Source organism: Geodermatophilus sp. SYSU D00684 (assembly GCF_054050455.1).
Map to the genome: position 1 here is coordinate 169311 of NZ_JBJGZI010000001.1, position 56532 is coordinate 225842.

Annotated in this window: 58 protein-coding genes (2 of these 58 running past the window's edge); 23 read left to right on the forward strand and 35 right to left on the reverse strand. The window is 75.8% G+C overall.

What is annotated here, in order from left to right; genetic code table 11:
- Together ku and ACI79L_RS00825 are read right to left on the reverse strand one after the other, a co-directional pair.
- Positions 1-56, reverse strand: partial view of a non-homologous end joining protein Ku gene (gene ku, locus ACI79L_RS00820; RefSeq protein WP_456934946.1) — the 5' end (the start) only. It extends 904 nt beyond the left edge of the window; the window shows 56 of its 960 coding nt (coding positions 1-56); its start codon is at positions 54-56; its stop codon lies beyond the left edge, outside the window.
- Positions 57-194: 138 nt separating this feature from the next.
- Positions 195-800 carry a DUF1360 domain-containing protein gene (locus tag ACI79L_RS00825; RefSeq protein WP_456934947.1) on the reverse strand — a complete coding sequence of 202 codons (606 nt, stop codon included), beginning with the start codon at positions 798-800 and terminating at the stop codon, positions 195-197.
- Between the two features lie 156 nt (positions 801-956).
- Between ACI79L_RS00825 and ACI79L_RS00830 the strand changes: the two genes are divergently transcribed.
- On the forward strand, positions 957-1496 hold the full coding sequence (locus ACI79L_RS00830; RefSeq protein ID WP_456934948.1) for a hypothetical protein: 540 nt from the start codon (positions 957-959) through the stop codon (positions 1494-1496).
- Between the two features lie 263 nt (positions 1497-1759).
- On the forward strand, positions 1760-2158 hold the full coding sequence (locus ACI79L_RS00835; RefSeq protein WP_110907395.1) for an STAS domain-containing protein: 399 nt from the start codon (positions 1760-1762) through the stop codon (positions 2156-2158).
- A gap of 61 nt (positions 2159-2219) precedes the next feature.
- Here ACI79L_RS00835 and ACI79L_RS00840 read toward each other — a convergent pair whose 3' ends face one another.
- Both ACI79L_RS00840 and ACI79L_RS00845 read right to left on the reverse strand, forming a co-directional pair.
- Complete coding sequence (locus ACI79L_RS00840; protein WP_456934949.1) at positions 2220-3230, reverse strand: DNA topoisomerase IB; 1011 nt, start codon at positions 3228-3230, stop codon at positions 2220-2222.
- Positions 3231-3284: 54 nt separating this feature from the next.
- Positions 3285-5120, reverse strand: a complete 1836-nt coding sequence (locus tag ACI79L_RS00845) for a SpoIIE family protein phosphatase (RefSeq protein ID WP_456934950.1) — start codon at positions 5118-5120, stop codon at positions 3285-3287.
- A 249-nt stretch (positions 5121-5369) separates the two neighbouring features.
- On the opposite strand from ACI79L_RS00845, the gene ACI79L_RS00850 reads away from it, so the two are divergent.
- Both ACI79L_RS00850 and ACI79L_RS00855 read left to right on the forward strand, forming a co-directional pair.
- Positions 5370-5867, forward strand: coding sequence for an ATP-binding protein (locus ACI79L_RS00850; protein WP_456927997.1), 498 nt, complete (start codon positions 5370-5372; stop codon positions 5865-5867).
- 62 nt (positions 5868-5929) lie between these two features.
- Positions 5930-6868, forward strand: a complete 939-nt coding sequence (locus tag ACI79L_RS00855; protein WP_456934951.1) for an RNA polymerase sigma factor SigF — start codon at positions 5930-5932, stop codon at positions 6866-6868.
- A 37-nt stretch (positions 6869-6905) separates the two neighbouring features.
- Here ACI79L_RS00855 and ACI79L_RS00860 read toward each other — a convergent pair whose 3' ends face one another.
- The gene (locus ACI79L_RS00860; RefSeq protein ID WP_456934952.1) at positions 6906-8102 is read right to left on the reverse strand and encodes an SPFH domain-containing protein; all 1197 of its coding nucleotides are present in this window, start codon (positions 8100-8102) and stop codon (positions 6906-6908) included.
- A 78-nt stretch (positions 8103-8180) separates the two neighbouring features.
- Positions 8181-8621 (reverse strand): NfeD family protein, encoded by a 441-nt coding sequence (locus tag ACI79L_RS00865; RefSeq protein WP_456928001.1) that lies wholly within the window; start codon positions 8619-8621, stop codon positions 8181-8183.
- Between the two features lie 67 nt (positions 8622-8688).
- Here ACI79L_RS00865 and ACI79L_RS00870 point away from each other — a divergent pair, with 67 nt between their 5' ends.
- Together ACI79L_RS00870 and ACI79L_RS00875 are read left to right on the forward strand one after the other, a co-directional pair.
- Positions 8689-9429, forward strand: coding sequence for a hypothetical protein (locus tag ACI79L_RS00870; RefSeq protein ID WP_387989764.1), 741 nt, complete (start codon positions 8689-8691; stop codon positions 9427-9429).
- A gap of 40 nt (positions 9430-9469) precedes the next feature.
- On the forward strand, positions 9470-10099 hold the full coding sequence (locus ACI79L_RS00875; RefSeq protein WP_456934953.1) for a hemerythrin domain-containing protein: 630 nt from the start codon (positions 9470-9472) through the stop codon (positions 10097-10099).
- Here the strand turns inward: ACI79L_RS00875 and ACI79L_RS00880 are convergent.
- From ACI79L_RS00880 to ACI79L_RS00900, 5 genes are all read right to left on the reverse strand, one after another.
- Positions 10096-10950 (reverse strand): class I SAM-dependent methyltransferase, encoded by an 855-nt coding sequence (locus tag ACI79L_RS00880; protein ID WP_456934954.1) that lies wholly within the window; start codon positions 10948-10950, stop codon positions 10096-10098. The two genes, ACI79L_RS00875 and ACI79L_RS00880, sit on opposite strands and share 4 nt — an antisense overlap.
- A gap of 39 nt (positions 10951-10989) precedes the next feature.
- On the reverse strand, positions 10990-12132 hold the full coding sequence (locus ACI79L_RS00885; RefSeq protein ID WP_456934955.1) for a ferrochelatase: 1143 nt from the start codon (positions 12130-12132) through the stop codon (positions 10990-10992).
- 68 nt (positions 12133-12200) lie between these two features.
- Entirely contained in the window at positions 12201-12974 is a 774-nt protein-coding gene (gene fabI, locus ACI79L_RS00890; protein WP_456934956.1) for an enoyl-ACP reductase FabI, read from the reverse strand.
- Positions 12974-13678 carry a 3-oxoacyl-ACP reductase FabG gene (gene fabG, locus ACI79L_RS00895; protein WP_456934957.1) on the reverse strand — a complete coding sequence of 235 codons (705 nt, stop codon included), beginning with the start codon at positions 13676-13678 and terminating at the stop codon, positions 12974-12976. Before fabG ends, fabI begins: the two co-directional genes overlap by 1 nt.
- Before the next feature lie 60 nt (positions 13679-13738).
- Positions 13739-14719, reverse strand: coding sequence for a patatin-like phospholipase family protein (locus ACI79L_RS00900; protein WP_456934958.1), 981 nt, complete (start codon positions 14717-14719; stop codon positions 13739-13741).
- 66 nt (positions 14720-14785) lie between these two features.
- Between ACI79L_RS00900 and ACI79L_RS00905 the strand changes: the two genes are divergently transcribed.
- Positions 14786-14989: a zinc-ribbon domain-containing protein gene (locus ACI79L_RS00905; protein ID WP_456934959.1), complete on the forward strand. Its 204-nt coding sequence runs from the start codon at positions 14786-14788 to the stop codon at positions 14987-14989.
- Positions 14990-15021: 32 nt separating this feature from the next.
- Here the strand turns inward: ACI79L_RS00905 and ACI79L_RS00910 are convergent, their stop codons facing one another.
- Genes ACI79L_RS00910 through ACI79L_RS00920 form a run of 3 tightly spaced genes read right to left on the reverse strand, consistent with a single transcriptional unit; the run spans position 15022 to position 17119 of the window.
- Complete coding sequence (locus ACI79L_RS00910) at positions 15022-16293, reverse strand: cytochrome P450 (RefSeq protein WP_456934960.1); 1272 nt, start codon at positions 16291-16293, stop codon at positions 15022-15024.
- The gene (locus tag ACI79L_RS00915) at positions 16290-16502 is read right to left on the reverse strand and encodes a ferredoxin (protein ID WP_456928012.1); all 213 of its coding nucleotides are present in this window, start codon (positions 16500-16502) and stop codon (positions 16290-16292) included. The genes ACI79L_RS00910 and ACI79L_RS00915 overlap by 4 nt, the downstream gene beginning before the upstream one ends.
- Positions 16499-17119 (reverse strand): TetR/AcrR family transcriptional regulator, encoded by a 621-nt coding sequence (locus ACI79L_RS00920; RefSeq protein ID WP_456934961.1) that lies wholly within the window; start codon positions 17117-17119, stop codon positions 16499-16501. The genes ACI79L_RS00915 and ACI79L_RS00920 overlap by 4 nt, the downstream gene beginning before the upstream one ends.
- A 53-nt stretch (positions 17120-17172) precedes the next feature.
- Between ACI79L_RS00920 and ACI79L_RS00925 the strand changes: the two genes are divergently transcribed.
- The 3 genes from ACI79L_RS00925 to ACI79L_RS00935 all read left to right on the forward strand — a co-directional run bounded on the left by ACI79L_RS00925 (position 17173) and on the right by ACI79L_RS00935 (position 19749).
- A complete protein-coding gene (locus tag ACI79L_RS00925; RefSeq protein ID WP_456934962.1) occupies positions 17173-18036 on the forward strand; it encodes an acyl-CoA thioesterase in 864 nt (287 codons plus the stop codon).
- A 156-nt stretch (positions 18037-18192) separates the two neighbouring features.
- A complete protein-coding gene (locus ACI79L_RS00930) occupies positions 18193-19539 on the forward strand; it encodes an MFS transporter (RefSeq protein WP_456934963.1) in 1347 nt (448 codons plus the stop codon).
- A 12-nt stretch (positions 19540-19551) separates the two neighbouring features.
- A complete protein-coding gene (locus ACI79L_RS00935) occupies positions 19552-19749 on the forward strand; it encodes a hypothetical protein (protein WP_456934964.1) in 198 nt (65 codons plus the stop codon).
- A gap of 3 nt (positions 19750-19752) precedes the next feature.
- On the opposite strand, the gene lhgO is transcribed toward ACI79L_RS00935, so the two are convergent.
- Entirely contained in the window at positions 19753-20970 is a 1218-nt protein-coding gene (lhgO, locus tag ACI79L_RS00940; protein WP_456934965.1) for an L-2-hydroxyglutarate oxidase, read from the reverse strand.
- A gap of 98 nt (positions 20971-21068) precedes the next feature.
- The gene (locus ACI79L_RS00945) at positions 21069-22325 is read right to left on the reverse strand and encodes a 3-deoxy-7-phosphoheptulonate synthase (RefSeq protein ID WP_456934966.1); all 1257 of its coding nucleotides are present in this window, start codon (positions 22323-22325) and stop codon (positions 21069-21071) included.
- 132 nt (positions 22326-22457) lie between these two features.
- Here ACI79L_RS00945 and ACI79L_RS00950 point away from each other — a divergent pair, with 132 nt between their 5' ends.
- The 5 genes from ACI79L_RS00950 to msrA all read left to right on the forward strand — a co-directional run bounded on the left by ACI79L_RS00950 (position 22458) and on the right by msrA (position 26812).
- Positions 22458-23375, forward strand: coding sequence for a hypothetical protein (locus ACI79L_RS00950; protein WP_456934967.1), 918 nt, complete (start codon positions 22458-22460; stop codon positions 23373-23375).
- A 40-nt stretch (positions 23376-23415) separates the two neighbouring features.
- Complete coding sequence (locus ACI79L_RS00955; RefSeq protein WP_456934968.1) at positions 23416-23919, forward strand: MarR family winged helix-turn-helix transcriptional regulator; 504 nt, start codon at positions 23416-23418, stop codon at positions 23917-23919.
- Positions 23920-24032: 113 nt separating this feature from the next.
- A complete protein-coding gene (locus tag ACI79L_RS00960) occupies positions 24033-24977 on the forward strand; it encodes an NADP-dependent oxidoreductase (protein WP_456934969.1) in 945 nt (314 codons plus the stop codon).
- A 266-nt stretch (positions 24978-25243) separates the two neighbouring features.
- Complete coding sequence (locus ACI79L_RS00965) at positions 25244-26068, forward strand: alpha/beta fold hydrolase (RefSeq protein ID WP_456934970.1); 825 nt, start codon at positions 25244-25246, stop codon at positions 26066-26068.
- Between the two features lie 228 nt (positions 26069-26296).
- Positions 26297-26812 (forward strand): peptide-methionine (S)-S-oxide reductase MsrA, encoded by a 516-nt coding sequence (gene msrA / locus ACI79L_RS00970; RefSeq protein ID WP_456934971.1) that lies wholly within the window; start codon positions 26297-26299, stop codon positions 26810-26812.
- A gap of 386 nt (positions 26813-27198) precedes the next feature.
- On the opposite strand, the gene ACI79L_RS00975 is transcribed toward msrA, so the two are convergent.
- The gene (locus ACI79L_RS00975; RefSeq protein WP_456934972.1) at positions 27199-27561 is read right to left on the reverse strand and encodes a hypothetical protein; all 363 of its coding nucleotides are present in this window, start codon (positions 27559-27561) and stop codon (positions 27199-27201) included.
- Complete coding sequence (locus tag ACI79L_RS00980) at positions 27558-28706, reverse strand: TRAFAC clade GTPase domain-containing protein (RefSeq protein ID WP_456934973.1); 1149 nt, start codon at positions 28704-28706, stop codon at positions 27558-27560. Before ACI79L_RS00980 ends, ACI79L_RS00975 begins: the two co-directional genes overlap by 4 nt.
- Before the next feature lie 119 nt (positions 28707-28825).
- Here ACI79L_RS00980 and ACI79L_RS00985 point away from each other — a divergent pair, with 119 nt between their 5' ends.
- The 3 genes from ACI79L_RS00985 to ACI79L_RS00995 all read left to right on the forward strand — a co-directional run bounded on the left by ACI79L_RS00985 (position 28826) and on the right by ACI79L_RS00995 (position 32120).
- Positions 28826-29797, forward strand: a complete 972-nt coding sequence (locus tag ACI79L_RS00985; RefSeq protein WP_456934974.1) for a quinone oxidoreductase family protein — start codon at positions 28826-28828, stop codon at positions 29795-29797.
- Between the two features lie 197 nt (positions 29798-29994).
- The gene (locus ACI79L_RS00990) at positions 29995-30642 is read left to right on the forward strand and encodes a hypothetical protein (RefSeq protein ID WP_456934975.1); all 648 of its coding nucleotides are present in this window, start codon (positions 29995-29997) and stop codon (positions 30640-30642) included.
- A complete protein-coding gene (locus tag ACI79L_RS00995; RefSeq protein WP_456934976.1) occupies positions 30639-32120 on the forward strand; it encodes a glycosyltransferase family 2 protein in 1482 nt (493 codons plus the stop codon). The genes ACI79L_RS00990 and ACI79L_RS00995 overlap by 4 nt, the downstream gene beginning before the upstream one ends.
- 56 nt (positions 32121-32176) lie before the next feature.
- On the opposite strand, the gene ACI79L_RS01000 is transcribed toward ACI79L_RS00995, so the two are convergent.
- From ACI79L_RS01000 to ACI79L_RS01030, 7 genes are all read right to left on the reverse strand, one after another.
- Positions 32177-33136 (reverse strand): VWA domain-containing protein, encoded by a 960-nt coding sequence (locus ACI79L_RS01000; RefSeq protein WP_456934977.1) that lies wholly within the window; start codon positions 33134-33136, stop codon positions 32177-32179.
- Positions 33137-33167: 31 nt separating this feature from the next.
- Entirely contained in the window at positions 33168-34187 is a 1020-nt protein-coding gene (locus tag ACI79L_RS01005) for a DUF58 domain-containing protein (RefSeq protein ID WP_456934978.1), read from the reverse strand.
- Positions 34184-35503 (reverse strand): AAA family ATPase, encoded by a 1320-nt coding sequence (locus ACI79L_RS01010; protein ID WP_456934979.1) that lies wholly within the window; start codon positions 35501-35503, stop codon positions 34184-34186. The genes ACI79L_RS01005 and ACI79L_RS01010 overlap by 4 nt, the downstream gene beginning before the upstream one ends.
- A gap of 313 nt (positions 35504-35816) precedes the next feature.
- Positions 35817-37247: a C40 family peptidase gene (locus tag ACI79L_RS01015; protein WP_456934980.1), complete on the reverse strand. Its 1431-nt coding sequence runs from the start codon at positions 37245-37247 to the stop codon at positions 35817-35819.
- A gap of 146 nt (positions 37248-37393) precedes the next feature.
- On the reverse strand, positions 37394-38932 hold the full coding sequence (locus ACI79L_RS01020; protein ID WP_456934981.1) for an AMP-binding protein: 1539 nt from the start codon (positions 38930-38932) through the stop codon (positions 37394-37396).
- A gap of 65 nt (positions 38933-38997) precedes the next feature.
- The gene (locus ACI79L_RS01025) at positions 38998-39426 is read right to left on the reverse strand and encodes a DUF1772 domain-containing protein (protein ID WP_456934982.1); all 429 of its coding nucleotides are present in this window, start codon (positions 39424-39426) and stop codon (positions 38998-39000) included.
- 64 nt (positions 39427-39490) lie between these two features.
- Positions 39491-40249, reverse strand: coding sequence for an SIR2 family NAD-dependent protein deacylase (locus ACI79L_RS01030; protein ID WP_456934983.1), 759 nt, complete (start codon positions 40247-40249; stop codon positions 39491-39493).
- A 252-nt stretch (positions 40250-40501) separates the two neighbouring features.
- Here ACI79L_RS01030 and ACI79L_RS01035 point away from each other — a divergent pair, with 252 nt between their 5' ends.
- The 3 genes from ACI79L_RS01035 to ACI79L_RS01045 all read left to right on the forward strand — a co-directional run bounded on the left by ACI79L_RS01035 (position 40502) and on the right by ACI79L_RS01045 (position 44901).
- The gene (locus ACI79L_RS01035) at positions 40502-43327 is read left to right on the forward strand and encodes an aconitate hydratase (protein ID WP_456934984.1); all 2826 of its coding nucleotides are present in this window, start codon (positions 40502-40504) and stop codon (positions 43325-43327) included.
- Positions 43328-43345: 18 nt separating this feature from the next.
- Positions 43346-44101, forward strand: a complete 756-nt coding sequence (locus ACI79L_RS01040; RefSeq protein ID WP_456934985.1) for an SDR family oxidoreductase — start codon at positions 43346-43348, stop codon at positions 44099-44101.
- A 125-nt stretch (positions 44102-44226) separates the two neighbouring features.
- Entirely contained in the window at positions 44227-44901 is a 675-nt protein-coding gene (locus ACI79L_RS01045) for a sirohydrochlorin chelatase (protein WP_456934986.1), read from the forward strand.
- Positions 44902-44907: 6 nt separating this feature from the next.
- Here ACI79L_RS01045 and ACI79L_RS01050 read toward each other — a convergent pair whose 3' ends face one another.
- The 7 genes from ACI79L_RS01050 to ACI79L_RS01080 form a co-directional block, all read right to left on the reverse strand.
- Positions 44908-45186, reverse strand: coding sequence for a hypothetical protein (locus ACI79L_RS01050; RefSeq protein ID WP_456934987.1), 279 nt, complete (start codon positions 45184-45186; stop codon positions 44908-44910).
- An 18-nt stretch (positions 45187-45204) separates the two neighbouring features.
- A complete protein-coding gene (locus ACI79L_RS01055; RefSeq protein WP_456934988.1) occupies positions 45205-46032 on the reverse strand; it encodes a sulfurtransferase in 828 nt (275 codons plus the stop codon).
- Entirely contained in the window at positions 46029-46496 is a 468-nt protein-coding gene (locus tag ACI79L_RS01060) for an SgcJ/EcaC family oxidoreductase (protein WP_456934989.1), read from the reverse strand. Before ACI79L_RS01060 ends, ACI79L_RS01055 begins: the two co-directional genes overlap by 4 nt.
- A gap of 43 nt (positions 46497-46539) precedes the next feature.
- On the reverse strand, positions 46540-48432 hold the full coding sequence (locus ACI79L_RS01065) for an ABC transporter ATP-binding protein (protein WP_456934990.1): 1893 nt from the start codon (positions 48430-48432) through the stop codon (positions 46540-46542).
- 76 nt (positions 48433-48508) lie between these two features.
- Positions 48509-49291, reverse strand: a complete 783-nt coding sequence (locus ACI79L_RS01070) for an enoyl-CoA hydratase/isomerase family protein (RefSeq protein WP_456934991.1) — start codon at positions 49289-49291, stop codon at positions 48509-48511.
- Complete coding sequence (locus ACI79L_RS01075; RefSeq protein ID WP_387992902.1) at positions 49288-49515, reverse strand: helix-turn-helix domain-containing protein; 228 nt, start codon at positions 49513-49515, stop codon at positions 49288-49290. The genes ACI79L_RS01070 and ACI79L_RS01075 overlap by 4 nt, the downstream gene beginning before the upstream one ends.
- Positions 49516-49677: 162 nt before the next feature.
- The gene (locus ACI79L_RS01080) at positions 49678-51279 is read right to left on the reverse strand and encodes an ABC-F family ATP-binding cassette domain-containing protein (protein ID WP_456934992.1); all 1602 of its coding nucleotides are present in this window, start codon (positions 51277-51279) and stop codon (positions 49678-49680) included.
- Between the two features lie 508 nt (positions 51280-51787).
- On the opposite strand from ACI79L_RS01080, the gene ACI79L_RS01085 reads away from it, so the two are divergent.
- The gene (locus ACI79L_RS01085; RefSeq protein WP_456934993.1) at positions 51788-53554 is read left to right on the forward strand and encodes an SCO7613 C-terminal domain-containing membrane protein; all 1767 of its coding nucleotides are present in this window, start codon (positions 51788-51790) and stop codon (positions 53552-53554) included.
- A gap of 46 nt (positions 53555-53600) precedes the next feature.
- Complete coding sequence (locus ACI79L_RS01090; RefSeq protein WP_456934994.1) at positions 53601-55433, forward strand: SCO7613 C-terminal domain-containing membrane protein; 1833 nt, start codon at positions 53601-53603, stop codon at positions 55431-55433.
- A 3-nt stretch (positions 55434-55436) separates the two neighbouring features.
- On the opposite strand, the gene ACI79L_RS01095 is transcribed toward ACI79L_RS01090, so the two are convergent.
- The 3 genes from ACI79L_RS01095 to sufU form a co-directional block, all read right to left on the reverse strand.
- Entirely contained in the window at positions 55437-55898 is a 462-nt protein-coding gene (locus tag ACI79L_RS01095) for an N-acetyltransferase family protein (RefSeq protein ID WP_456934995.1), read from the reverse strand.
- A 170-nt stretch (positions 55899-56068) separates the two neighbouring features.
- A complete protein-coding gene (locus ACI79L_RS01100) occupies positions 56069-56449 on the reverse strand; it encodes a metal-sulfur cluster assembly factor (protein WP_456934996.1) in 381 nt (126 codons plus the stop codon).
- Positions 56446-56532, reverse strand: partial view of a Fe-S cluster assembly sulfur transfer protein SufU gene (gene sufU, locus ACI79L_RS01105; RefSeq protein ID WP_456929768.1) — the end only. 381 nt of this gene lie beyond the right edge of the window; only the last 87 of its 468 coding nucleotides appear in the window; its start codon lies beyond the right edge, outside the window — the gene reads right to left on this strand; the stop codon is at positions 56446-56448. The genes ACI79L_RS01100 and sufU overlap by 4 nt, the downstream gene beginning before the upstream one ends.

The window sequence follows — 56532 nt, forward strand, 5'->3', positions numbered from 1 at the left end:
TTCACCCCGATGCTGACCAGGCCGAACGAGACCGCGCCGCGCCAGATCGAGCGCATGTCACTCCCCTTCCCGGGCTCCGCGACCGTCGGGCGGCGCGGCCCGCAGGATAGGTGCGGGCCGGCGCCCCGGCAGTGCGGTCGCTGGTGATCTCCTCCGCCCGGGGGAAGCGGGCGCTCCTCTCGCTCCTGTTGTGCTCAGTCCTCTTCTGCGTGCCGGCCGGACGTGTCGTCCTGACCGCCATCGTCCTCCGGGCCGCCGCCGGTGACACTGCTCTGCAGCGCGTCGTAGGCGAACTGGAGGACGTCGGAGCCGGCCACCATCGTCATGGTCAGCGCGGCCAGCCGGGTGGCCCGCGGCGCGGCGACGTAGGAGAAGACGAACGCGGTGCCCACCCACTGCGCCAGGCAGAACGGACAGGTGACCAGCTCGCCGACGGCGTGCTTCCAGCCGTGCTCCACCCGCAGGTCCTCGGCGAGCTCCGCCTCGCCCGACGCGCCCTGGAACCGGGCGAACGGCGCGCGCAGCGGGCTGGTGACCGGGTCCTTGGCGATCCGCCGGGCCAGCCGGAACGTGCCGATGGTGAGCAGCACGGCGTCGCCGAGCGGGATCCGGCTGGGCAGCTCCCGGCCGGAGGCGCGGACCACCGCCACGCCGGCGGTCACCGCGGCGCTGTACACGCTCATCGCGCCGAGGAACCCGCCGAGGGGCCGGCCCTCGTCGCCGGCGTAGCCGCGCGCCTGCTCGTTCGCCCAGCGGCGCACCGGTTGCCCGATGCGCGCCACCTCGTCGGGGATCGCCATGCGGCTCCCGCTACCCCCGCGGCCGGTGCGCCATGCCGCCGGCCCGGCCGGTCGCGTCACGTCCCGCCGCCGCATGGCTTCCCGGGAGGCGGGTAGGCGGGAGGGCAGTCCGCCGCCGGGGGCACCGTCCGGCGGCCCGAGAGAGAGGAACGCCCGATGACCCAGCCGGAGCCGAACGACAGCGGGGCGGTCCACTCCGCGCAGAACGACGCCGAGTTCCCCGACGACGAGCGGGGTCTGACCGGGACGCGCGACGACGTCCGCGGCGACACCGGAGCCACCGGTCCCGAGGGACAGACCGCTCGTGACGTGTTCCCCGAGGACAACGGCGTCCCCGACGTCTCGCAGGACGACTTCCCGACCATGCAGCGGTCCGAGGACCCGCAGTTCGCCCCCGAGCCGGGCGACCGGGAGAGCCACGCGACCGTCGGGTTCGGGACGACGGCCCTCGAGCAGCAGGAGGGGAAGTCGCTGTCCGGCCGCCTGGAGGAGGAGATCGCCGACGACGTCCCCGACGTGCGCCCCGCCGAGGACCCGAGCCGTGGCATCGGGCAGCTCGAGCAGGACTACGACACCACCCCGGACACGGACTCCGGCACCAACCGCACCGCCGACGACGTCGAGGCGGCGCTCGATCCGGTGGTCGGCGGGGAGGGGCCCGAGGAGGCGGCGGTGCACGTCGTCGAGAACACCTGACACCACTCTCCAGAGCCGTTCCGTCACCGGCCCGGGTGAGCGCCGCCACGCGCTCGCCCGGGCTGGTTGGCGTGCGGCGACCGGGTTGTCTACGTTGTAAATGCGGTTGAGCAGGCAGCCGCGCACGCCGGCCGGCCGACCGCCTCCGACGTGTCCACTGCAAACGCCGGTCCGTCCGGGGGCGACGACACCTCCGCGGCATCCGGCGGTAGATTGACCGGTGGCCGCACCACTCGGCGTGGCCACTGAGAGGAGCTGTGTCCGTGACCGCATCCGACCTGCCCGCCGGGGGGCAGCACGACGTGTCCACCGAGGGCACGGAGGCACCCTTCGACGACGTGATCACGCTCTCCACCTCCACCGGTGAGGACGGCGCGGTCACGGTGACGGTCGTCGGCGAGGTCGACACCTTCACCGCCCCGGTGCTGCGCTCCTCGCTGGACACCCAGCTCGAGCAGCAGCCCCGCGAGCTGGTCATCGACCTGTCGGGGGTCCAGTTCCTGGGTTCCGCCGGTCTGGCCGTGCTGGTCGAGACCCAGAAGTCGGCGAAGTCCCGGGACGTCGAGCTGCGCCTGGTCGCCACCACCCGGGCGGTCACCCGCCCGCTGGAGGTCACCGGCCTGATCGACCTGTTCACCATCGTGGACAGCAGCGCCCGCTGACCCTCCGCACCACCCGCGACGAGGCCCCGCTCCGGCGGGGCCTCGTCGGCTTCCGGGGCAGCTACGCCGTCAGCAGCCGGCACACCGCCTGCTCGAGCACCTTCTGCGCCTCGCGGTCGTCGTCGGCGCGGGCCAGGTCGCCCAGCGCGTCGGCCACCGTCTCCCCGTTCTCGTACCGGTCGACCACCCGCGGGTCGACGTAGCTGGCCTTGCACACCGCCGGGGTGTTGCCGAGCCGCTCGGAGACCCGCACGTAGGCCTCGCGGATCGTCCGGTTCCGCGCCGTCCGGCTCGTCGGCGGCGGCTGCTCGGCCAGGGCGGCGGCCATCATCACCGTGGCGTTCCAGGTGCGGAAGTCCTTGGCGGTGATCTCCGCGCCGCTGACCTCCTTGAGGTAGGCGTTGATCTCGTCGCTGGTCACGTCGTGCCAGGTGCCGTCGTCGAGCCGGTAGGCCAGCAGCTCCTCGCCGGCGTCGTCGGGCCGCTCGAGCAGGTTCCGGACGACGGTCGCCGTCGGCCGGTCGGTGATCTCCACCTCCCGCTCGATGCCGCCCTTCGCGGTGTACCGGAAGAACGTCCGCTCCCCGCGCACGGTCACGTGCTCGCGGCGCAGCGTGGCCAGGCCGTAGGTGCCGTTCTCCTCCGCGTACTCCTCGCTGCCGATGCGGAAGGTCCCGAGGTCCAGCAGCCGCAGCGCGCAGGCGAGCACCCGCTCCCGGTTGGGCCCGCGGGTGCGCAGCGCCTCGGCCACCCGGTCGCGGACCTCGGGCAGCTCGGAGGCGATGGCCAGCACCCGCTCGTGCTTCTCCGCGTCCCGCCGCGCCCGCCAGGCGTCGTGGTAGCGGTACTGGCGGCGGCCGGCCGCGTCGAGCCCGGTGGCCTGGATGTGCCCGTTGGGCCACGGGCAGATCCACACGTCCTTCCAGGCCGGCGGGATCGCGATCGACCGGATCCGGTCCAGCCGCTCCGGGTCCCGGATCGGCTGGCCGTGCTCGTCGCGGTAGGAGAAGCCGCGACCGGCCCGGCGGCGGGTCCAGCCGCGGCCGTGCACGTCGCTGCGCCGGAGTCTCACGCGCTGTGGATGCGCACCACGCCGGTCCCGTAAACGGACCGTCCCCGGCCGGGGTCAGCGCAGCTCGACCAGCCGCTGCAGTCCGCTCACCTCGAGGATGTGCCGGGTGACGCCGCCGTCGGGCGCGTGCACCACCAGCCGCCACCCCTCGGCCTCGGCGATCGCGGCGACGGCGAGCACCACCCGCACCGCCGCGCTGCTGAACAGCGTGACCGCGGTGAGGTCCAGCTCCACCCGGACGGTGCCGCCGTGGCTGGCCTCGAGCAGCCGGATGCGGAGCTGCTCGGCGCTGACCAGGTCGACGTCGCCGGCGGCGCGCACCACCGGATCGGCGCCCTCCCGGTCGACGACGACGGTCGCGCCGCTGCCGCCCACCGGGTGCTCGGGCTGCTCGTCCGGCGTCTGCCGCAGCCGCGTGCGCAGGGTGACCGTGGTGCCGTGCTCGCCGCGCACGACCATCCCGTCGACCAGCTGGCGCATGATCAGCAGCCCGCGGCCGCGGTCGCCGGGGTCGCGGTCCGGCGGGCGCCAGGTGCCCTCGTCGTGCACGGTCACGGTGAGCACGCCGTCGACGTCGACCGCGGCGGTGACCTGCATCGGGCCGGGCTCGGTGTCCCGGTAGGCGTGCTCGGCCGCGTTGGCGCAGGCCTCCCCCACCGCGACCATGACGCCCACCCGGTCCTGCTCGCCCATGCCCAGCGCGGTGAGCCACGCGCTCAGCCGCCGGCGCACGGCGGGCAGCGACGCGGGCACCGCCAGCAGGTCCAGCCGCAGCGCCTCCACCGACCGCGCGCGGCGGTGCGCCACGAGCACGGCGACGTCGTCGGGGCGGCCGCCGCCGGTGAGCATCCCGGCGGCGATGGTGGCGGCCAGCCCGGCCGCCGCGTCGCCGTCGAGGCCCTCGGGGTCGGCCAGCGCGGCCCGGGCGACCGCGGTGAGCCGGTCCAGGCCCGCGGCGGGCGGCGGGCCGGCGGCGGCCACCGCGCCGTCGGAGTAGAGGACCAGGGTGGCGCCCCGCTCCAGCCGGGCCGAGGCCACCGGGGTGGCCGCGCCGCGCACCGTGCCCAGCGGCGGCCGCGCCTCGACCGGCAGGCGGGTCGTGCGCCCGTCGGCCTCCACCAGCAGCGGCGGCGGGTGCCCGGCGGCGGCGTAGGTCAGCGCGCCGGTGGCCGCGTCCAGGACCGCGTAGAACACCGAGGCGCCCTGGACGTCGTCCATCTGGCCGGCGAAGTCGTCGAGGGCGGCGAGCACCGCGGCGGGGGCGGGGTCGCGCAGCGCGCTGGAGCGCATCGCCCCGCGCAGCCGGCTCATCGCGGCGGCGGCCGGCACCCCGGAGCCGACGGCGTCGCCGATGACCAGCGCCAGCCGGCCGTGGCCCAGGGACACGGCGTCGTACCAGTCGCCGCCGGCGGCGCGGTCGGAGCTGGCCGGGTGGTAGCTGCCCGACAGCCGCACGTCGGGCAGCAGCGGCAGGGACGGCGGCAGCAGCGAGTGCTGCGCCTGTCCCACGACGTCCCCGGGCGCCGGGCCCTCGTCGCCGCTCTCGAGGACGAGGACCGCCCCGGGCTCGGCGCCGGCGGCCAGGGGCTGCACGGCCACCGTGACCTCCGGGCCGTCGCCGGCCAGGACGCCGGAGAGGGTCACCGGCCGGCCGGTGCGCAGGACGTCGGCGACGACGTCGGCGACCGCCTGGTCGCCGACGACGGGCAGGTCGTGCGGGGTGGGTCCCAGCGTGCGGGCGCGGGCGTTGGCCCACAGCGTCCGCGGGCCGGGCCCGGCGACGAACCACAGAGCCGACGGCGCGTCCTCCAGCGCGGCCACCAGCGCGGCCGGGCCCTCGTCCTCGGCGGGACGGGGCCCCGGCGGCAGACTGCCCTGGCTGGCGTTCATCCGGGGACCAACAGACCACAGGGCCGGTGCCCCGGCAACCGCGCGCGACCCCGTCGGCACACGGTGTTTGCCGACGCGCCGGTCACGGGTAGTCCGTCCCGCTGGGACACGGCCCGGTCGCCTCCCGCTCCCGCCCCGCGCGCACCGCGGACCCGCGAGCGGGGCAGGATGGGACCGGGCGCCGCGGCCCCGGACACCTGCGGAGCAGACCGGCCGCGGCCGGACGTACTGATGAGGAGCGGACCACGCATGGCGGACTCGAGGGGTGCCCTCGCCCAGGACGGGCGGCGCGCGGAACGGCTGGAGCTGCGCGTGCCGACCACGCCGACCCAGCTGCCCGCGGTGCGGGCGATGGCCGGTGACCTGGCCATCCGCATGGACTACGACCTGGACTCGGTCGAGGACCTGCGGCTGGCGGTGGACGAGGCCTGCGCCACGCTCGCGGCGATCGCGCTCGGCGACGCGCCCCTGACGGTGGTCTTCGAGACCACCCGGGCCGGGCTGCACATCGACGCGTGGGTGCCCACCGCCGAGGGGACCGACGTCCCCCGCGACGGCTTCGGCTGGGCGGTGCTGCAGACGCTGGCGGACAACGTCGAGGGCCGGCCGGCCTCCCAGCGGGAGGTTCCGGCCGGCGACGGCGGTGAGGGCGCGGTGGCGGTCATCTCCATGGACAAGTACCTGCCCGGGCAGCGGCCGGCGCAGCTGGTCGGCTCCGCGGGCAGCGACGACTCGGTGGCCCCGTGACGCCGGCGACCGCCGGTCCCCGGGCCTCCGTCGAGGAGGACGCCCTGCACGACGATCCGCCGGTGAACGCCCCGGACCCGGCCGACCGGGCCGAGGACGTCGAGGCCGAGGACACCGACAGCGAGGACACCGAGGACACCGAGGACTCCGACAGCGAGGACACCGACAGCGAGGACGACGCCGGGCCCGGCGCCGCCCGGACCGCCGGTGCCCGCGAGGGCGACAGCCCGCCGGTCTCGGACAACCGGCGGCGCGCCGAGCGGACCGCGCCGCTGTTCGCCGAGCTGGCCACGCTGGAGAAGGACGACCCGCGGCGGGAGCGGCTGCGCGAGATCCTGGTCGAGGAGCACCTGCCCCTCGTCCGCCACTTCGCCCGCCGGTTCAGCAACCGCGGCGAGCCGTTCGACGACCTGCTGCAGGTCGGCACGCTCGGCCTGATCGCCGCGATCGACCGGTTCGACCCGACCCGCGGGGTGGAGTTCCTCTCCTTCGCCGTCCCCACCATCACCGGGGAGATCAAGCGGCACTTCCGCGACCAGGGCTGGTCGGTGCGGGTGCCGCGGCGGCTGCAGGAGCTCCACCTGTCGCTGAACTCCGCCGTCGGCGAGCTGGCGCAGAAGAACGGCCGCGCCCCGACGCCGTCGGAGCTGGCCGAGCACCTGGGCATCCCGCGCGAGGAGGTCCTCGAGGGCCTGGCGGTGGCCAACGCCTACCGCAGCAGCTCGCTCGACGAGCGGCTCTCCGGCGAGGACGACTCCCCCACGCTCGCGGCCACCCTCGGCGAGGAGGACGCGGCGCTGGAGGGCGTGGAGTACCGCGAGTCGCTGCAGCCGCTGCTGGCCACCATCCCCGCCCGGGAGCGCCGCATCCTCATCCTGCGGTTCTTCGGGAACATGACCCAGTCGCAGATCGCCGCCGACATCGGCATCTCCCAGATGCACGTGTCCCGGCTGCTGAGCCAGACCCTGGCCAAGCTCCGCGAGGGCCTGCTCAAGGACTGAGCGAGGCCCCGCGGGGCGGCCGTCCCGGTCGCCCGGGTCAGCCCTGCGGCCGCCCGGCGTCGGGGGTCCCGCCGTGCGCGGCCTCCTCCTCCGCCGCCCGCGCCAGCGACGTCGTGGGCGGCAGCTCGGGGGCCGGCAGCGCCGGTCCGGCGTCGGCGATGCTGCGCAGCTCGATCTTCGCCTCCGGCTGCTCGGCGGCCGGCGGCAGCTGCGACTCGAACCAGCCGCTGGTGTCCAGCCCGCCGCCGGCAGGGGCCCCGTCGGCGGGCGGCGGGACGTCGAGGAACGACCGGCCGTCGCCGTCGGCGCCGCCGAGCTTCGCCAGGCCCTCCAGCGCGCGGCTGAACTCGCTGGGGACGATCCACATCTTGTTCGCGTCGCCCTGCGCGATCCGCGGCAGCGTCTGCAGGTACTGGTAGGCCAGCACGCCCTGGTCGGGCCGGCCCTCGTGGATCGCCCGGAACACCGTCTCGATCGACTTGGCCTGCCCCTGCGCCTGCAGGTACAGCGCCGCCCGCTCGCCCTCGGCCCGCAGGATCCGGCTCTGCCGCTCCGCCTCCGCCTCGAGGATCGCGGACTGCTTCTTCCCCTCGGCCGACAGGATCGCGGCGGCCTTCTGCCCCTCGGCGGTGGTGATCGCCGACTGCCGGGCGCCCTCGGCCTGCAGGATGATCGCCCGCTTGTCGCGGTCGGCGCGCAGCTGCTTCTCCATGGAGTCGCGGATCGACGGCGGCGGGTCGATCGCCTTGATCTCCACCCGCGCCACCCGCAGCCCCCACGGGCCGGTGGTGCCGTCGAGCACCTCGCGCAGCTGGCTGTTGATGCCGTCGCGGCCGGTCAGCGACTGCTCGAGGTTGAGCCCGCCGACGACGTTGCGCAGCGTCGTCGTGGTCAGCTGCTCCATGCCGGTGATGTAGTTCGCGATGCCGTACACCGCCAGCCGGGGGTCGGTGACCTGGAAGTAGACGACGGTGTCGATGCCGACCTGCAGGTTGTCGGCGGTGATCACCGGCTGGGGCGGGAACGAGACGACCTGCTCCCGCAGGTCGACCGTGGCGCGCACCCGGTCGACGAACGGCACGAGCAGCGACAGGCCCGGGGAGAGCGTGCGGCTGTAACGGCCGAGCCGCTCCACCACCTTGGCCTGCGCCTGCGGGACGATCGTCACGCTCTTCGCGACGACGAGCACCACCAGCAGGGCGACGACGATCAGTGCGATCAGGGCAGGGGTCACGGCGGCGCTCCTCGGGTCGGGTCCCGCTGTGATCATCCCCCGGGTGGCACCCGGGGTCACTGCCCCGGCGCGCGGGGCTCAGAGCTCGAGCGCCTCGCCGACCACGGCGGTCGCCCCGTCGACCTGCATGATCCGCACCGTGGCGCCGACGGGGAAGGTGCCGTCGCCGTAGTCGGTGCGGGCGGTCCACTCGTCGGCGCCCACCCGGATGCGGCCACTGGACCGACCGACCTCGCGGGTCACCGTGGCGGTGCGGCCGACGAGGGCCTGCACGCCGTCGACGTGCCGGGGCGTCCGGCTCTCCAGGTGCGCCTTCGCCGCTGGCCGCACGCTCGCCAGCAGGAACACCGAGACGGCGATGAACGCCACGATCTGGAAGGCGAGCGACCCGCCCGCCAGCGCCACCACGGCCCCGCCCAGCGCGCCGCCGGCGAACATCAGCAGGACCAGGTCGAGGCTGGCCACCTCGCCCGCGACGAACAGGCCCGAGGCGACCAGCCAGAGCACCCACGCAGCCACGTCCCCAGTCTCCCAGACCACCGGCCGTCCCCGGGCCCCCGGATCGCGGCCGACGTAGCCTCGCTGGGTGCTCCACGACCTCCCCGCGGGCCGGTTCGCCGTCTGGGCGACCGCGTGGCTGTCCGGCCGCGCCTCCTACGACGACGCGCTCGACGCGCTGACCGACGACCGCGCCCACCGGGTCACCGGCCTGCCCGGCACCGCCGGCGCCGTCCCCCTCGGCTGGGCGCTGACCGCGCTGCGCGGCCTGGGCGAGCGCCGGCTGCGGCTGGTGCTGCCGGTGCCCGGCGACGTCCGGGGGGTGCCGTCCGCGCCCGGTCTGGCCGCGCTGGCGCTGGAGGCGGGGCAGGTCGCGGTCGGCGACGCCGTCGCGCTGGTGCCGGAGGACCTCGGCCCGGAGGTCACCGCGTGGACGGCGGTCGACCTGACCGGCGTCCCGCCCGCGCCGCCGCCGGTCGAGGGCTCGCTGCGCGCGGTCTCGGGGGCGCTGGACCTCGCCGTCGGCGACGCCGCCCGCACCCTCGCCGCCCTGGACCTCGCCCGCTGGAACCCCGAGGTGCCCGCGCTGCTGGCCGGGCTGGGCAGCGCCCGCGCCCCGGAGCTGCCGCCGGACACCGACCCGCTGGCCTCCTCGGTGCTCGCCCGGGCGCAGCGGCTGGCGCGGGTGCTGGACCTGGCGCTCACCGACGCCCCCGGCGGCGCGGTCACCCACGGCCAGGCCGCCGCCCGCGACGAGGCGCTGCGCCCGCTGGCCACCGCCGTCCGCGAGGCGACCGTCGCCGCCTACAACGCGGTCCCGCGCCCGTAGCGGCACTCCGGGCGGGCCGCCGCCGCTACGGTCCGCCGCCATGACGGTGCCGACCATGAACGGCCTGATCCACAACGCCGTGCGCCGCGACCTCGCCCGGCTGGCCGCCGCCCTGGCCCCCTGGCGCGACGGTGACCGGGACCGGGCGCGGCAGCTCGAGCGGGCGTACGCCAACCTCCGCCGCGAGCTCACCCACCACCACGAGGGCGAGGACGCCCACGTCTGGCCGTTCCTCGAGGGCACCGGCGTCGGCCGGGACCTGCTCGCGGAGATGGAGACCGAGCACGCGGCGATGGCGGCGGCGCTCGCGGACACCGGGGACGCGCTGGCGGCGCTGGCCCGCACCGGGTCCGCCGCCGACGCCGGCGCCGCCCGCGCCGCCGTCGCCCGCACCCGGGAGGTGGTGGTCGGCCACCTCGACCACGAGGAGGCCGCGCTCGAGCCGCTGCTGCGCGAGCACGAGGGCACCGCCGAGTGGCGGGCGGTCACCGGGAGGCTGCGGCACACCTCCCCCGGCGACGCGGGCTCGTTCTTCGCCTGGCTCACCGACGGCATCAGCGACGGCGACCGGGCGGCGCTGCGCGCCACGGTCCCGGCGCCGGTCACCGCGGTGCTGTCCCGGGTGTTCGGCCGCCGCTACACCCGGCGGATCGCGCCCGTCTGGCGCTAGGTGCCCGTCCGGCGCTGGGCGCGGCGGGCGGTGACCAGCCAGGCCGCGGAGCCGAGCTCGACGCCGCCGGGCCCGGCGTGGGCCTCCAGCCGGCGCCGCAGGTCGGCCACCGCGCGGTCCCGGGCGGCGGGGTCCAGCCCGTCGAGCAGCCAGCCGGCGAGGCCGAGCACGAAGGTCAGCGCCTCGTCGGCGTCGGCCCCCCACCACTCCGGCTCGGTGAGACCCTCGACCTCCACCTGACGGTGACCCGCCGCGGTGAGCACCGCGCGGATCCGCGCCGGGTCGGCGAGGGAGAACGGGCCCGGCGCGCCCGGCGGCGGGGACGGCAGCGGGCGGCCGGCGGCCAGCGCCCCCGTGATCTCGGTGATCCACTCGTTGGCCTCGGCCGCCTGCCACACGAGCAGGACCAGCCGGCCGCCGGGCACGAGCGCCCGGCCGACGTTGGCCAGCGCGGCCACCGGGTCGGCGAAGAACATCGCGCCGGTCCGGCTGATCGCCACGTCGAACGCGGCCGGCGGGAAGGCCGCCACCTGGGCGTCGGCCTGCTCGAACCGGGCGCCGGTCAGGCCCTCGTCGGCGGCGCGGCGCCGGGCGACCTCGAGCATCGCCGAGGACAGGTCCACCCCGAGCGCGGACCCGGTGCGGCGCGCGGCCTCCCGGGTCGTCCGGCCGGTGCCGCAGCCGACGTCGAGGACCCGGTCCCCCGGCCGCAGGCCGGCCGCGGCGAGGAAGGCGGCGTCGTAGCGGGCGACCGACCGGTCGAAGCGGTCGGCCTGCGCGGCCCAGTACGCGCCCTGCGCGCCGTCCCACGCCTGCAGCTGCGCGGCGTTGGCGGGAGCGATCTCGACCACGGCGCACCGTCCTCGTCCGGCCCCCGGTGGACCGCCGGTCTACTCGCGGGCGGGCGCCCCGTCAACGGCCGGGCGGGCCGGCCGCTGGACGAAACAGCAGGCGGCCGGGCAGTCGGTGCCCAGCCGCGGCTCGCCGCCCGCGCGCCGCTCCTCCAGCAGCTCGCGGACCATCGCGACGAACGCCGGGTGGGTGCCCGCCGTCGCGGCCCGGACGAACGCCAGCCCGAGCTCCCCGGCGGTCTCCTCGGCCTCGTTGTCGAGGTCCCAGATCACCTCGAGGTGGTCGCTCACGAACCCGATCGGGAACAGCACGACCGCCGTCTCGCCGTTCTCGTGCAGCGCGCGCAGGTGGTCGTTGACGTCGGGCTCCAGCCAGGGCACCGACGGCGGGCCGCTGCGGGACTGCCAGACCAGGTCGAAGTCGCGGCCCGGCTCGACGGCGTCGACGACGGCGCGCGCGGCGGCCATCAGCTCGGCCTCGTAGGCGTGCCCGTCGGGGCCGGCGACGTCGGCCATCGCGTCGGGGATCGAGTGCGCCGTCGCCACCAGGCGCGCGGTGGCCCGGTGCTCCGCGGGCAGCTGCGCCAGCGCGGCGGCGAGGGCGTCGGCGTTGGCCCGCACGAAGCCGGGGGTGTCGTAGTAGTGCGGCAGCTTCTCCGCCGTCGGGCCCCCGCCGGTCGCGATCCGGGCCCGCGCCACGTCCTCGTGGTACTGCCGGCAGCCGGAGTAGGAGGCGTAGGCGGAGGTGGCCAGCACGTGGACGTGCTCGATCCCGTCGTCGGTCATCTGCTGCCAGACGTCCTCGACGTAGGGGTCCCAGTTGCGGTTGCCCCAGTAGACCGGCAGGTCGACGCCGTTGACCGCGAGGTCCTCGCGGATCGCGGCGACCAGCGCCTCGTTCTGCTCGTTGATCGGGCTGACCCCACCGAAGTGGTGGTAGTGCTCGGCGACGTCGAGCAGCCGCTCGCGCGGGACGCCGCGGCCGCGGGTGACGTTCTCCAGGAACGGCATGACGTCGTCGTGGCCGCGCGGGCCGCCGAAGGACAGGACCAGCAGCGCCTCGCGGCGGCCGGCCGGGGCGGGCGCCGCCGCGGGCGGCGTCCCCCCGTTGTTGCGGACGGCCAGGGAGGGGTCCTCGTCGGGACGCTGGCCGGGGTTGATGTCGACGGTGGCGCGGGGCACGGACGTCCTTCGGTGCTGCGGGGCGGATCGGATGCGGTCGGACGCCGACGGCGTGGCTCTGTGACCGGTCACACACCGACGGCGTGGAACCCGCCGTCGACGTGCACGATCTCGCCGGTGGTGGCGGGGAACCAGTCCGACAGCAGGGCGACGACGGCCTTGCCGGCGGGCTCGGTGTCGGTGACCGACCAGCCCAGCGGGGCGCGGCCCTCCCACGCCTCCTCGAACTGGGCGCTGCCGGGGATGGACTTCATGGCCATGCTGCGCAGCGGGCCGGCGGCGACGATGTTGGACCGCACGCCGTCGGGACCGAGCTCGCGGGCCACGTAGCGGCTGACCGACTCCAGCGCCGCCTTGGCCGCGCCCATCCAGCCGTAGACGGGCCAGGCGACGGAGGCGTCGAAGGTGAGCCCGACGACCGAGGACGGGTTGGCCAGCAGCGGCCGGCAGGCCTGGACGAGCGAGGCGTAGGACCACGACGACACCTGGAACGCGGTCGCGGCGTGCTCCCAGGCGACCTCGGGGAACCCCTCCCCCATCGCCTCCTGCGGCGCGAAGCCGATGGAGTGCACGACGCCGTCGAGGGTGTCGAGGCCGGCCCCGCGCAGCCGGTCGGCGAGCGAGGCGAGGTGCTCGGTGTCCGTCACGTCGAGCTCGACGACCGGCGCCTCCTGCGGCAGCCGCTTGGCGATCCGCTGGCACAGCGACAGCGCGCGCCCGAAGTTGGACAGCACGACCGTGGCGCCCTGCTCCTGCGCGATCCGCGCGGTGGCGAAGGCGATCGACGCCTCGGTCAGCACGCCGGTGACGAGGACCTTCTTGCCCTCGAGAATGCCGCTCATCAGTGCCCCATCCCCAGTCCGCCGTCGACCGGGACGACCGCCCCGGTGACGTATCCGGCCACGTCGCTCGCGAGGAAGCGGACGACGGCGGCGATCTCGTCGGCCTCGGCGTACCGGCCCAGCGGCACCTGCCCGAGGATCTCCTGCTGCCGCTTCTCCGGCAGCTCCGCGGTCATGTCGGTGCGCACGAACCCGGGCGCGACGACGTTCGCGGTCACGTTGCGGCTGCCGAGCTCGCGGGCGATCGAGCGGGCCAGGCCCACCAGGCCCGCCTTGCTCGCCGCGTAGTTGGTCTGGCCGGCCGAGCCGAGCAGCCCGACGACGGAGCTGACGAACACCATGCGGCCGAACCGGGCGCGCACCATCTTCGCCGCGGCGCGCTTGGCCACCCGGTAGGCGGCGGTGAGGTTGGCGTCGAGGACGTCGGTGAAGTCGTCCTCCTTCATCCGCATGAGCAGCCCGTCGCGGGTGATGCCGGCGTTGCTCACCAGCACCTCGACCGGCCCCTGCTGCTCCTCGACCTCGGTGAACGCCCGGTCGACGGCGGCGGCGTCGGTGACGTCGCACTGCACGCCGAACAGCCCGTCGGGGGCGCCGCTGCCGCGGTGGGTGACCGCCACGGAGTCGCCCTGCTCGGCGAAGGAGCGGGCGATCGCCAGCCCGATCCCCCGGTTGCCGCCGGTCACCAGCACCGACCTGCCCACGCTCGACCCCCTGGCCCCCGGCGACGTTGTCAGGTGCCGAACCTAGTCGCTGGGCGCAGGTCACACCGGGTCGCGGTCGGAGGCCTCCCGCAGCACGGCGGCCACCTCGGGCGTCGCGGCGTGCACGCCGGCCTGGAAGAACGACTGCTGCAGCACCTCGTCGACGCGCTCGCCGGACATGAAGTCCGCGCCCATGACCTCCTGCTCGGCCGCGCCGGGGGTGAACACGACGGTCCGGATGCCGGCCGCGCGCAGGGCCCGCACCTCCCGGTCCAGCTGCCGCTGGGAGTACCGGCGCATGGCGGCGGTGAAGTCCTGGCGCCAGCCCGGCGACCCGCTCATCGGCGCCAGCACGACGACGACGTCCACCCCGGCGCGGCGCAGCACCGCGGCGTTGGTCGCGGAGTGCACCCCGCCGTCGACGTAGGCGTGCCGGCCGATCTGCACGGGGGCGAAGTAGCCGGGCACCGCGCAGGACGCGCCGACCGCCAGGTGCACCGGGGCCGGCGGCGCCCCGGGCCGGCCGAAGACGACGCGCCGCCCGTCCCGCCGGCGCACGGCGGTGATCCACAGGTCGCGCTCGGGCCAGGTCGGCCCCTCGACCTCCCTCAGGGCGCCCAGCTGGGACACGATGTCGTGCCGGCCCGCCGCGAGCAGCGTCATGCCGGCGGCCAGGGGGCGGAACCGCCACGGGCGGGCCAGTGCGCGGGCGACCAGGTGCGGGCCGGGCACGCGCATCGGCCGGCGGAGCACGTCGAGCGGGCGGAAGGGCGCCAGCTCGGGGACGGGGGTCGCGGCGATGGCGCGCAGCACGTCGTCGTCGCCGGACAGCGGCGCCTTGACCGTCCACGCGGCGAGGTCCTCCGGCGAGACGCCGGCCCGCAGCAGGGTGCCGGTGATCGACCCGGCGGAGGTCCCGACGACGACGTCCGCGGTGCGCGCGTCGAAGCCGACGTCGTGCTGCAGCACCGCCAGCACGCCCGCGTGGTAGGCCTGCCCCACCACGCCGCCGCCACCCAGCACCAGACCGACCCGGACCATCCCTCCACGGTCCCACGGCCCGGCCGGCGCGGCTCCCGCACCCCGGGACCGACCTACGCTGGCCGGGTGTTCCTCCTCTTCGGGTTCGGCACGCGGCAGAAGGACCTCGGCCCGGGGGCGGTGCGCACCTGCCCGCGGTGCGGCAACACCACCCGGTGGGCGCGGGTGCGGCAGTTCCGTCAGCTGAGCGTGTTCTTCGTGCCGGTCGCCCGGTGGGGACGCCGGCGGCTCGAGGTGTGCGGCGTCTGCGGCACCGCCGTCGAGGCCTGAGCCGCGACGGCGGTGCCGGGGCCGGACGGGCCTCAGCCGATGCGGACCGGCAGCGCGCGGGGGCCGCGGATCTGGCCGGTCGACCACCGCACCCCGGCCGGGTCGGCGAGGGAGAACTCGGGCACCCGGTCGAGCCACACGTCGAGCGCCACCCGCATCTCCATCCGCGCCAGGTGCGACCCGACGCAGCGGTGGATGCCCAGACCGAAGGCGGCGTGCCGGTTGACCTGCCGGTCGATGACCACCTCGTCGGCCCGCTCGAACCGGGCGGGGTCGCGGTTGGCGGCCGGGAAGGACAGCAGCACCCAGTCCTCGGCCCTCATCTCGACGCCGCGCCAGGTCACGTCCTCCTTGACCAGCCGGGCCATGGTGACCGGGGCGTAGGCGCGGAGGAACTCCTCGACGGCGGTGGGCCGCAGCCCCGGCTCGGCGACCAGCCGGCGCCGGTCGTCGGGGTGCCCGGCGAGGTGCCACAGCGAGGCGCCGATCGCGCTCCAGGTGGTGTCGATGCCGGCGATGAGCAGCAGCGCCATCGTCCCGGCGACGTGCGCGGGCTCGAGCCGGCGGCCGTACAGCTCGGCCTCGAGCAGGTAGGTGGTGAGGTCCTCGCGCGGGTGCTCGAGGTGGTCCTGGATCTGCGCGAGCAGGTACTCGAACAGGTGGCTGCTGCGGGCGAGGCGCTCCTCGGGCGGCAGGTCGATGCCCTCGAGCGCGTTCTCGACGAACTGCCGGAACCGTGGGCCGTCCTCGGGCGGGAAGCCGAGCATGTCGGCGATGACCCGCACCGGGATGTGCTGGGCGTAGTCGGCGGCGGCGTCGACGACGTCCCGGCCCTCGAGCGCGCCGACCAGCGAGTGGCAGAACGCCCGCGTGCTCTCCTCCTGCCGGCCGACCGCGCTCTTGGTGAACGCCGGCAGCAGCAGCCTGCGCGCGTCGTGGTGGAACGGCGGGTCCGAGGAGATCGGCGGGGTGCCGCCGACCGGGGCCAGCGCCCGCGGCGGCCGGAAGTTGCCCGCGATGATCGCGCGGGAGGAGAAGTGCTCGGTGTCGTAGGCGACCGCGGCGACGTCCTCGTAGCGGGTGGGCAGCCACGCCCCGCCGAACCGCTCGGTGTGCGCGATCGGGCAGCGCTGCCGCAGGTCGTCCCAGATGCCGACGGCGCCCTGCGCCCACTCCTCCTCGGTGTGCGAGAAGTCGGTGGCCCAGTCCTCGACCGGGCCGCTGCGCACCTCGCTGAACGTGCCGAGGGCCGGGTCCGAGCGCAGGGTGCTGGCGTCGGCGAAGGAGCGGTCGTCGACGGTCACCGCGCCGGCTCCTGCTCGAGCACGAGCACGGCGGCCTCGGGGCAGTTGTCGGCGGCGAGCTGCGCGTCGTCCTCCAGCCCGGCCGGCACCTCCCCGCCGGGGACGAGGAGGGTGGAGTAGCCCTCGTCGTCGGCGCCGAACAGGTCGGGCGCGAGGTCGTAGCAGCGGCCGTGCCCCTGGCACAGCGACGGGTCGATCGAGATCCTCACGGGCGGCTCTCCGTTCCTCGGGCGGGCGGTTCCTGCGGTGCGAGTCCGGCGACGAGGCGGGCGAGCAGCGCCGTCCACTCCCCGTCGTCGACCGGGTCCACGTCGGGGCCGACCAGCGCGGTGCCGACGGCCAGCGACAGGCACAGGTGGGCGACCGCGCGCGGGGACAGCGCGGGGTCGATCTCGCCGTCGTCCTGGCCGCGGCGGACCAGGCCGGCCAGCCACGCGGCGCGCTCCTGCACGTAGTCGCGCACCGGGCCGGCGGCGTCGACGTCGCGGCGGGCGGCGACCAGCGCCTCGACCAGCAGGTCGCCGTCGGGGTCCCGGCGGCGGGGCAGCGTGCGCCCGCTGGCCAGCAGGAGGTCGGCGACCGAGCGGCCGGGGTCGGCGGCGACGAGGTCGGCGAGCAGCCGCCGGCCGTGCACGTGCAGCGCGTCGACGAGCAGCGCGGCCTTGGAGCCGAAGTAGGCGTAGAGGGCGCCGTTGCTCAGCCCGGCCGCGTCGGCGACCTCGGACACGCGCGTGCCCTCGTAGCCCCGCCGGGCGAAGACGTCGGCGGCCGCGCGCAGCAGCCGCTCGCGCGTGCCCGCCGCGGTGGCGCCCGGAGTGCGACCCACGTCACGAATCGAACAGTGGTTCAATTCGCGCCGTCAAGGGGTCGGGAGGCGACGTGACCGGTGGGCTGGCCGAGCTGCTCGACCTGCGGCCGGACGGTCCGGACGGCTTCGCGGCCGGTCCGCGGCGCGCCTCCCCCGAACGGGCCTTCGGCGGGGCGGTCGTCGCCCAGGCGCTGGTCGCCGCCGGGCGGACCGTGCCGGAGGACCGGGCGGTCCACTCGCTGCACGCGTACTTCCTGCGCGCCGGGGAGGCCGCCGAGCCCACCGGCTACGCCGTCGAGCGGGTGCGCGACGGCGGCAGCTACGCCACCCGCCGGGTGCGGGCGCAGCAGCGCGGCCGGACGACGCTGGAGCTCACCGCGTCCTTCCACCGGCCCGAGCCCGGCTTCGCCCACCAGACCCCGCGGCTGGACGCCCCGCCGCCGGAGGAGCTGCCCGGCCCGCTCGAGGCCGGCGCCGGGGCGGAGGGGCTGCTGCGCGCGTGGCTGGACCGGCTGGCCGACCGGCACCCGCTGGAGTTCCGCCTGGACGGCGAGCTGCCCCGGCAGGCCGCCGCGCGCGGCGAGGCGGCGGCGCCGCGCCAGCGCTTCTGGGTGCGCTCGCGCGAGGACCTGCCCGACGGGCCGCTGGTGCGCGCGGCCGCCCTGGCCTACGTCTCCGACGTGCTGCTGCTGTCCACCGCGCTCGCGCCGCACCGGACGGTGATCGGCGCCCCCGACGTCGCGGCGGCGAGCCTGGACCACGCGGTGTGGTTCCACCGCCTGGCCCGCCCCGGCGAGTGGCTCTACTACGACCAGGAGAGCACCTGGGCGGACGGCGGGCGGGCGATGTGCGCCGGCCGGCTGTTCGACCGGTCCGGCCGGCTGGTGCTCACCGTCGCGCAGGAGGGGACGGTGCGCCCGCTCGGCCCCCGCTGACCGGCGCGCGGGTGTGACCTTGACAACACTCCGGGTCCTGCCCGAGGGTCCTCCCCGCGTTCCGGAACGGAGCACTCCCGGGACGCCCCGCCGCGGTCCGCGGCGGGGTCCGACCGGCCTGAGGCGCGCCGACGACGTCGCGCCGGAGGAGGCGCCGTGCCCCGCTCCTACGTCCGCCAGCTGGACACGTACCCGACCGGGCGCCGCCGCCGGCGGATCCTCGCGATGGCGGTCCTCGCCAGCCTGATCTGCTCGTTCGAGGCGCAGATCGCCCCGGTCGTGCCGCTGCTGCTCGACGACCTCGGGATGAGCCTGGCGGCCTACGGCGGCATCTCGGCCACCGCGATGCTCGCCGGCGCCGTCGCCGGGCTGATCGGCGGGCGGCTCACCGACTCCGTCGGCCGGGTCCGGCTGCTGGTGCCGCTCATGCTGCTCACCTCGCTGCTGTGCGTGGCCACGACGCTGGTGCAGACGCCGACGCAGCTGCTGGTCGCCCGCACCGTGCTGTCCTTCGTCGACGGCGTGGCGATCGCCAGCACCGCCCCGCTGGTCCGGGACTTCTCGCCGCGGATGGGCCGGGCGACGGCGTTCGCGTTCTGGACCTGGGGGCCGGTGGGCGCGAACTTCCTCGCCGCGGCGATCGCCGGCGCGACGCTCGCCGCGTTCGACGACAGCTGGCGGTCGCAGTTCTGGCTCATGGGCGGCGTCTCGCTCGTCGTCTCGCTGGTCATCGCCGCCAACATCGCGGAGCTGTCCCCCACGCTGCGGGCGAGCATCCTGCAGAGCGAGCAGCGCGCCCTCGGCGTCGCCGACGACGCCCGCCCGGCCCGCCCCGGCGACCTGCTGCGGTCGGCCGCGGTGTGGGCGCACTGCCTGGGCATCGCCTGCTGGCTGGTCACCTACCTGACGCTGGCGCTGTACGGCCAGACGATGCTGGTGGACACGTTCGCGCTGACCACGGCGCAGGCGTCCCAGGTGATGATGCTGTTCTGGGTGCTCAACCTCGGCACGCTGGTGGCGGCCGGGCGGCTGTCGGACCGGCTGCAGCTGCGCCGCCCGTTCTCCCTCGGCGGCACGCTGGTCGCGCTGGCGTGCGGCGTCGTGCTGATCCGGCTGATGGCCGACCCGGCCGGGGTGTCCTGGACGGCGCTGATGGTCACCGGGGTGCTGCTCGGCGCCGGCCTGGGCGTGGCCTACGGGCCGTGGATGGCGAACTACTCGGAGAACGCCGAGGACGTCGACCCGCGGCTGCAGGGCACCGCGTGGGGCCTGTTCTCCTTCCTCAGCAAGGCCATGGCGGTCGTCGTCCTGCTGGTGGCCCCGCGCGTGGTCGACGCCGCCGACTGGCGCGCCTGGATGGTCGTGTCGCTCGGGGCGATGGCGCTGTTCGGGGTCGCCGTCCTGTTCTTCCGCGGCCCGTGGCGCCGGCCGGCCGGGGTCGCGCTCCCCGTGCTGCCCGGGGTCGTCGCCGAGGCCGCGTCGCCGGTGGCCCCCGGGCGCTGAGGGGCCGGCGTCGTGGCGTCCCGGTGGGAGCGGCTGTGGGCCCGCTGGCTGGTGCGCCGGCTGGAGGCGGCGAACCGGCGGTCCGCGTGCCCGCACGACGGGCTCTCCCTGCTCTGCTCGACCTGCCTGGCCATCGCCTCGGCCGGGTTCCTGCTGCCGGCCGCCCCGCCCGTGCCGTCCGGCGGGACGCGGGAGCGGGAGCGGGGCTGAGCCTCAGTCGCCGTCGTCGGCGAGGACCCGCTCGGCCACGTGCTCGCCGATCGCCAGCGAGGAGGTGGCCGCCGGCGAGGGCGCGTTGCGGACGGTGACGACCGGGCCGAGCCGGTGGACCCGGAAGTCGTCGACCAGGCTGCCGTCCCGGTCGACGGCCTGGGCGCGGACGCCGGCGGGGGCGCGCACCACGTCGTCGTCGGTCAGCGCGGGCACGAACTCCCGCGCCGCGGCGAGGAACACCCGGCGCGACAGCGACCCGCGGAACTCGGCCACGCCCATCCGCCAGTGCTGCCGGGCCAGCGGGCGCATGCCCGGCCAGGTGAGCGTCCGCAGCAGCTCGGCGGGCCGGACGTCGCGGCGCCGGTAGCCCTCGCGGGCGAAGGCCAGCACGGCGTTGGGCCCGACGTCGACCCCACCGCCGACCCGGCGGGTGAAGTGCACGCCGAGGAACGGGTACCGGGGGTCGGGCACCGGGTAGATCAGCCCGCGGACCAGGTGCTCGCGCCCGGGCACCAGCCGGTAGTACTCGCCGCGGAACGGCACGATCGCCGGCCCGGCCTCGTCCCCGGCCAGCCGGGAGACCGTGTCGCTCTGCAGCCCGGCGCAGACCACGAGCCGGTCGACGGCGAACGCCTCGCGGCCGGAGGACACCACCACCCCCCCGCCGACCTGCGGCAGCACCGCGGTGACCTCGAAGCCGAGCCGCACGTCGTGGCCCTTGTCCCGCAGGTCGCCGGCCATGGCGCGGGCGACGGCGCGGAAGTCGACGATCGCGGTGTGCGGCGAGTGCAGCGCCGCCACGCCGGCCGCCTCCGGCTCCACCTCCCGCAGCCCCTCGGCGGACAGCCGGCGCAGGCCGGGCACCCCGTTCGCGGTGGCCCGCCGCTCGATCTCGTCCAGGGCGGGCAGCTCGTCGTCCCGGCGGGCGACGACGAGCTTGCCGCACTCGTCGTAGGCGAGGCCGTGCTCGGCGCAGAACTCGCGCAGCAGGCCGCGCCCGCGGGTGCACAGCCGCGCCTTGAGCGAGCCGGGCGCGTAGTAGAGCCCGGCGTGCACCACGCCGCTGTTGTGGCCGGTCTGGTGGACGGCGACGTCGTCCTCCTTGTCCACGACCGTGACGTGCACGTCGGGGCGCAGCTCGGCCAGCCGGCGGGCGACCGCCAGGCCCACGATCCCGGCGCCGACGACGCCGATCCGGTCGACGGTCCCTGCGCGCACCGGCCACCTCCGTCCTCGGGGCAGGACCCCGGGCCCCGCCGTGAGCAGGGATGGTGCCCGCCCGGGCCGGGCACGGCCAGGCCCGTCGGCGCGCGCGGTCAGGCGGTGCCGCGGCGGGAACGGACGGCGGCGGCCAGCTCGGCCAGCAGGGCCTCCGTCGTCGCCGGGTCGACGCAGGCGTCGGTGACGCTCACGCCGTACTCGAGCCGCTCGGGGTGCTCGCGGTCGAGGTCCTGCCGGCCCTCGGCGAGGTTGCTCTCGATCATCACGCCCCGGATCGCCCGCTCCCCGCCGGCGACCTGCTCGGCCAGGTCGTGCACGACCGCGGGCTGGCGCCGGTGGTCCTTCTGGCTGTTGCCGTGGGAGGCGTCGACGACGACCACCTCGGGCAGCCCGCGCGCGGCGAGCTTCCGCTTCACCTCGGCGACGTGCGCCGCCGAGTAGTTGGGGCCGTCCGTGGTGCCGCGCAGGATGACGTGGCCGGTGTCGTTGCCGGTGGTCGACAGCTGCGCCGAGACCCCGTGGTGGTCGACGCCGAGGAACTCGTGCGGGGCGCGCGCGGTGACGACGGCCTGGATGGCGGAGTCGACGCTGCCCTCGGGCGAGTTCTTGAAGCCGACCACGGACGAGAAGCCCGACACCCGCTCGCGGGCGGTCTGGTCGGTGACGTTGCGCGCGCCCACGCCGTTGTAGGTGACCAGCCCGTTGACGTACTGCGGCGTGAGCGCGTTGAGCGGCTCGGCGGCGACGGGGACGCCCAGCGCGGTGATGCGGCACATGAGCATCCGGGTGGCGACCAGGCCGACGCTGATCCGGTTGGACCCGTCGAGGAACGGGTCGTAGGCGAAGCCCTTCCAGTCGACCTCGGTCCGCGGCTTCTCCGTGTAGGTCCGCATGAGGATCTCGAGGTCGTCGCCGTGCCGCGCCCGCATGCGGCCGAGGAACGCGGCGTACTCGAGCGCGGCGACGGGGTCGTGCACCGAGCAGGGGCCGGCGATGACGACGAGGCGGTCGTCGGCGCCGGTGAGGACGTCGGTGACCGCGGCCCGCGCGGCGCGCGTCGTGGCGGCCGACTCCGGCGACAGCGGGACGACGGTCGCCACCGCCGCGGGCGTGACGACGACGCTCAGGCCGGTGATCCGCGCGTTCACCAGGCCGGACAGGTCGGCGCCGTCCGCCGCCGAGACGCCCACCTGCCGCTGGACGCCGGGCAGCAGGTCGGCGAGCGTGGCGTCGATCTGCGCGTTCACCGTCGTCTGGACGTCGAGCAGCAGGTCGGCGATCCGCGTCGCCGCCTCCAGGATCCGGTCAGCGGGGATGAGGGCCTCCTCGGTCGTTCCCGACCGTCGAGCCAACCACAGCGGCGCAACGGCCCGGCGCCCGGTGCGGGCGCCTCGCCCCCCGCCCCCGACGGGGCGGGGGTGACGCCCGGGGCGGGTGGGGCGCGGCGCCGTCACGCGGGGCGGCGGCGTGCGCACCATGGGCGCGTGCCCGCCCGCCCGGACGCCGTCGCCGTGCTGCCGGCCGCCCCGGGCGTGTACCGCTTCCGGGACGGCGCCGGGCGCGTGCTCTACGTCGGCCGCGCCACGCACCTGCGCTCGCGGGTCGGCTCGTACTGGGGGGACCTGCGCGACCGCCGCCACCTGCGGCGGATGGTGGGCCGGGTCGCCCGGATCGAGGCGCTGGTCTGCGACTCCGTGCACGAGGCCGCGTGGGCCGAGCGCAACCTGCTCGAGCGGTCGCTGCCGCCGTGGAACCGGATCCCCGGGGGCCTGGAGGTGCCCGTCCGGATCCGGCTGGACCCCTCGGCGGCCGCGCCGCGCCTCGACGTCGTCCACGACGCCCGGCCGGCACCGGGCGTCCGCCACTTCGGCCCCTACCTCGGCCGGCGCCGGGTGCGGGCGGCGGTCTCGGGGCTGAACCGCGTGTACCCGCTCGCCCACGCCGGCCCCGGCCGGAGCGCCGGCGAGCGCGAGCTGGCGCGGCTGCGGGGCGGGCGGGACGCCTCCCTCCCGGAGCTCGCCGCCGCGCTGACGGCCGTGCTCGACCGCGAGCCGGGAGCGGTCGCCGCCGCGCTGGCGGCGCTGGGCGCCCGGCGGGACGCCGCGGCCGCGGCGCAGGCCTACGAGGCCGCGGCCCGGCTGCAGGAGGAGATCGAGGCCGTCGGGTGGGTGGTCGCGCCGCAGCGGGTCACCGCACCCGGGGCGCAGGCCGACGGGGACGTCGCCGGCTGGACGGGCGACGTGCTCGTGCGGCTGCGCATCCGGGGCGGCCGGGTGCGCGACTGGGACCAGGAGACCTGCACGCGCGCCTCCGCGGGGACCCGCGCGCCGGCCGGGTGGACGCCGTTCCTCCGCCGCAACGCCGAGCTGGCCGCCCGGCTCGTCGCGCTGCCCGTCACCTGAGGCCACCCTGGTCGGAATTCGAAGCACCTAGGCTCCCGCCATGGACGCCCCCCCTCCCTCGCTCGACCCCGTCCAGCTCGGCGCCTACTTCGACCTCATCGAGGTGACCAGCCTCCTGCGGCACGCGGTGGAGCAGCAGCTGCGTGAGGCCGGCGGCCTCAGCTACGTGCAGTTCCAGCTGCTGGCCCGCCTCGGCGACTCGCCGACCGGGAGCGCCCGCATGACCGACCTGGCCGACGGCGTCGTCTACAGCCGCAGCGGGCTCACCTACCAGGCGGGCCTGCTCGAGAAGGCGGGCCTGGTGGTGCGCGCCCCCTCCCCGGACGACGAGCGGGGGGTCACGGTCACCGTCACCGCCGCCGGGCGCGCGCTGCTCGCCGAGGTGCTGCCGGGCCACGTCGAGGTCGTCCGCGACCTGCTGTTCGCGCCGCTGTCCCGCGACGACGTCGCGACCCTCGCCGGCCTGCTGGCGCCGGTGCGCGACCACATGCGCTCGGCACCGCCCCGCTCGGCGGCCCCCCGCCGGCGCGCGCCCGGGGCCTGAGGACTCCTGCGCGGTCCGCCCCGGAACGGGGTTGCTGAGAATTCGAAGCAGGTCTACGGTCCCCTCAGTGCTTCGAATTCGAAGCTACCCTCGAGACGAGAGCGAGAACGGCCGTGAAGACAGTCCGGTTCCACGAGTTCGGCGCCCCCGACGTCCTCCGCTACGAGGACGTGGAGCTGCCCGTCCCCGGCGCCGGGGAGGTGCGCATCCGTGTCGCCGGGACGTCGTTCAACGGCGTCGACGGCACCATCCGCGCCGGCAGCATGCAGGGCCCCATCCCGGTGGTCCTGCCGCACACCCCCGGCATCGACGTCGCGGGCACGGTGGACGCGCTCGGCGATGGCGTGGACGGCGTGCGGGTCGGCGACCGCGTCGTCGGGTTCCTGCCGATGGGAGCCGACGGCGCGGCCGCCGAGTACGTCGTCGCGCCCGCCGGGATCCTGGCGCCGGCGCCCACGAGCATCCCGCTGACCGACGCGGCCGCCCTGCCGATCGTCGGCCTCACCGCGTGGCAGGCGCTGTTCGACCACGGCGGGCTGACGGCCGGGCAGCGCGTGCTGGTCAACGGCGCCGGCGGCGCGGTCGGCGGCCACGCCGTCCAGCTGGCCAGGCGTGCCGGCGCGCACGTCATCGCGACGGCCGGCCCGCGCAGCAGGGACCGCGTGACGGCCGACGGCGCCGACGAGGTCGTCGACCACACCACCACCGACGTGGCCACGGCGGTCCCCGAGCCGGTCGACCTCGTGCTCAACCTCGCGCCGGTGGACCCGGCGCAGCTGGCCGCGCTGGTCGGCCTGGTCCGCCCCGGCGGCGTCCTCGTCAACACCACGGTGTGGATGCCGGCCCCCTCCGACGAGGAGCGCGGCGTGCGCGGCGTCGACCTCTTCGTCCGCAGCGACCCCGGCCAGCTGGCCGGGCTGGTGGCGCTGGTCGACGGCGGGGAGCTGCGGGTCGACGTCGCCCAGCGGGTGCCCCTGGCGGACCTGGCGGACGTGCACGCCCGGGCCGCCACCGGCGGCCTGCCCGGCAAGGTGGTCGTCGTCCCGGCCGCCGCGTGACGTCCCCCTCCTGAGGGTCCGGAGCAACGGAACGAGCCAGTACGCCCCGGGGGTTGCGCTCGCGTGCGCGCGCCCAGGAGCCTGTGGCCGCCGGAGAACCGACCCCAGGACGGCCGTGGCACGGGGCGACGCCGCGACCCCGCCGAGTCCACCGAACCGCCCCCTGCAGCCGCTCGCAGACCACCGACTCCGGCTGGGCCCACCTCGCGCCCGAGCTGTTCCCCCCTGCGGACGGACCACCCCCGCGAGACCGACGGAGGCACCACATGGGCACGATCACGACCGACGACGGCACCGAGATCTTCTACAAGGACTGGGGCTCGGGTCAGCCCATCGTCTTCAGCCACGGCTGGCCGCTGTCGGCCGACGACTGGGACGCGCAGATGATGTTCTTCCTGGCCCAGGGCTACCGCGTCATCGCGCACGACAGGCGCGGACACGGCCGCTCGACCCAGACCGGCGACGGGCACGACATGGACCACTACGCCGACGACCTGGCGGCGCTGACGGCGCACCTCGACCTGCACGACGCCGTGCACGTCGGCCACTCGACCGGTGGCGGCGAGGTCGCGCACTACCTCGGCCGGCACGGCGAGGAGCGCGTCGCGAAGGCCGTGCTGATCAGCGCGGTGCCGCCGCTCATGGTGCAGACCGACGCCAACCCCGGCGGCCTGCCGAAGAGCGTGTTCGACGACATCCAGACCCAGGTCGCCACCAACCGGTCCCGGTTCTACCGCGACCTGCCGTCGGGGCCGTTCTACGGGTTCAACCGGCCGGGCGCCGAGCCGTCCGAGGCGATCATCGCGAACTGGTGGCGGCAGGGGATGATGGGCGGCGCGAAGGCCCACCACGACGGCGTCGTCGCGTTCTCCCAGACCGACTTCACCGACGACCTGAGGAAGATCACGGTGCCGGTCCTGGTGATGCACGGCGACGACGACCAGGTCGTCCCGTACGAGAACTCGGGGCCCCGGTCCGCGGAACTCCTCCAGAACGGGACGCTCAAGACCTACGCCGGCTTCCCGCACGGCATGCCGACGACGCAGGCCGAGACGATCAACGCCGACCTGCTCGAGTTCATCCGCTCCTGAGGCCGGCAGCGCGGGAACTCCGGGGCGAGATCACCCTGGGACGCGAGTTCACCTCCGGGAGCGGTGCGGTGGGGCACCGCTCCCGCGGGGTCTCCCGTGCTCCTGCGGTGCTGTGATGCCGCAGGAGCACGGAAGACACCGCAGGACACCGACTTGACTGCGAGCCGGGGGGAAGAGCGGCCCCGGTTCCGGTGTTCAGCCACACGCTCGACACAGAGGGAGGCACACGTGACCACCGAGACCGCGATCCTCGCCGGCGGCTGCTTCTGGGGTGCGCAGGACCTGCTGCGCAAGCGCCCGGGAGTGCTCTCGAGCCGCGTCGGCTACTCCGGCGGCGACACCCCGAACGCCACGTACAGGAACCACGGCGACCACGCCGAGGCGGTCGAGATCGTCTTCGACCCCGACGTGATCTCGTTCCGCGAGCTCCTCGAGTTCTTCTTCCAGATCCACGACCCGACGACGGTGGACCGGCAGGGCAACGACATCGGCCGGAGCTACCGCTCGGCGATCTTCTACACGAGCGAGGAGCAGCGGCGCGTCGCCCTCGACACGATCGCCGACGTCGACGCCTCGGGCCTGTGGCCCGGGAAGGTCGTCACGGAGGTGGCGCCGGCCGGCGCCTTCTGGGAGGCAGAGGAGGAGCACCAGGACTACCTGCTGAAGCACCCGTACGGCTACACCTGCCACTACGTGCGGCCGGGCTGGGTGCTCCCCCGCCGCGAGGCGCAGACCGCCCGCTGACGTGAGATTACGGCCGGCGCACCTCCCCTGGTGCGCCGGCCGCCCACCGAGGTCGACGCGACCGGCGAGGGGTCGACGTCCGGTCGGGGCGTCCACACCTATCGGACCGGCCTCGCCGCCTCGTGGTTCGGGCCGGACCCACGCCGACAGCACGGCCGGGCATCGACGCGCTCCAGCCTCCCCACAGGCGAGCCGTGCAGATCACCCACTTCGGCAGCCCCGAGCGCCTCGACGTCGTCGACCTCCTCGATCCCGTCCCCGCCGGCGGCGACGGCGAGCAGCTCCGCGAGGTGAGTCCGCTGGCATGAACTCGCCGACACTGACTGCTTGTCCTGCGGGGAGGATCAGTGCTCGGCCAGCGGGGTTGTGCCTCGCTGGCCGGGCGGTCATCCGTTGGCGGAAGGCGGCGCGGGCAACCTCCACACGCGCTCGAAGTCGTCGGCGACCATTGGCCAGATCCGCTGACGACCGGCCTCGATCGAGTCGATCTCGTCAGCCAAGGCGCCGACGACGATGAAGTCGTGCGGGATCACCCGGCCCGCCCGGTCCCGTCGGCCGACCGGGTCCAAGAAGCGCAGCGCCACCATCTCCGACCGCGCTCCATTCCCTGCAACGCGACGGCAGGTCTCCGATGTGTCCTCGACACCGGCGAAGGCGACGTCGTAGAGCTCGAGCGCATCACCGGCTGCGTCGTTGCGGAGGAAGCGGAAGCCCCAGTCCCGGCCGCGTGTGGCCCAGACGAGGCTCATCGCCGGCTCCTGAGGAGGATGCGCTCCGCCTCACCCCTCTCCAGGTCCATCCGGAAGCCGGTCAGGGTGGCTCGGAGGTGATCCTGCTTGGCCAGCGCTTCGGCGTTGATCTCCCTGAGCTTGTCTCCGGCCAGCGTGGTCACGTGGTCCAGGCTTGGGCGGACCAGTCTCGACAGCCTGCCGAGCGGGCCGGGCAGCTTGCTCAGGCGCTCGAGCAGCACGTCGGCCATGGGGCCCACGCCGCGCAGCAGGTTCTCCGCCACCTTTCCTGGCAACTGCCTGCTCTGGGCCCACCGGATGTGTCGCTCGAACGGGAGCATCGCGGCCAGCGGCAGGATCGTCTCCACACCCACGCGCTCGGTCACCCGAATGGTGCCTGCGTCGAACCTCGCCGACGAGAGCAGCAGGAAGTCCTCACCCACGGACAGTGCGTCGCTGGCTTCCACCAGGCCGGCGATCACCGTGCGCAGTTCATCGATGTCATCACTGGCCTTCTCCACGAGGAGATCCCGGAACGCGAAGACGTCGAAGCCGGGCAGGAGATCGGACTTCGACAGCGCCATGACCCAGATGCGCGGGAACTCGACGAGGGGTCTCCCGTCCTCCAGCAGGTCGTCCTTGAGGGACAGCAACCCGTTGCGGAAGTTGGAGAACAAGGACTTCAGGTACCGCTCCTCCTCGCCGGAGTTGTCGATCAACCTCTGGGCGTCCACCAGCAGGAGAGCGACATCGGAGCCCATCAGGGATCTGAAGGTGTCGATCCTGCGCTGAGCCTCTTCCGGCCCGCTCACGTCCTGCTCGAACCACTCCCCCGGGTAGTCGTGCCAGACGAGGCGCAGCACATCGAACGGCTTGTTCCTCGATGCCTTGGCGTCGGACCCGTCCTTCGACTTGATCGAGAAGGCATACGACGTCCCGGAGAAGCGGGTGGTCGCGGGCAACTGCGCCGAGTTCTTCATGCCGAGGTAGTTCCGGTGCAGTCGAGCGCCCTGGCCGATGTTGTCCGCTACGACGTGGAAGAGGCTCTGCTGCAGGTACTGGGACTCCTGCGTCGCTCCGTAGAACGAGGAGAGCAGGACCGTCTTGCCACTGCCGCTCTCGCCGAACACTGCGATGTGCTGCTCCAGCGCTCTGCTCACGTCCATGCGCGGAGCGTAGAGACCAGCTCGGACGACCCTTCGCCGGCAGGGATGACAGCGTGTCCCAGCGATGTCCCCCTGCCGCGACGCAGGGCTCTCCTCGACTGGGCCATAGCCTCAGCCACATGCGCGCTGTGCAGATCACCCGCTTCGGCGGCCCCGAGGTCCTCGACGTCGTCGACCTCCCCGACCCCGTCCCCGGCGACGGCCAGCAGCTCTACGAGGTGAGCGCGGCCGGCGTGAACTACGCCGACACCCACCAGACCGAGGACAGCTACCTCGCCCCGCAGACGCTGCCGCTGATCCCGGGCGCGGAGTTCGTCGGCCGGCCGGTGGGCGGCGGCGAGCGCGTCGTCGGCCTGCTCGACGGCGGCGGCTACGCGGAGAAGGTGGTCGCCGACCCGCGGCTGACCTGGCCGGTGCCCGACGCCGTCACCGACGAGCAGGCCCTCGCCCTCGTGCTGCAGGGCACCACCGCCTGGCACCTGCTGCGCACCAGCGCGCACCTCGCCGCGGGCGAGTCGGTCGTCGTCATCGCCGGCGCCGGCGGGGTCGGCTCGCTGGCCGTCCAGCTGGCCAAGCGCTGGGGCGCCGGGCGGGTCATCGCCACCGCCTCCAGCCCCGAGAAGCGGGCGCTGGCCGAGGAGCTCGGCGCCGACGCCACCGTCGACCCCGCGCTGGCCGACGACGACCCGAAGACCTTCACCGCCGCGCTGCGCGAGGCCAACGGCGGCAAGCGGGTCGACGTCGTCCTGGAGATGACCGGCGGCAACGTCTTCGACGGCTCGTTCTCCGCGCTGGCGCCCTTCGGCCGGCTGGTCGCCTACGGCATGGCCGGCCGCCGCCCGCCGAAGCCGGTGCAGGCGCCGGCGCTCATGGGCACCAGCCGCGCGGTCATCGGCTTCTGGCTGGCGCACTGCTTCAGCCGCCCGGCCATGCTCGACGACGCCATGACCGAGCTCCTCCAGCTCACCGCCGACGGCGTGCTCAAGCCGGTCGGCGGCGGCCGCTACCCGCTGACCGCCGTCCGCGAGGCGCACCAGGACATCCTGTCCCGCCGCACCACCGGCAAGCTCGTCCTCGACCCGACGCGGTAGCGCCCGCCGCCCTCCCGCTCACCACGCACCGTCACCGCCCGGAGGGGTCCGCCCCTCCGGGCGGTGGCACGTCTCCCCCCGCGGGGTTACAGGCCCTCGTCCGTCCGCACCCCCGCTCCTAGCGTCGTCAGCGACAACTGCTGGGGGTGTGCAACGGCGCCCGGTCCCGGCGACCACCACCGCCTGCTGGGGGAACCGTGCCCCGACCGACACCCCGATCCCGCGCGGCCGCGTTCGCCCTGGGCGCGGCCCTGATCACCGGCCTGACCGGCTGCGAGTGGCCCGACGTGAGCATGAGCCCGGGCCTCGCCGAAGAGTCCACCGAGGCCACGCCGTCCGCCGAGCCCTCCCCCGAGCCGGCGGACGAGCCCGCCGACCGGACCGCCGCCGCGTCGTCCCCGGCCACGCGTCCGGCCGGCGACCTCGATGCCGGCTCGCTCACCCGCACGCTGCCGGCCGGCGACCGCACCGTCGTCGTCGACTACTGGACCGCCGACCAGGCGGCCACGTGGACCGCCGCCGACGACAAGACGATCCAGCTCTCGGCGCACGTCGAGGGCGACGACGGCGACACCGAGGTGCTGGTCACCCGCTTCGCGGCCACCACCGACGACGGCACCACCCGCGCCCTCGCCGCCGAGGACCGCGGCGAGTTCGCCCTCATGCCGCCCTTCAGCTACACCACCGCGCTCAGTCTCCCGGGGTCGGCGGTCCCGGCGGACTCGCTGACCGTCTCGGTCCAGTTCGACCTCCTGGTCGAGACCGAGCCGGGCTCCGGGCGCTACTTCCGCCAGACCGTGCTCGACGCCCTCGAGCTGCCGCTCCTGCAGGAGGACCCCTCGTGAACCAGCTCGTCGTCCACGGCAACCGGCGGTCGACCGACCGCGTGAACCTCCTGGCCCGCGGTGGCCAGCAGGTGCCCGACATCAGCTCCCTGGTGCCCGCGGAGTTCGGCGGCCCGCAGGCGGAGGAGCAGCTCCGGCACGCCACCATCAGCTGCGTCATCCCGGCCTACAACGAGGAGTCGACGATCGCCGACGTCCTCACCTCGCTGCTGGCGCAGACCCGGCCGCCGGACGTCGTCCACGTCGTCATCAACAACACCGACGACGACACCCCGGAGATCGTCGAGCAGTTCGTCGGCGAGCACACCCGGGTGGTCAAGGGCGAGACCTACCGGACGACGGTGTTCTCGCACGACATCGGCGAGAACCCCGACAAGAAGGTCGGCGCGCTCAACTACGGCTACTACGTCAGCCGCGGCTACGACTACATCCTCGGGGTCGACGGCGACACCACGCTCGACCGCCGCTGCGTCGAGTGGCTGGAGAAGGAGATGGTCACCGACCCGCGCATCGGCGGGCTCTCGGCGGTCTACACCTTCGACAAGTCCACGGTGCACGGCGCGATGGCGCGGTTCCTCGTCGCCGGCCAGCGGGCCCAGTTCGCCGGCTTCAACATGGACAACCTGGTCCGCGGCCGGAACATGGCCGTGCTCGGCGGCCAGTGCAGCCTGTTCAGCGTCCGGGCGCTCGAGGCGGTCATGTACCGCCACCACCAGTCCGCGCCGTGGGTGCGCGACTCGGAGGTCGAGGACTCCAAGCTCTCGCTGCAGATCAAGGACGCCGGCTTCAGCACCAAGATCAGCGCGCGGGCCCGCGCGTTCGTCGGCCCCATGACCACGCTGCGCGCGCTCCACGGCCAGCAGGTGAAGTGGAACTTCGGCGGCATCGACCTGCTGTGGCCGGGTCAGCGCGGGGACAGCAAGGGCCAGCCGCTGCACCCGAACCTGCGGCTGCGCTGGTACGAGAACATCTCGATGGTCTTCAACATCGCCGCCCGCATGGGGTTCCTGCTCCTGCTCGCGGCGGCGCTGTCGATCGACGCGTTCGTGTTCAACCCGGTGTGGCTCATCCCGCCGGCCGTGGCCACGCTGCTCAACCTCCGCATCGCGCTGTCCATGCACGACAAGAGCGCCGTCGACATCTTCTACGCGCTGCTGGTGGTGCCGGCGGAGCTGTACATGTGGGTCCGCATGGGTCACTTCGTCACCGCGTGGGTGCAGTTCTTCGCCCGCGTGGAGAAGGACAACTGGGCCGCCCAGGCGGCCGCGGAACGGGGTCGCGGGTCGGCCTACGTCATGCCGGCGGTCTGCGCCGCCGCGACCTTCGCCGTCCTGATCTTCGCGTGGAGCCAGCAGAGCATCGGCGTGCAGTCGGCGATCCTGTCGATCGGCTGGCCGGTCCTCTACCTGCTCACCGTGCTGCAGACGATCTTCATGCTGAAGAAGCTGGTGCGCCGCCAGCGGGGCTTCACCGTCTGAGGCCGCACGCCGGACGACGGGCCCGGGACCTCGCGTGGTCCCGGGCCCGTCGCCGTTCAGAACAGGCGCTGCAGGCGCCAGGCCGCCAGGCCCAGCCCGCCGGCCAGCAGCAGCGTGGCGACGCGGACGAACCAGTAGGAGACGTCCCGCGGCTCGGTGGTGTAGCCGATCTGGCTGCCCAGGTCGTCGTAGACCGCCTCGAGCTCGGCCCGGCTGCGCGCCTCGTTGTACTGCCCGCCGGTCTCGTCGGCGATCTGCCGCAGCGCGTCGCGGTCGATCGGCACCGGCGTCACCTCGCCGCCGATCTCGATCGAGCCGTAGTCGGTGCCGAACGCGATCGTCGACACCGGCACCTCGGCCGCCTGCGCCGCCGCGATCGCCTGCGTGTTCTCCCGGCCGACGGTGTTGTAGCCGTCGGACAGCAGCAGGATCCGCGCCGGCGGCAGCTGCTCGGGGTCCTCGACGTCGAGCGTCGACTGGAACGTGGTGATCGTCGTCAGCGAGGTGAAGATCGCCTCGCCGATCGCCGTCGCCTCCGACAGCTCCAGGTTCTGGATCGCGCCGCGCACCTGCTCGCGGTCGGTGGTCGGCGCCACCAGCGTCGAGGCGGTGCCGGAGAACGACACCAGCCCCAGGTTGATCCGCTCCGGGAGGATGTCGACGAAGTCGCTGGCGGCGGCCTTCATCGCCTCGAACCGGCTGGGCTCGATGTCCTCGGCCTGCATCGACAGCGAGACGTCCAGCGCGAGGACGACGGTCGCGGTCTCCCGCGGCACCCGGACCTCGGTGCTCGGCTGCGCCAGCGACAGCACCAGCCCCAGCAGCGCGGTCAGCGTCAGGCCGAACGCGACGTGCCGCACCCAGCCGGCCCGCTTGGGCAGCAGGCTCTGCGCCAGCCCGGTCTGGGAGAACCGCGCCGCGTACACCCGGCGGCGCAGCTGGCGGACGACGTAGAGCACCGCCAGCGCGACGACGGGGACGAGCGCGATCAGCCACAGCGGTGACTGGAAACTCACGGGCGGGCCTCTCTTGTGGTGCGGTGGGAGCTCACCGGGACGCCCCGCCGCTGCCGGCGCGCCGCCGGTCGGCGACGAACCGGACGACGTCCATCACCCAGTCGCGGTCGGTGCGCAGCTGCAGGTGCCCGGCCCCGGCGCGGCGCAGCGAGGCGGCGATCGCCCGCCGCTGCTCGGCCGCGGCCTCGGCGAAGCGGGCACGGAAGCGCGGGTCACCGGTGGGCACCTCGAGCGTCTGCCCGGTCTCCGGGTCGACGACGGTCAGCGGGCCGACGTCGGGCAGCTCCAGCTCGCGCGGGTCGACCACCTCGATGGCCAGCAGCTCGTGCCGGGCGCCCAACCCGCGCAGCGGCCGCTCCCAGTCCAGGTCGCCGAGGAAGTCGGAGACGACGACCACCAGCCCGCGTCGGCGCGGCGGGCGGCGCAGCGCCTCCAGCGCGGCGGCGAGGTCGCCGCGGCGGCCGGTCGCGGCCCGCGGGGTGGCGACGACGGCGCGCAGCAGCCGGTCGGCGGCCAGCCGGCCGGCCTGCGCCGGGTACCGGTCGACCCGCTCGCCGGTGGTGACGACGGCGCCGAGCCGGTTGCCGCCGCGCACGGTGAGGTGGCTGACCGCGGCGAGCCCGGCGATGGCGAGGTCCCGCTTGTCGCAGTTGCCGGTGCCGAAGTCCAGGCTGGCCGAGAGGTCGACCACCGCCCACGTCTCCAGCTCCCGGTCGGCGATCGTCTCGCGGACGTGCGGCACCTGCGTCCGGGCGGTCACCGGCCAGTCCATGCGCCGGACGTCGTCGCCGGGGTGGTAGGTCCGGGAGTCGCCGGCCTCGCTGCCCGAGCCGGGCACCAGGCCGAGGTGGTCGCCCTGCAGCAGCCCGTCCAGGCGCCGGCGGACGGTGAGCTCCAGCCGCTGCAGCAGCACGTCGGCCGGGCCCTCGCCGAAGTGCGGCAGGTCGCCGTCGGGGTCGGCCGTCGCGAGAGCGGGCGTGCCGGCGTCGGGCTCGTCAGCGGGCGCGGCCGGGTCCTCCCCGGCCCGCGCCCGGCCGCGCCGCAGTCTCACGCCTGCGGGGTCCCCGGGACGTGCCCGTTGCCGCCGGGACCCTGGGGCGCCTGGCCGTTGCCGGGCGGGACGGAGCCGTGCGAGGACGCGCCGTGCGGGGACGCGCCGTGCGCGGAGGAGCCGTGCGGCGGCTGGCCGTTGGGGACCGGGCCGCCGGGCCGGGGCTGCGCGGCGGGCGGGAAGCCGGGCCCGTAGGGGCCCTGCGGAGCGCCCTGCGGCGGGCCGTACTGCGGCGCCCCGGGCGGCGGCACCTGCGGGCCGCCCGGCGCGGCCGGGCCGAAGCCGCCGGCCCGCTGCCGCGGGGTGACCTGGGGCAGCGGCACCGTCTGCAGGATCCGCTTGACCACGTGGTCGGCGGGCACGCCGTCGGCCAGCGCGTCGTAGGACAGCACCAGCCGGTGGCGCAGCACGTCGGTGGTGACGTCGAGGACGTCCTGCGGCAGCACGTAGTCGCGGCCCCGGACCAGCGCCAGCGCCCGGCTGGCGGCGATCAGGCCGAGCGAGGCGCGCGGGCTCGCGCCGTAGGAGACCCAGGAGGCGACGTCGTCCATGCCGTGCTCGCGCGGCTGGCGGGTGGCGACGACGAGCCGGACGACGTAGTCGACCAGCGCGTGATGCACGAACACCTGCGAGGCGGTGCGCTGCATGCGGCGCAGGTCCTCGGGGCCGAGGACGGTCTCGGGCACCGGCGGGTTGGCGCCCATCCGGTAGATGATCTCGCGCTCCTCCTCCGGCGTCGGGTAGTCGACGAGCACCTTCATGAGGAAGCGGTCGCGCTGGGCCTCGGGCAGCGGGTAGACGCCCTCGGACTCGATCGGGTTCTGCGTGGCCAGCACGAGGAACGGGTCGGGCAGCGGGTGGGTCACGCCGCCGATGGAGACCTGCCGCTCGGCCATGACCTCCAGCAGCGCCGACTGCACCTTCGCCGGCGCGCGGTTGATCTCGTCGGTGAGGACGAAGTTGGCGAACACCGGGCCGAGCTCGGTGTCGAAGGCGTCCTGCCCGGCCTTGTAGATGCGCGTGCCGAGGATGTCGGCGGGCACCAGGTCGGGGGTGAACTGCAGGCGGGCGAACCTCCCGCCGACGACGGTGGCCAGCGTCTCGACCGCGAGCGTCTTCGCGACGCCGGGCACGCCCTCGAGCAGCACGTGGCCGCGGGCGAGCAGGGCGACCAGCATCCGCTCGACCAGCCGGTCCTGGCCGACGATGACCCGCTTGATCTCGAACAGCGCGCGCTCCAGCAGCGCGGCGTCCACCGAGGGCGGCACCGGTGCGCCGGCGGGCTTCTCGAGCGGGGTGCTGGCGGCGGTGGTCACAGGGCTCCCTGTCGTGCCGGTCCGCGGCCTCCGGACGCGTCGCGGAGCGACACGGGGGCCGGTGACGGGGCCTCTCGCCCGTCCCGCGGGCCAGTGTCCTACACGGAGCTGGCAGTCCGACCGTCGTGCGCGCTGGCACGCCGGACGCCGGCCGGGCGGCCGCCGCGCGACGCGCCGGGCGACGCGCCGGACGACGACAGAGGCCGCGGCGCGCCGGGTCTTCCCCCCTGCACCGCCGCGGCCCCTGCTGCTAGCGTGACTCCTGCGTCGGGCAGCTCCCCCCGTGGCTGCCCGACGCCCCAATCTCTCCGCGTCAGGCGGTCGGCCGCACGGCTCCGAAGTAGTCGCTGCCGAACCACATCGACGACACCCGGACGACGTCCCCGCTCTGCGGCGCCTGCACCACCTTGCCGTCGCCGATGTACAGCGCCACGTGGTAGATGTCCAGGTACGAGCTGCCGTTGGACCAGAAGACCAGGTCACCGGCGCGCAGGTCGGCCCGGGCGACGGTCTTGCCCCGGTTGAGCCACCACTGGTCGCGGCTGGTGCCGCCGATCCGGATGCCGGCCTGGGCGTAGGCGTACTCGGTCAGCCCCGAGCAGTCGAAGCCGTAGATGCGGGTGTCCGGCGGGATGCCGTAGGACGGGCCGTTGGCGCCGCCACCGCCCCAGCTGTAGGGCAGGCCGCGCTGCGACAGCGCCGCGTCGATGGCCGTCTGCACCGCCGAGCCGGAGGGCGCGCCGGCCGTCGTGGTGGCCGGCGGCGTCGGGGTGCTGCTCGACGACCCGCCCGACGACGACCCACCCGAGGACGACCCGCCCGACGACGACCCACCCGAGGAGGAGGACGACCCGCCGGACGACGGGCGGCTCGCGGTCGGGCCCGACGACGAGGACGACGCGGAGCTGCCGGAGGAACTGCGCGAGGGTGCGGCCTGGCTCGCCGAGGCGGCCGCCGCCTGGCGGGCGGCCGCGGCGGCCTGCGCGGCCGCGGCAGCGGCGGCGGCCTCGGCGGCGTCCTGCTCGGCCTGCATGCCCGCGACCTGCTGCCCGGCGGCCTCGGCCTGCGCGGCGACGGCGTCGCGCTGCTCGGCGAGCGCCGCGGTCTGCTCGCGGGCGGAGGTCTCCTGCGCCTGCGCGCCGGCCAGCGCCTGCGCGGCCTGCTCCTGCAGCGTCTCGGCCTGCACGGACGCCGTCTGCGCCTGCTCCTGGGCCTGGGTGGCCTGCTCCTGCAGCACGGTCAGCTCGGCGACGACGTCGACGCGGTGGGTGCCGGCCGCCTCGAGCAGCGCGGCGCGCTCGATCAGCTGGGCGGGACCCGCGGCGGACAGCAGCGCGGTGGCGCCGGGCGCGGTGCTGCCCTGCATGTAGACCGTGCGGGCGTGGTGGGCGACCTGGGTGCGGCCCTCGGCGAGGTCGGCGTCGGCCTGCGCGGCGGCGGCCGCGGCGGCGTCGGCGGCCGCGCGGGCGGCCTCGTAGGCGGCCTGGGTCTCCTCGTAGTCCTGCAGCGCGATCTGCGCGGCCTGGTGCGCCTCCGCGGCGGCGGCCTCGGCCTGCGCCAGCTGGGCGCTGAGCACGCCGACCTGCGCGGCGGCGGCGTCGCGGGCGGCCTCGGCCGCGGCGATCTCGGCGTCGCTGGGCGCCGCCGTGGCGGTGCCGGGCGTCAGCCCGAGGACGACCAGCCCGGCGATCGCCGTGCCGGCAGCCCGGACCGCCCAGCGGTGATGTCGCGTGCCCGTACCCACGTGCCGACCCCTCCCGGTGCGCCGGCGTCGCAGGCCGGGCGCTGGTCTCCGGGCGCCCGTGCGGGCGCCACCCGGACCGGTTGTCGACCGGTCCGGGTGACCTCCGGAGGGTCAGGCGGGCGGATCTCCCCCCAAGGGGTGGGCGATCAGTTCACCTGGCGGCCGCCGGTCTCCGACCAGAACGGCTCGCGCAGCTTGAACTTCTGGATCTTGCCGGTGGCGGTGCGGGCCAGCTCGTCGCGGAACTCGACCCGCTTGGGCGCCTTGTAGCCGGCCAGCCGGGACCGGCAGTGGGCGATGATCTCCGCCTCGGTCGCCGTCTCGCCCTCGGCGAGCACCACCAGCGCGGTCACCAGCTCGCCCCACTTCTCGTCGGGGATGCCGATGACGGCGACCTCGGCGACGGCGGGGTGGCTGAAGACGGCGTCCTCGACCTCGATCGAGGAGACGTTCTCGCCGCCGGTGATGATCACGTCCTTCTTGCGGTCGGAGATCGTGAGGTAGCCGCCGTCGTCGAGGCTGCCGCCGTCGCCGGTGTGGAACCAGCCGCCGTCGAGCGCCTCGGCGGAGGCGTCGGGGTTCTCCCAGTAGCCGGCGAGCACGGTGTTGCCCTGCGCCAGCACCTCCCCGGACTCGCTCACCGCGATGCGGGTGCCGATCGCCGGGACGCCGGCCCGCGACAGCCGCTTCGCTCGCTCCTCGGGGTCGAGGTCGTCGTACTCGGCGCGCGGCCGGTTGATCGTCAGCAGCGGCGCGGTCTCGGTGAGGCCGTAGATCTGGTTGAACTCCCAGCCGAGCTCGGCCTCCACGCGGGCGATGGTCCGCGACGGCGGCGGCGCCCCGGCCACGACGATCCGCACCCGGTCGCGGCCGGGGACCTCGCCGTCCCAGTCGGCGGCGGCCTCGAGGACGGCGTTCCACACCGCCGGCGCGCCGGACATCATCGTCACGCCGTGCCGCTCGACCCGGCGCAGGATCTCCGCGCCGTCCACCTTGCGCAGCACCACCTGGCGGGCGCCGACGCCGGCCATCGTGTACGGCAGGCCCCAGCCGTTGCAGTGGAACATCGGCAGCGTGTGCATGTAGACGTCGCGGTCGCTGACCTGCATGTGCATGCCGAAGGTGACCGCGTTGACCCAGATGTTGCGGTGGGTCATCTGCACGCCCTTGGGCCGCGCCGTCGTCCCGCTCGTGTAGTTGATCGTGGCGGTGGCGTCCTCGTCGGGCTCGCTCCACGCCCGCGGCTCGGCGTCGAACGCCAGCAGCTGCTCGTACTCCTCGCCGGTGGAGAACCGGTGCTCGGCCTCGACGCCCTTGAGGCTCGCCTCCAGCTCGGGGTCGACCATGAGCACCCGCGCGCCGCAGTGCCCGACGATGTAGGAGACCTCCTCGGGGTTGAGCCGGAAGTTGACCGGCACCGCCACCCGCCCCGACGACGGCACGGCGAGCAGCACCTCGAGCAGCCGGGCGGCGTTGTGGCTGACGATCGCGATCCGCTCGCCCTCCCCCACGCCGAGCGCGTCGAGGCCGGCCTGCAGCGCGCGGCCGCGGCGGGCCACCTCGCGCCAGGTCACCTCCCCCACCGACGGTGCGGGCTGGTCCGGTTCGTCCACGACGCCGACGCGGTCGCCGTAGACCAGCTCGGCGCGGTCGAGGAAGTCGCGGGTGGTGAGGGGCACGCGCATGCCGGGCTCCCGGTGGCCAGGGCTGCCGGCGCGCCGGTCAGCCGCTCGACGTGGTCGGGGTCACGCTAGCCGCTGACGAGCAGCAGCCACCCGGCCGCGACCGTGCCGCACGTGGCGGCCAGCGCCCGCACGGTGTCCGCCCGCAGCAGCCGGCCGAACGCGCCGGCGTCGAACCCCGCCCCCAGCCGCCGGTGCAGCGGCACGGCGAGCAGCGCGGTGACACCGAGGACGACGGCCAGGCAGGCGCCGCCCACGAGCACCGGCAGCAGCGGGACGCCGTCGGGCCGGGCGGCCAGCAGCCACAGCGTGGTGACGCCCTGCCCGGCGAACAGCGGGCCCACGACCCGGGAGACCCGCCGCTGGTGCGCCCGCTCGTAGGCCGGGAACGCGGCGGCCGGCACCTGCGCGAACTGCGGGTAGACCAGCGCCCGCACGGTCCACTGGAAGCCGGCGTAGGCCGCCGTCAGCGCCAGGTGGACGACGAGCAGGGTCACCGCCGCGTCGTCGGCAGCTCGCCCGGCACCGGCGCCCGGTGGCGCGCCCCGAGCCCGGCGCGGGTCACGCCGTCCCCAGCAGCCGCGGCAGCGCCGTCGAGATCGGCTCGCGGACCACGAGGTCGGCCAGCCCGTCGTAGGGCGTCGGCTCGGCGTTGACGATGACCACCCGCGCGCCGTGCGCGGCGGCGAGCTCGACCAGCCCGGCCACCGGGTACACGACCAGCGAGGTGCCGACGGCGAGGAAGACGTCGCAGTCGGCGGCGGCCTGCGCCGCGGCATCGAGGACCCGCTCGTCGAGGGCCTGCCCGAAGCTCACCGTCGCGGACTTGAGGATGCCGCCGCAGACGGTGCAGGCCGGGTCGGGGTCCCCGGCGTCGATGCGGGCCAGCGCCTCGTCCATCGACGTCCGGTCCCCGCAGGACAGGCACTCGACCGCGTGCACCGTGCCGTGCAGCTCGAGCACCGCCCGCGGCGAGGACCCGGCGGCCTGGTGCAGCCCGTCGACGTTCTGGGTGAGCAGCGCCCGCAGCCGGCCCTGCCGCTCCAGGTCGGCCAGCGCCCGGTGCCCCGCGTTCGGGGCGATCGTGGCCGCCCGCACGTCCGCGCGCATGCGCCACGCCTTGCGCCGGATCTCCGGGTCGGCGACGTAGTAGGACAGCGTCACGAGCTTCTCGGCGTCCGGGTCCCGGGTCCACACCCCGCCCGGGCCGCGGTAGTCGGGGATGCCGCTGTCGGTGGAGACTCCCGCCCCGGTCAGGACGGTGACCCGCCGGGCCAGCGCCAGCCAGGCGGGCAGCGGGTCGGGGACGGCGCCGGTCACGCGCCCACCGTAGGGAGCCCCGGGCGGCCCGCGCACGATCAGCTGGGCCCACCTCCGCGCGTCCTGGCCCACCGCCCACCGTGAGCCGGGACGCGGCGCGATCAGGCCACCTGATCATCTGGGCACACCGCCGGTGCGAGCGACGTCCCCCGGTGAGGGAAGGGTCGCCTCACCAGTGCGTCTCCGCAGGCGGCTGGGATGATGGGGGGTGGCATTCAAGCCCGATGGACTCTCGAGGGTGAGGCGCAAGCAGTGGCAGCCAGCAAGGACAGCTTCGGGGCCCGGGCGACGCTCAGCGTCGACGGCACCGACTACGACATCTACCGGCTCGACGCGGTCGAGGGCGCGGACCGGCTCCCCTTCAGCCTGAAGGTCCTGCTCGAGAACCTGCTGCGCACCGAGGACGGCGCGGACATCACCGCCGACCACATCCGGGCGCTGGCGAACTGGGACCCGTCGGCGGAGCCCGACCAGGAGATCCAGTTCACCCCGGCCCGCGTGGTCATGCAGGACTTCACCGGCGTCCCCTGCATCGTCGACCTCGCCACCATGCGCGAGGCCATGGCGGAGCTCGGCGGCGACCCGAACAAGATCAACCCGCTCGCGCCGGCCGAGCTGGTCATCGACCACTCGGTCATCGCCGACGTCTTCGGCACGCCGGACTCGTTCGAGCGCAACGTCGAGATCGAGTACCAGCGCAACGGCGAGCGCTACCAGTTCCTGCGCTGGGGCCAGGGCGCCTTCGACGACTTCAAGGTCGTCCCCCCGGGCATGGGCATCGTCCACCAGGTCAACATCGAGCACCTGGCCCGCGTGGTGTTCCCGCGCCAGGAGGGCGACCGCGTCGTCGCCTACCCGGACACCTGCGTGGGCACCGACTCGCACACCACGATGGTCAACGGCCTGGGCGTGCTCGGCTGGGGCGTCGGCGGCATCGAGGCCGAGGCCGCGATGCTCGGCCAGCCGGTGTCGATGCTCATCCCGCGCGTGGTCGGCTTCAAGCTGACCGGCGAGCTGCCCGAGGGCTCCACCGCCACCGACCTCGTCCTCACGATCACCGAGATGCTGCGCCAGCACGGCGTCGTCGGGAAGTTCGTCGAGTTCTACGGCGAGGGCGTCTCCGCGGTGCCGCTGGCCAACCGCGCCACGATCGGCAACATGAGCCCGGAGTTCGGCTCGACCGCGGCGATGTTCCCCATCGACGAGGAGACCATCACCTACCTGAAGCTCACCGGCCGCTCGCCGGCGCAGGTGGCGCTGGTCGAGGCCTACGCCAAGGAGCAGGGCCTCTGGCACGACCCGTCGCGCGAGCCGGCCTTCTCCGAGTACCTCGAGCTGGACCTGTCCACCGTCGTCCCCTCGATCGCCGGCCCGAAGCGGCCGCAGGACCGGGTCGCGCTCACCGACGCCAAGGCCTCCTTCCGCGAGGCGCTGCCCACCTACGCGCCGGTCGACGAGATGCAGGAGGACGACGACGACGCCGCGAGCTCCGGCTCCAGCGTCGACGAGTCGGTCGAGGAGACCTTCCCGGCGTCGGACCCGGCCAGCCCGTTCGCGCACGACAACGGCGACGCCGGCAAGCCGCACCACGTCGTCCCCGGCCCGGTGGCCGACCGCACCTCCAAGCCCACCCGCGTGGTGCTCGAGGACGGCACGGAGTCCTTCGTCGACCACGGCCACGTCGTGATCGCCGCGATCACCTCCTGCACCAACACCTCCAACCCGCAGGTGATGCTCGGGGCGGCGCTGCTGGCGAAGAAGGCCGTCGAGGCCGGCCTGCAGACCAAGCCCTGGGTCAAGACGACGCTGGCGCCCGGCTCGAAGGTCGTCACCGACTACTACGAGAAGTCCGGCCTCACCCCGTACCTGGAGAAGCTCGGCTTCTTCCTGGTCGGCTACGGCTGCACCACCTGCATCGGCAACTCCGGCCCGCTGCCGGAGCCGGTGTCGGCTGCGGTCAACGAGGCCGACCTCGCCGTCGTCTCGGTGCTGTCGGGCAACCGGAACTTCGAGGGCCGGATCAACCCCGACGTCAAGATGAACTACCTGGCCAGCCCGCCGCTGGTCATCGCCTACGCGCTGGCCGGCTCCATGGACGTCGACATCACCACCGAGCCGCTGGGCACGGGCAAGGACGGGCAGGACGTGTACCTGCGCGACATCTGGCCCTCGCCGCAGGAGGTCCAGCGGGTCATCGACGAGTCGGTCTCCGCCGAGCAGTTCGGCCGCAGCTACGAGGACGTCTTCGCCGGCACCGAGCAGTGGCAGAACCTGCCCACGCCCACCGGTGACACCTTCTCGTGGGACGCCGAGAGCACCTACGTCCGCAAGCCCCCGTACTTCGAGGGCATGCAGGACCAGCCCGCCCCGGTGCAGGACATCACCGGCGCGCGGACGCTGGCGGTGCTCGGCGACTCGGTGACCACCGACCACATCTCGCCCGCGGGGTCGATCAAGGCCGACAGCCCGGCCGGGAAGTACCTGCGCGAGCACGGCGTGGAGCGGCGCGACTTCAACTCCTACGGCTCCCGCCGCGGGAACCACGAGGTCATGATCCGCGGCACCTTCGCCAACATCCGGCTGCGCAACCAGCTGGTGCCCGGCACCGAGGGCGGCGTCACCAAGAACCACCTGACCGGCGAGACGACGAGCATCTACGAGGCGTCGCAGGCCTACCAGCAGGCCGGCGTCCCGCTGGTCGTGCTGGCCGGCAAGGAGTACGGCTCGGGGTCGTCGCGCGACTGGGCGGCCAAGGGGACGGCGCTGCTCGGCGTCAAGGCGGTCATCGCCGAGAGCTACGAGCGGATCCACCGCTCCAACCTCATCGGCATGGGCGTCCTGCCGCTGCAGTTCCCCGAGGGCGAGAACCGCGAGTCCCTCGGCCTGACCGGCGACGAGGAGTTCACCATCACCGGCATCACCGCCCTCAACGACGGCGAGACCCCGCGCACGGTGAAGGTGAAGGCCGGGGACGTGGAGTTCGACGCCCGCGTCCGCATCGACACCCCGGGCGAGGCGAACTACTACCGCAACGGCGGGATCATGCAGTACGTCCTCCGCTCGCTGCGCAACGCCTGATCGGAGGCTGATCCCCCGATGGACCTGGGCCTGGGCGGTCGCGGGTACCTGCTCACCGGCGCGAGCCGGGGGCTGGGCCTGGCGACCGCCCGGGCCCTCGTCGCCGACGGGGCCCGCGTCCTGGTCAGCTCCCGCTCCGCCGAGTCGGTCTCCGCGGCCGTGGCGGAGCTGGGCGACGGCGCGTCCGGGGTGGCCGCCGACCTCGCCGACCCCGGCGCCGCGGACCTGCTCGTCGAGCGCGCACTGGAGGTGCTCGGCCGGGTCGACGGCGTGCTGGTCTCCGTCGGCGGACCGGCGCCGGGCACGGTCCTCCGGACGGCGGAGGACGACTGGCGGGACGCCGTCGACAGTGTGCTGCTCGGCCCGCTGCGGCTGGTCCGGGCGCTGGAGCCGCACCTGTCCGCGGGGGCGGCGATCGGCTTCGTGCTGTCGACGTCGGTGCGCCAGCCGATCGGGCACCTGGCCATCTCCAACGCGCTGCGCCCAGGCCTGGCCATGACCGCGAAGGCGCTGGCCGACGAGCTCGGCCCGCGCGGGATCCGGGTGGTCGGGCTGATGCCCGGCACCATCGCCACCGACCGGATCACCGACATCGAGGCCGCCTCCGGGGACCCGGCGGCGATGCGGGCGCGCACCGAGGCCGGCATCCCGCTGCGCCGCGTGGGCGAACCCGACGAGTTCGGCCGGGTGGCGGCCTTCCTGCTCTCCCCCGCCGCCAGTTACGTCACGGGCACGATGGTGGCGGTCGACGGCGGCGTCCTGCGCACTCCGTGATGAAGGACCCCCTCGCCCCCCGAGAAGGACCCCCTCGCCCCCCGTCACTCGCAGGCTCGCGACGGGACCCTGCGAGGGGGCCGATCGACGCTCGCGGCGGGCCCCTGCGAGCAGGCCACGTCCTGGTGGCCTGCGCCCACGGCACCCGCAACCCCACCGGGCGCCGGCTGGTCGCCGAGCTGGCCCTGGCCGCGCGCCGGCTGCGCCCGGGCCTGGTCACGACGGCGGCCTTCGTCGACGTGCAGCCGCCCACGGTGGTCGACGTCGTCGCGGGGCTCGCCGCCGACGGGCGGCCGGCCGTCGTCGTGCCGCTGCTGCTGTCCGGCGGCTACCACGTGCACGTCGACATCGCGGGCGCCGTGGCCGCGCACGAGTCCGCCGTCGCCGCCCGCCCGCTGGGCCCCGACCCACGGCTGGCCGACGTCCTCTCCGACCGGCTGGCCGAGGCCGGCGCCGACCCGCGCGACCCGCTCACCGCGGTGGTGCTGGCCGCCGCGGGCTCCAGCGACCCGCGGTCGGTGGCCGACGTCGAGGACACCGCCGACCTGCTGCAGCGCTCCTGGGCCGGCCCGGTGACCACCGGCTACGGCTCCGCCGCGCAGCCCCCCGTCGCCGACGCGGTCGCCGCCGCGCGCAAGGCCGGCGCCGAGCGGGTCGTCGTCGCCTCCTACCTGCTCGCGCCCGGCCACTTCCACGGCAGGCTGGCCGAGGCCGGCGCCGACGTCGTCACCGCTCCCCTGCTGCCGGACGAGCGCATCGCCGCCGTCCTGCTCGACCGCTACGACGCCGCCGTCGGCTGAGCGCGCTCAGGCGGTCCAGCCGAGCCACCGCTCGCCGGCCACCAGGACGGCGACGAAGAGCAGCGCGGCCGCCACCGGGACCACCGGCGTCCACCAGGAGCGGCGGACCGCCAGCCGAACGAGCAGCACCGCCGCGGCGAGCCAGGCCAGCCACAGCGGGACGAGCACCGGACCGGGGACCACCAGGCCGCCGGCCAGGTAGAACCAGCCGACGACCAGGTGCGCGAGCCCGGCCAGCCCGGCGAGGACCAGCGGTCCTCCGCGGCGGGCGGTGTCGGGAGGCACGGCGGCAGTATGCAGGCGTCAGCCCGGGTCCGGTCCGGTCGCCGCCGGGCGGGACGGGTCGGCCGACCACTGCGACCACGAGCCCGGCCACAGCGCCGCCGCGATGCCGGCCTCGGCCAGCGCGGCCACCTCGTGCGCGGCGGTCACGCCCGAGCCGCAGTAGACGCCGACCGCCGTCCCCGGCCGCACGCCGAGCGCGGCGAACCGGTCGGCCAGGTCGGTCCGGAACCGGCCGTCCGCCCGCAGGTTCTCCCCCGTCGGCGCGCTCACCGCGCCTGGCACGTGCCCGGCCCGCGGGTCCACCGGCTCGCGCTCGCCGCGGTAGCGCTCGCCGGCCCGGGCGTCGAGCAGCACCCCGCCGCGTGCCGGCAGCGCCGCGGCCTCGTCGGCGGTGAGCGTCGGCATGCCGCCGCCGGTCAGCACCACGTCGCCGGGCGCCGGGACGACGTCGCCGGTCTCCAGCGCCCCGCCCGCGGCGACCCACGCGTCCAGGCCGCCGTCGAGCAGCCGGACGCCGGTCAGCCCGCCCCAGCGCAGCAGCCACCACGCCCGCGCGGCGGCCTGCCCACCGGTGGCGTCGTAGGCCACGACGGACGCCCCGCGGCCGATCCCCCACCGCCGCGCCGCGGCCTGCAGCGCGGCCACCGGCGGCAGCGGGTGCCGGCCCCCGGCGGCCGACGGCAGCGCGGACAGCTCGGTCTCCAGGTCGACGAACACCGCGCCCGGCAGGTGACCGGCCAGGTACCGCTCGCGGCCGTGCGGGTCGCCCAGCGCCCACCGGACGTCGAGCAGCACCGGCCGGGACGGCGCCGCGAGCAGCTCCGCGGCGCCGACGAGGACCGTCACCGGGCGGTGGCGAGCAGCCCGCGCAGCTCCTGGGTCAGCGCGTCCCGGGCGTCGCGGCGGCCCAGCCACGCGGCCGGCGTCGCCTGGAACAGGGTGGTCTTCCACCGCCCGCCGCCCTCGTCGACGGCGACGAGGGTGTGGATGCTGTGCAGCCCCGGGTCCACGTCGTCCTCGCCCGGCGGGATCATCCCGGAGTGCGCGTGCAGCACGGCCACGCCGTCGGTCACGGCGCGCACGGAGCGGACCACGGCCACGTAGGTCGCCGTCGGGTGGCTGCCGAACACCCGCCGCAGGTCCGAGGCGATGGACAACCGGCCGCTCACCGACGTCCCGTCGTAGCCGACCATGTCGCCGTCGTCGGCGAAGACGGCGGCCACCGCCGCGCCGCTGCGCCGGTTCCAGCCGTCGACGAAGTCGGCGTAGAGGGCGCGGATCTGGGCGTCGTACGGGTGCGCGGACGTCACGGAGCTCCTCCTGGTGCAGATGGGGCAGGAGGAACGCTAGTTGCTACGCCGCGCCGACCGTCCGACGCTCGCCGTCGGCGAACTGGGTCCGGTAGAGGTCGGCGTAGCGGCCCCCGAGTGCCAGCAACTCCTCGTGAGTGCCCGACTCCACGATGCGACCGTCGTCGACCACGAGGATCTGGTCGGCGCTGCGGATCGTGGACAGCCGGTGCGCGATCACCAGCGCCGTCCGGCCGGTCAGCGCGGTGTCCAGGGCGTGCTGCACCGCCACCTCGGACTCGCTGTCCAGGTGCGCGGTCGCCTCGTCGAGGATGACGATCCCCGGCGCCTTGAGCAGCACCCGCGCGATCGCCAGCCGCTGTTTCTCCCCACCCGAGAGCCGGTAGCCGCGGTCGCCGACGACGGTGTCCAGGCCGTCGGGCAGCGCCGCGATGAGCGCGGCGATCCGCGCGCCGGTCAGCGCCGCCCACAGCTGCTCCTCGGTGGCGTCGGGGCGGGCGTAGAGCAGGTTGGCGCGGATCGTGTCGTGGAACAGGTGCGCGTCCTGGCTGACGACGCCGATCGCGTCGCGCAGCGAGGCCAGCGTCGCCTCGCGGACGTCGAGCCCGCCGACCCGCACCGCGCCGCCGGTGACGTCGTACAGCCGCGGCACCAGGTTGACGATCGTCGACTTGCCGGCGCCCGAGTGCCCGACCAGCGCCACCATCTGCCCGGGCTCGACCCGGAACGACACGTCGTGCAGCACCGCCGTCGGGCCGCCGTGCTCGGGCAGGGACACGTCCTCGAGCGAGGCCAGCGACACGTCGGTGGCGGCCGGGTAGCTGAAGGAGACGGCGTCGAACTCGATCGACCGGTCGCCGGCCGGCACCGGGACGGCGTCCGGCGCCTCGGCGATCATCGGCGCGAGGTCGAGCACCTCGAAGACCCGGTCGAAGCTGACCATCGCGCTCATGACGTCGACCCGGACGTTGGACAGGGCGGTCAGCGGCCCGTACAGCCGCGACAGCAGCAGCGCCAGCGCGACGACGTCGCCCGGCGACAGCGACCCGTCGAAGGCCAGCCAGCCGCCCAGGCCGTAGACCAGCGCGGTGGCCAGCGCCGCCACCAGCGTCAGCGCGGTGAAGAAGGTGCGGCCGTACATGGCCGACAGGACGCCGATGTCGCGCACCCGCGCCGCGCGGCCGCGGAAGCTCTCGGCCTCGGTGTCGGGCCGGCCGAACAGCTTGACCAGCAGCGCCCCGGCGACGTTGAACCGCTCGGTCATCGTCGCGTTCATCGACGCGTTGAGCCCGTAGGACTCCCGGGTGATCTCCTGCAGCCGCTTGCCGATGCGCCGTGCTGGCAGCACGAACAGCGGCACCATCACCAGCGAGAGCAGGGTGATCTGCCAGGACAGCGTGAACATGACGCCGGCGGTGAGCACCAGGCCGATCACGTTGGAGACGACGCCGGACAGCGTCGAGGTGAACGCCTGCTGCGCGCCGACGACGTCGTTGTTGAGCCGGCTGACCAGCGCGCCGGTCTGGGTGCGGGTGAAGAACGCGACCGGCATCCGCTGCACGTGCTCGAACACCCGGCTGCGCAGGTCGTAGATGACGCCCTCGCCGATCCGGGCGGAGTACCAGCGGGTGGCCACCGAGATCGCGGCGTCGAGCACCGCCAGGCCCGCGATGAACAGCGCGATGCGGACGATGCCGCCGGCGGTGCCGTCGAGGCGGGCGATCCGGTTGACGATGTCGCCGGCCAGCAGCGGGGTGAGCACGCCGATGACCGAGGAGCCGACCACCAGCAGCAGGAAGAAGGTGAGCTCGCGCCGGTAGGGCCGGGCGACGCCGAGGATGCGGCGCACCGTGCCCTTGGGCAGCGGCCGCGAGGTGACCGACGGGTCCCGGCGGAACGAGCGCATCGCCGCCATGGAGGTCATGGGACTGCTCACGACACGACCTCCTCACGACCGGACGGGGACCGGCCGCAGGCACAACAGCGGCCGGTCCCCTCCTGTTCCGGATCCCTCAGCGGCGGGCGAGCCCCGCCAGCTCGGCCAGCCGCCGGGACTGCGCGGCCCGCTCGGCCGCGTCCTGCGTCTCCGGGGGGTTGCGCACGGCCGAGCGCACCAGCGCCGCGGTCTCCCGGACCGCCCCCGCCGGCGGCGCGGTGAGCGCGGCGACCAGCGTCGCGACCGCCTCGTCCAGCTCCGCGGCCGGGACGACGGCGTTCGCGATCCCCCACGCCAGCGCCTCCGCCGCCGGCACCGGCCGGCCGGTCACGCAGACCTCCATCGCCCGCGCGTAGCCCACCAGCTCCGCCAGCGTGCTGGTGCCGGTGAGGTCGGGGACGAGGCCGAGCGTCGCCTCGGGGAGCCGCAGCGACGCGTCGTCGGTCATCACCCGCAGGTCGCAGGCGAGCGCCAGCTGGGCGCCGGCGCCGATCGCGTGGCCCTGCACCGCGGCCACCGAGACGATCCCCGGCGAGCGCAGCCACCGGAAGCCGGCCTGGTACCCGCGGATCCGCTCCTGCGCGAGCTCGGCCGGCATCGTGCCCAGCTCGCCGAGCCCGCCGGGCGTGGACGGGTCGGCACCGAACAGGCTGCGGTCCAGGCCCGCGGAGAAGGAGCGGCCGCTGCCCCGCACGACGACCACCCGGACGTCGTCGTCGAGCGAGGCACCCACGGACGCCAGCGCCGCCCAGGTGGCCGGCGTCTGGGCGTTGAGCTGGTCGGGTCGGTCGAGCGTGACGGTCAGGACGGCGCCGTCCCGGCCGGTGTGGACCCAGCCGTCGGCGTCGGCCGCCGTCACGCGGTCTTCTTGCTGTTCCGGTTCGCCCCGCCACGGCTGCGCAGCGTGGCACCGGACTCCGACAGGAGCCGGTGCACGAACCCGTAGGACCGGTTGGTCGAGGTCGCCAGGGAGCGGATGCTCTCCCCGCCGTCGTACCGCTTCTTCAGCTCGTCGGCGAGGGTGGTGCGGTCCCCACCGGTGATGCGCTTGCCCTTGCCGAGGTCCGTGCTCGAGTCGGCCATGACTCCCCTCCGTCGCAGCCGCCGAGGCCGGCGAGGGGGCCGGCCCGGTCGGTGCTGGCTCGCGTGGTGCCGCCGTCCCCGTGACGCCGGCCTCCCGCACCGATGATCACCCAGCCCGCGCGGCTCGGCCACGCGAACGACAACTTCCCGGCGAGGGCCGCCTCAGGCGAGCTCGACGAGGTCGGCGAGGTCCTCGCTCCAGGCGTCCTCGGTGCCGTCGGGCAGGAGGATGACCTTGTCCGGGTCGAGCGCGCGGACCGCGCCCTCGTCGTGCGTGACCAGCACGATCGCGCCGGCGTAGGTGCGCAGCGCGTCGAGCACCTGCTCGCGGCTGGCGGGGTCGAGGTTGTTGGTCGGCTCGTCGAGCAGCAGCACGTTGGCGCCGGAGACGACGAGCGTGGCCATCGCCAGCCGGGTCTTCTCCCCGCCGGACAGCGTGCCGGCGCGCTGGTCGGCGGCGTCGCCGGAGAACAGGAAGGCGCCGAGGATGCGCCGCAGCTCGGTGTCGGTGCTCTGCGGCGCCGCCGCGCGCATGTTCTCCAGCAGCGAGCGGTCGTGGTCGAGCGTCTCGTGCTCCTGCGCGTAGTAGCCGATCCGGAGCCCGTGGCCCGGCTGCACCTGGCCGGTGTCGGGGGCCTCGGTGCCGGCCAGCATCCGCAGCAGCGTCGTCTTGCCCGCCCCGTTGAGCCCGAGGACGACGACCCGCGCGCCCCGGTCGACGGCGAGGTCGACGTCGGTGAACACCTCGAGCGAGCCGTAGCTCTTGGACAGCCCCTCCGCGGTGAGCGGGGTCCGCCCGCACGGCGCCGGCGTGGGGAACCGGAGCCTGGCCACCCGGTCCTGGACGCGGACCTCGTCCAGCCCGGCGGCCAGCCGCGCGGCGCGCTTGTCCATGCTCTGCGCGGCCCGGGCCTTGGTGGCCTTGGCGCGCATCTTGTCCGCCTGCGCCGTCAGCGCGTCGATCTTGCGCTCGGTGTTGGCCCGCTCCTGCTTGCGGCGCCGCTCGTCGGTCTCCCGCTGGGCGAGGTAGGGCTTCCAGCCGAGGTTGTAGACGTCGACGGTGGCCCGGTTGGCGTCGAGGTGCCACACCTTGTTGACGACGGCGTCGAGCAGCTCGACGTCGTGGCTGATGACGATCAGCCCGCCCCTGTGCGCGGCGAGGAAGGTCTTGAGCCAGGCGATCGAGTCGGCGTCGAGGTGGTTCGTGGGCTCGTCGAGCAGCAGCGTCTCGGCGTCGGAGAACAGGATGCGGGCGAGCTCCACGCGCCGCCGCTGACCGCCGGACAGGGTGCGCAGCGGCTGGCCCATGACCCGGTCGGGCAGGCCGAGGGCGGTGCAGATGCGCGCGGCGTCGCTCTCGGCGGCGTACCCGCCCAGCGCCGCGAACTGGTCCTCGAGCCGCCCGTACCGGCGGACGGCGCGGTCGCGCTCGGCGTCGTCGGCGGGCTCGGCCATGGCGACCTGCGCCTTGACCAGCTGCGCCTTGAGGACGTCGAGGCCGCGGCCGGACAGCACGCGGTCGCTGGCGGTGATGTCGAGGTCGCCGCTGCGCGGGTCCTGCGGGAGGTAGCCGATCTCGCCGGTCACCTCGACCTTGCCGGCGTGCGGCAGGCGCTCACCGGCGAGCGTGGTGAGCGTGGTGGTCTTGCCGGCGCCGTTGCGCCCGACCAGACCGATGCGGTCGCCCGGCTGCACGCGCAGGCTGACGTCGCTGAGGAGGATGCGGGCGCCGGCGCGCAGTTCGAGGCCGGTCGTCGTGATCACTGATCCCAGGGTAGGCCCTGTCGTCCCGGAACCGGAGCGGATTGCCGGGTGACGTCCACGGCACGACCGTCCCTCCACACTCCGGGCGAGATCACTACCGCCGGCGCCCGCGGCGGGTCACCATCCGCTCGTGACCGATCCCTCCTGGTCCGGGCCCTCCTGGGGTCTGCCCTGTCCCGTCTGCGGCACGCCGGCCGCGCCCGCCCCGGCGCCCTGCGGGACCTGCGGCCTGCCCGCCGTCGCGCAGGCGGCCACCGTGGTGGCCCGGCTCGGCGCGACCATCGACGAGTTCGCCCGCGAGCGGGACGCCCTGGTGGCCACCCTCCGCGCGGCGGCCCCGGGCCCGGCCCCCGTCCCGTCTCCGGCTCCGTCTCCGTCTCCGTCGCCGGCTCCGGCTCCGGCTCCCGTCCCGGCTCCGGCTCCGGCGTGGGCGCCTCCGCCGCCGGTGCCGCCCGTCCCCCCGCCGCTTCCGTGGCCGTCCCCGCGGCGGCGGCTGAGCCCGCAGCAGGTGCTGCTGGGCCTGGGGGCGCTGCTCGTGGTCGCCGCGGCGATCGCGTTCGTGGCGGTGGCCTGGACCCGGCTGGGCGTCACCTTCCAGGCCGCGGTCATGGCCACGGTCACCGCCGCCGCCTGCGCGACCTCGGCGTGGAGCGCCCGCCGCGGCCTGCGGGCCACCGAGGAGGCCCTGGCCGGCGCCGGGGCCGCGCTGCTCGCCGTCGACCTCGCCGCCGCGCACGCGCTCGGCCTGTGGGGCGCCGACGCCGTGCCGCCCCGGCTGTGGGGCGGGCTGTCCTGCGTCGTCGTGGCGGGAGGGGCCCTGGCCCTCGGCCGCGGCACGCGCAGCACGGTCACCTGGCCGCTGGTCGCCCTGCTCGCCGCCCAGCCGGCCGGCTGGCTGCTGCTGCCCCTCGGGCCGGCCGAGGGCGCCGCCGGGGTCGCGGTCCTGCTCGCCACCGCGCTGGTCGACGTCCTGGCGCTGCTGGTGCTGCGCCCGGCGCTGCAGCAGGTCGCGCTCGGCCTGGGCGCCTTGACCGGGGGCGCCGGCGTGCTGCTCGGCGTGCCGCTGGCCTGGGACGGCGGCACGGTCGACGGCTGGGTCGCCACCGCCGTCCTGGTGGTGGCCGCGGCCGTCGCCGGCGCCCTGCTGCGGGAGCCGCGGCTGGCGCCGTTCCTGCCGGAGCCGCGCGCCGCCGCGGCCGGCGCGGCGGGGGTCGCGGCCCTGGCCCTGGCCGGGTCGCTGAGCGGGCTCGGTGTGGCCGGGACCGTCGCGGCGGGCGGGCTGGGCCTGGTGCTGCTCACCGCCGCCGCGCCGCCGTCGGTGGCCGGACCGGTGCCGGCGGCGCTGCTCGCGGGTGGTGGCGTGCTCACCGCGGCCGGCACCGGCGTCCTCGCCGACGGCGAGCACCCCGCGCCGCTGGCCCTGCTGGTCCTGGCCGCCGCCGTCCCGGCCGGCCTCGCCGCGGTGCTGCGCCCCGGGGTCCGCGCCGCGGCGACCGCGGCCGCGCTGGCCGCCCCCGGCGGTGCCGTCCTGATCGCCGCCGGGGCCGGGCTGCTGTCCCCCGCGGGCGCCGGCCTGCTGCTCGCCCTCGTCGCCGCCGCCGCGTTCGCCGTCGCCACGGCCCGTGCCGCGCGGCCCGAGGAGGCCGCCGCCGCGGGCACCGGCGCGGTCCTCGCCGTGGCCGCCGGGATCACCGCCGGCAGCGCCGGGGCGTGGGGGCAGGTCGCGATCGACCTCGCGGTGGTCGGGGCGGCGGCCGGCTGCTACGCCGTCGTCGCCCGGCGCCGCCTCGCCGCCGTCCTCGCGGTGGCCGACCTGGTGCTCGCGGTGTGGATCGCCGCGGCGGGCGCGGAGATCCGCACGCCGGAGGTCTACACGCTGCCGGCCGCGGCGGGCCTGCTGCTGCTCGCGGTCCCGGCCCTGCGCACCGGGGCCGCGTCCTGGGCCGCCGAGGGCGCCGCGGTGGCCGTGGCGGTGCTGCCGTCGGCGGTGGTCGCCGTGGCCGACCCGGCGCCGCTGCGGCTGGTGGGGGTGGTCGCCGCGGCGGCCGGGCTGACGGTCGGCGGGGCGCTCACCCACCGGCAGGCGCCGTTCGTCGTCGGGGCCGGCGCCCTGCTGGTGGTGGCGCTGGGCCGGCTGGCGCCCTACGCGCCGCTGGTGCCGCGCTGGGTCACGCTGGCCACCGCGGGCCTGCTGCTGCTGGTCGTCGGGGCCACCTACGAGCGGCGCCGGCAGCAGGCGCGGGAGGCGGTGGCCTGGGTCGCGCAGATGCGCTGACCGCCCCTAGCGTGGGCCCGACGGCCGGGCGCGAGGGGGGACGGCGATGACGGGCGCGCCGCTGCCGCCACTGCCCTACGCGGGCCCACCGGGGACCGCCGCCGTCGACCCCGGCCCGCCCCTCCCCTCGCTGCCGGCCCGGCTGCGGCCGCCGCAGGTCATCCTCGGCGTCGGCGTGGTCCTGCTGGTGGCCGCGGCGCTGGCCGGGCCGTCGCTGGTCGGCGGCGTCGCCCGGATCGGCGTCCTGCTGCTGGCGGTGATCGCCGCGTGCGCCGCGGCGGCGGCCGCCCGCGCCCGGCTGCGCAGCACCGAGGAGGCCTGCGCGGCCGCCGCGGCCGCGCTCGCGCTGACCGGCGCCGCCGACGGGGACCGCGCCTCCGACGGCGGGCCGCTGCCGGCGCTGGGCCTGGCCGTGGTGCTGCTCAGCCTGCGGGTGCTGCTCCCCCGGCCGCTGAGCTGGCCGCTCGGCGCGTGGCTGGCGCTGCAGGTGGCGGCCCTGCGGTCGCTGGCCCTCGTGCCCGCGGGGGTGCCGCGCACCGCGCTGCTGCTCGGCGTCGCGCTGGCCGGGCTCGCGGTCACGCTGACGGCGCGCCGCCCGCTGGCCCGCGTCGCCCTGGTCACCACCGCGCCGTGGTTGGCCGCCGGGGTGGCCGGCGGGCTGGTCACCGCGGCCACCGGCGCCGGCGCCGCCCGCTGGGTCGCGGCCGGCCTGACCGTCGCCGCGGCGGCCGGGCTGCTGGTCGTGCGGCTGGAGCGCGCGGTCGAGCCGCTGCTCGGGCCGCCGCGGCTGGTGCCCGGGGTCGCGGGCCTGGTCGCCGGCGGAGCGGTGGGCGCGGCGCTGTCCACCGACGGGCCGGTCCCGCTCCCGCTCGCGGGCTGGCTCGGCGTGCTGCTCGCCGGCGTCGCCGCAGCCGCGCTGACCGGCTGGCGCCGCGGCCTGCTGCTGCCCGCCGCGACCGCCGCGGGGCTCGTCCTGGTCGTGCCGGCGGTGGCCCAGCTGGTCGCGGCCGCGCGCTGGCCGGCGCTGGTGGCGCTGCTGGTGCTGACCGCGCTGCCCGCGGCCGGTGTCGCGGCGGCCCGGCGGGACGAGCGGGCCCAGGCGCTGCCCGCGGCCGTCGGCTGCCTCGCCGCGGCGGCGCTGCTCGCGGTGCCGGCGGGGCTGCTCTCCCCCGGCGCGGCCGCCGCGGCGCTCACCGGGCTGTTCGCCGTGACGCCGGCCGCCCGGCCCGGGCTGGCCGCCGACGTCCGCGGCCCCACCGGCACGGTCGGCGCCGTCTGCGCGGGCGCCGCGCTCGCCGTGCTCGCCATCGCCGCGGCGTGGGGGCTGCTGGCGTTGCACCTGGCCGTGCAGGGGGTGCTCACCTGCGCCTGGGCGGCGGCAGCGGGCCGCGGGCGCGAGGCGGAGGCGGCCTGGCGCACCGGTGCGGTGGAGCTGGGCGCGGCGGGGTGGACGCTGGCCGCGCTGAGCGGCACCGCCGTGGTCGAGGCGTGGAGCCTGCCGGCCGCCGCGGCGCTGCTGGTGGCGGCGGGGCCGCGCCTGGTCGACGGCCCGTCCTGGCCGGCGTGGGGTCCGGGGCTGGTGGCCGCGGCGGCGCCGTCGGCGGCGGCCGCGGTGGTGCAGCCCGGCGCGCTGCGCCCGCTGCTGGTGCTCCTCGCCGCCGCCGCGGTCATGGCGCTCGGTGCCCGCACCGCGGTGCGGGCGCCGCTGGTCGTCGGCGCGGCGACGGCGGTCGCGCTCGGTGCCGGGCTCGCGGTCGAGGCCCTGCCGCTGCCGCTGGCCGGGGTCCTCGTCGCCGGCGCGGGCCTGCTGGCCCTCGGCGCCCGCCGCGAGCTGCGCCCGGTCGCGGGCTTCGGCGCGCGCCTGTCGGAGATGCGCTGAGGCTCAGGAGCCGAACAGCGACTCGGCGCCCACCGCCCGGTACCCCGCGGCCAGGAACGCCCGCAGCGAGGCGGTGTTCGCCGGCGCGACCTGCGCCCACAGCGGCGCGCCGCCGGGCACCAGCGACGGCGCGGCCGCGACCAGCGCGGTCCCCAGCCCGCGCCCGCGCGCGGCCGGGTCGACCTCGACGCTGACCTCCCAGCGGCCGGCGACGCCGCGGCCGAGCACCAGCACGCCGGCGCCGTCGTGCGTCGCCCAGACCCGCACGTCGGTGCGGTGCCGCAGCGCCCGCGTCACCCGCGGGTGGTCCACCTCGGCCGGGCGGAGGCCGAGACCGGGGCCGGCAGCCGCGAGCGGCGGGGCCACGAGGACGGCGTCGACCACCCCGGGCTCGGCGCCGACGCGGTCGGCCAGCGCGGCGAGGAAGCGGGCGCCCAGCGGCAGGGCCAGCGGGTCCGGCGCCACGCAGCGGGCGACCCACTCGGGATCGACGTCGGCCGCGACGACGTGCCAGGCGGTCCCCCCGACGACGACTGCCCGCGCCCCGGGGGGCGCGGGCAGTGTCAGGACGCTCGCGTCGGCCGCCGGGTCGTCCCCGGCAGCCAGTCGGTCGAAGAGCCCGGCGAGGTCGCCGTTCAGACCCGGAAGCCGAGGGCGCGCAGCTGCTCGCGGCCGTCGTCGGTGATCTTGTCCGGGCCCCACGGCGGCATCCAGACCCAGTTGATCCGGACGTCGTCGACCAGGCCGGGGCCGGGACCGCCGGTCAGCGCGGCGCGCGCCTGGTCCTCGATGACGTCGGTCAACGGGCAGGCCGCCGAGGTCAGCGTCATGTCCAGGACGGCGACCTGCGTGCTGCCCTCGTCCGCGACGTCGATGCCGTAGACCAGGCCGAGGTCGACGACGTTGACGCCCAGCTCGGGGTCGACGACGTCGCGCATGGCCTCCTCGACGTCCTCGAGCAGCGCCGACTTGTAGGCCGGCAGCTCGGGGGCGTCGTTCTCGGTGGTGTCGCTCATGCCTGTCCTCCAGTGGGCGTGGCGGCCAGCGCGCGGGCGGAGGCGTCCTTGAGGGCCATCCAGCTCATCAGCGCGCACTTGAT

Coding starts and splice junctions, on each gene's coding strand:
- ACI79L_RS00850 (WP_456927997.1), top strand. CDS start 5,370: ATGGCGGACTCGAGGGGTGCCCTCGCCCAGGACGGGCGGCGCGCGGAA.
- fabI (WP_456934956.1), bottom strand. CDS start 12,974: ATGAGCGGCATTCTCGAGGGCAAGAAGGTCCTCGTCACCGGCGTGCTG.
- ACI79L_RS00825 (WP_456934947.1), bottom strand. CDS start 800: ATGGCGATCCCCGACGAGGTGGCGCGCATCGGGCAACCGGTGCGCCGC.
- ACI79L_RS01020 (WP_456934981.1), bottom strand. CDS start 38,932: ATGCGCGTGCCCCTCACCACCCGCGACTTCCTCGACCGCGCCGAGCTG.
- ACI79L_RS00845 (WP_456934950.1), bottom strand. CDS start 5,120: ATGAACGCCAGCCAGGGCAGTCTGCCGCCGGGGCCCCGTCCCGCCGAG.
- ACI79L_RS00875 (WP_456934953.1), top strand. CDS start 9,470: ATGACGGTGCCGACCATGAACGGCCTGATCCACAACGCCGTGCGCCGC.
- ACI79L_RS00830 (WP_456934948.1), top strand. CDS start 957: ATGACCCAGCCGGAGCCGAACGACAGCGGGGCGGTCCACTCCGCGCAG.
- ACI79L_RS01075 (WP_387992902.1), bottom strand. CDS start 49,515: ATGGCCGACTCGAGCACGGACCTCGGCAAGGGCAAGCGCATCACCGGT.
- ACI79L_RS00975 (WP_456934972.1), bottom strand. CDS start 27,561: ATGAGCCTCGTCTGGGCCACACGCGGCCGGGACTGGGGCTTCCGCTTC.
- ACI79L_RS01090 (WP_456934994.1), top strand. CDS start 53,601: ATGACGGGCGCGCCGCTGCCGCCACTGCCCTACGCGGGCCCACCGGGG.
- ACI79L_RS00955 (WP_456934968.1), top strand. CDS start 23,416: ATGGACGCCCCCCCTCCCTCGCTCGACCCCGTCCAGCTCGGCGCCTAC.
- ACI79L_RS00900 (WP_456934958.1), bottom strand. CDS start 14,719: ATGGTCCGGGTCGGTCTGGTGCTGGGTGGCGGCGGCGTGGTGGGGCAG.
- ACI79L_RS00980 (WP_456934973.1), bottom strand. CDS start 28,706: ATGGACGTGAGCAGAGCGCTGGAGCAGCACATCGCAGTGTTCGGCGAG.
- ACI79L_RS00985 (WP_456934974.1), top strand. CDS start 28,826: ATGCGCGCTGTGCAGATCACCCGCTTCGGCGGCCCCGAGGTCCTCGAC.
- ACI79L_RS00965 (WP_456934970.1), top strand. CDS start 25,244: ATGGGCACGATCACGACCGACGACGGCACCGAGATCTTCTACAAGGAC.
- ACI79L_RS01100 (WP_456934996.1), bottom strand. CDS start 56,449: ATGAGCGACACCACCGAGAACGACGCCCCCGAGCTGCCGGCCTACAAG.
- ACI79L_RS01040 (WP_456934985.1), top strand. CDS start 43,346: ATGGACCTGGGCCTGGGCGGTCGCGGGTACCTGCTCACCGGCGCGAGC.